This window comes from Rhodococcus sp. JCM 9793, from assembly GCF_055380405.1.
In genome coordinates this window covers 2,011,046-2,068,716 of record NZ_AP043721.1, presented here as the reverse complement: position 1 = coordinate 2,068,716, position 57,671 = coordinate 2,011,046, and the positions used below count along the sequence as shown (strand labels likewise).

50 protein-coding genes and 3 pseudogenes (2 of these 53 running past the window's edge) are annotated in these 57,671 nt (G+C 64.1%); 21 read left to right on the top strand and 32 right to left on the bottom strand.

The window, feature by feature from the left end; all coding sequences use genetic code 11:
• Together surE and ACZ46K_RS11670 are read right to left on the bottom strand one after the other, a co-directional pair.
• Positions 1-913, bottom strand: partial view of a 5'/3'-nucleotidase SurE gene (gene surE, locus ACZ46K_RS11675; RefSeq protein ID WP_054805215.1) — the 5' portion only. The gene continues 20 nt to the left of window position 1, outside the view; only the first 913 of its 933 coding nucleotides appear in the window; its start codon is at positions 911-913; the stop codon falls past the left edge of the window.
• Positions 914-1,461: 548 nt separating this feature from the next.
• Positions 1,462-3,039, bottom strand: coding sequence for an AMP-binding protein (locus ACZ46K_RS11670; protein ID WP_464748347.1), 1,578 nt, complete (start codon positions 3,037-3,039; stop codon positions 1,462-1,464).
• Positions 3,040-3,244: 205 nt separating this feature from the next.
• Between ACZ46K_RS11670 and ACZ46K_RS11665 the strand changes: the two genes are divergently transcribed.
• Positions 3,245-4,036: an FAD-binding oxidoreductase gene (locus ACZ46K_RS11665; protein WP_054805230.1), complete on the top strand. Its 792-nt coding sequence runs from the start codon at positions 3,245-3,247 to the stop codon at positions 4,034-4,036.
• A gap of 93 nt (positions 4,037-4,129) precedes the next feature.
• On the opposite strand, the pseudogene tnpA reads toward ACZ46K_RS11665, so the two are convergent.
• Positions 4,130-4,452, bottom strand: a pseudogene (gene tnpA / locus ACZ46K_RS11660) (IS200/IS605 family transposase); the annotation flags it as partial.
• Between the two features lie 31 nt (positions 4,453-4,483).
• Between tnpA and ACZ46K_RS11655 the strand changes: the two are divergent.
• Positions 4,484-5,341, top strand: a pseudogene (locus ACZ46K_RS11655) (RNA-guided endonuclease InsQ/TnpB family protein); the annotation flags it as partial.
• A gap of 119 nt (positions 5,342-5,460) precedes the next feature.
• Entirely contained in the window at positions 5,461-5,634 is a 174-nt protein-coding gene (locus ACZ46K_RS11650) for a zinc ribbon domain-containing protein (RefSeq protein WP_464748345.1), read from the top strand.
• A gap of 87 nt (positions 5,635-5,721) precedes the next feature.
• Here the strand turns inward: ACZ46K_RS11650 and ACZ46K_RS11645 are convergent, their stop codons facing one another.
• The 9 genes from ACZ46K_RS11645 to ACZ46K_RS11605 all read right to left on the bottom strand — a co-directional run bounded on the left by ACZ46K_RS11645 (position 5,722) and on the right by ACZ46K_RS11605 (position 14,800).
• Complete coding sequence (locus ACZ46K_RS11645; protein WP_054805216.1) at positions 5,722-6,132, bottom strand: nuclear transport factor 2 family protein; 411 nt, start codon at positions 6,130-6,132, stop codon at positions 5,722-5,724.
• Position 6,133: 1 nt separating this feature from the next.
• On the bottom strand, positions 6,134-7,846 hold the full coding sequence (locus ACZ46K_RS11640; RefSeq protein ID WP_464748343.1) for a 3-ketosteroid-delta-1-dehydrogenase: 1,713 nt from the start codon (positions 7,844-7,846) through the stop codon (positions 6,134-6,136).
• Between the two features lie 215 nt (positions 7,847-8,061).
• Positions 8,062-10,059, bottom strand: coding sequence for a flavin-containing monooxygenase (locus ACZ46K_RS11635; protein WP_464748341.1), 1,998 nt, complete (start codon positions 10,057-10,059; stop codon positions 8,062-8,064).
• A gap of 144 nt (positions 10,060-10,203) precedes the next feature.
• Positions 10,204-11,076: an SDR family NAD(P)-dependent oxidoreductase gene (locus tag ACZ46K_RS11630; protein ID WP_054805218.1), complete on the bottom strand. Its 873-nt coding sequence runs from the start codon at positions 11,074-11,076 to the stop codon at positions 10,204-10,206.
• Positions 11,077-11,096: 20 nt separating this feature from the next.
• Positions 11,097-12,035: an alpha/beta hydrolase gene (locus ACZ46K_RS11625; RefSeq protein WP_464748339.1), complete on the bottom strand. Its 939-nt coding sequence runs from the start codon at positions 12,033-12,035 to the stop codon at positions 11,097-11,099.
• A 74-nt stretch (positions 12,036-12,109) separates the two neighbouring features.
• Positions 12,110-12,589: a nuclear transport factor 2 family protein gene (locus ACZ46K_RS11620; protein ID WP_054805219.1), complete on the bottom strand. Its 480-nt coding sequence runs from the start codon at positions 12,587-12,589 to the stop codon at positions 12,110-12,112.
• A gap of 49 nt (positions 12,590-12,638) precedes the next feature.
• Positions 12,639-13,151: a nuclear transport factor 2 family protein gene (locus ACZ46K_RS11615; protein ID WP_054805220.1), complete on the bottom strand. Its 513-nt coding sequence runs from the start codon at positions 13,149-13,151 to the stop codon at positions 12,639-12,641.
• Positions 13,152-13,236: 85 nt separating this feature from the next.
• Positions 13,237-14,124 (bottom strand): SDR family NAD(P)-dependent oxidoreductase, encoded by an 888-nt coding sequence (locus ACZ46K_RS11610; RefSeq protein ID WP_054809629.1) that lies wholly within the window; start codon positions 14,122-14,124, stop codon positions 13,237-13,239.
• Between the two features lie 145 nt (positions 14,125-14,269).
• On the bottom strand, positions 14,270-14,800 hold the full coding sequence (locus ACZ46K_RS11605) for a nuclear transport factor 2 family protein (protein ID WP_054805221.1): 531 nt from the start codon (positions 14,798-14,800) through the stop codon (positions 14,270-14,272).
• A gap of 180 nt (positions 14,801-14,980) precedes the next feature.
• On the opposite strand from ACZ46K_RS11605, the gene ACZ46K_RS11600 reads away from it, so the two are divergent.
• The 3 genes from ACZ46K_RS11600 to ACZ46K_RS11590 all read left to right on the top strand — a co-directional run bounded on the left by ACZ46K_RS11600 (position 14,981) and on the right by ACZ46K_RS11590 (position 17,210).
• Complete coding sequence (locus ACZ46K_RS11600) at positions 14,981-15,418, top strand: nuclear transport factor 2 family protein (protein WP_464748337.1); 438 nt, start codon at positions 14,981-14,983, stop codon at positions 15,416-15,418.
• Positions 15,415-16,635, top strand: coding sequence for an MFS transporter (locus tag ACZ46K_RS11595; protein ID WP_464748335.1), 1,221 nt, complete (start codon positions 15,415-15,417; stop codon positions 16,633-16,635). Before ACZ46K_RS11600 ends, ACZ46K_RS11595 begins: the two co-directional genes overlap by 4 nt.
• 131 nt (positions 16,636-16,766) lie before the next feature.
• Positions 16,767-17,210, top strand: a complete 444-nt coding sequence (locus tag ACZ46K_RS11590; protein ID WP_054805222.1) for a nitroreductase family deazaflavin-dependent oxidoreductase — start codon at positions 16,767-16,769, stop codon at positions 17,208-17,210.
• A gap of 98 nt (positions 17,211-17,308) precedes the next feature.
• On the opposite strand, the gene ACZ46K_RS11585 is transcribed toward ACZ46K_RS11590, so the two are convergent.
• From ACZ46K_RS11585 to ACZ46K_RS11555, 7 genes are all read right to left on the bottom strand, one after another.
• Entirely contained in the window at positions 17,309-18,157 is an 849-nt protein-coding gene (locus ACZ46K_RS11585; protein ID WP_054805223.1) for an SDR family oxidoreductase, read from the bottom strand.
• 47 nt (positions 18,158-18,204) lie between these two features.
• A complete protein-coding gene (locus ACZ46K_RS11580) occupies positions 18,205-18,462 on the bottom strand; it encodes a hypothetical protein (RefSeq protein WP_464748333.1) in 258 nt (85 codons plus the stop codon).
• Positions 18,459-20,459: an NAD(P)-binding domain-containing protein gene (locus ACZ46K_RS11575; protein ID WP_054805225.1), complete on the bottom strand. Its 2,001-nt coding sequence runs from the start codon at positions 20,457-20,459 to the stop codon at positions 18,459-18,461. Before ACZ46K_RS11575 ends, ACZ46K_RS11580 begins: the two co-directional genes overlap by 4 nt.
• Before the next feature lies 1 nt (position 20,460).
• Positions 20,461-22,149 (bottom strand): flavin-containing monooxygenase, encoded by a 1,689-nt coding sequence (locus tag ACZ46K_RS11570; protein WP_464748331.1) that lies wholly within the window; start codon positions 22,147-22,149, stop codon positions 20,461-20,463.
• A complete protein-coding gene (locus tag ACZ46K_RS11565) occupies positions 22,146-23,057 on the bottom strand; it encodes a VOC family protein (RefSeq protein WP_054805226.1) in 912 nt (303 codons plus the stop codon). The genes ACZ46K_RS11570 and ACZ46K_RS11565 overlap by 4 nt, the downstream gene beginning before the upstream one ends.
• A 29-nt stretch (positions 23,058-23,086) precedes the next feature.
• Complete coding sequence (locus tag ACZ46K_RS11560) at positions 23,087-24,271, bottom strand: acyl-CoA dehydrogenase family protein (protein WP_464748329.1); 1,185 nt, start codon at positions 24,269-24,271, stop codon at positions 23,087-23,089.
• Between the two features lie 94 nt (positions 24,272-24,365).
• On the bottom strand, positions 24,366-25,520 hold the full coding sequence (locus ACZ46K_RS11555; RefSeq protein ID WP_054805227.1) for a Rieske 2Fe-2S domain-containing protein: 1,155 nt from the start codon (positions 25,518-25,520) through the stop codon (positions 24,366-24,368).
• A gap of 262 nt (positions 25,521-25,782) precedes the next feature.
• Between ACZ46K_RS11555 and ACZ46K_RS11550 the strand changes: the two genes are divergently transcribed.
• Positions 25,783-26,514, top strand: a complete 732-nt coding sequence (locus ACZ46K_RS11550) for an IclR family transcriptional regulator (protein ID WP_464749290.1) — start codon at positions 25,783-25,785, stop codon at positions 26,512-26,514.
• Positions 26,515-26,626: 112 nt separating this feature from the next.
• On the opposite strand, the gene ACZ46K_RS11545 is transcribed toward ACZ46K_RS11550, so the two are convergent.
• Positions 26,627-27,028 carry a VOC family protein gene (locus tag ACZ46K_RS11545; RefSeq protein ID WP_054805228.1) on the bottom strand — a complete coding sequence of 134 codons (402 nt, stop codon included), beginning with the start codon at positions 27,026-27,028 and terminating at the stop codon, positions 26,627-26,629.
• Positions 27,025-27,783: an SDR family NAD(P)-dependent oxidoreductase gene (locus tag ACZ46K_RS11540; protein WP_054805229.1), complete on the bottom strand. Its 759-nt coding sequence runs from the start codon at positions 27,781-27,783 to the stop codon at positions 27,025-27,027. Before ACZ46K_RS11540 ends, ACZ46K_RS11545 begins: the two co-directional genes overlap by 4 nt.
• Positions 27,784-27,904: 121 nt before the next feature.
• On the opposite strand from ACZ46K_RS11540, the gene ACZ46K_RS11535 reads away from it, so the two are divergent.
• Genes ACZ46K_RS11535 through ACZ46K_RS11515 form a run of 5 tightly spaced genes read left to right on the top strand, consistent with a single transcriptional unit; the run spans position 27,905 to position 32,965 of the window.
• Positions 27,905-28,717, top strand: coding sequence for an enoyl-CoA hydratase-related protein (locus ACZ46K_RS11535; protein ID WP_464748327.1), 813 nt, complete (start codon positions 27,905-27,907; stop codon positions 28,715-28,717).
• The gene (locus ACZ46K_RS11530) at positions 28,714-29,871 is read left to right on the top strand and encodes an acyl-CoA dehydrogenase family protein (protein ID WP_054810301.1); all 1,158 of its coding nucleotides are present in this window, start codon (positions 28,714-28,716) and stop codon (positions 29,869-29,871) included. The genes ACZ46K_RS11535 and ACZ46K_RS11530 overlap by 4 nt, the downstream gene beginning before the upstream one ends.
• On the top strand, positions 29,868-30,968 hold the full coding sequence (locus tag ACZ46K_RS11525; RefSeq protein ID WP_464748326.1) for an acyl-CoA dehydrogenase family protein: 1,101 nt from the start codon (positions 29,868-29,870) through the stop codon (positions 30,966-30,968). The genes ACZ46K_RS11530 and ACZ46K_RS11525 overlap by 4 nt, the downstream gene beginning before the upstream one ends.
• 2 nt (positions 30,969-30,970) lie before the next feature.
• A complete protein-coding gene (locus ACZ46K_RS11520; protein ID WP_464749289.1) occupies positions 30,971-32,245 on the top strand; it encodes a CaiB/BaiF CoA transferase family protein in 1,275 nt (424 codons plus the stop codon).
• A gap of 24 nt (positions 32,246-32,269) precedes the next feature.
• Positions 32,270-32,965 carry a GntR family transcriptional regulator gene (locus ACZ46K_RS11515; RefSeq protein ID WP_054806995.1) on the top strand — a complete coding sequence of 232 codons (696 nt, stop codon included), beginning with the start codon at positions 32,270-32,272 and terminating at the stop codon, positions 32,963-32,965.
• Positions 32,966-33,007: 42 nt separating this feature from the next.
• Here ACZ46K_RS11515 and ACZ46K_RS11510 read toward each other — a convergent pair whose 3' ends face one another.
• From ACZ46K_RS11510 to ACZ46K_RS11475, 8 genes are all read right to left on the bottom strand, one after another.
• Positions 33,008-34,303: an FAD-dependent oxidoreductase gene (locus tag ACZ46K_RS11510; protein ID WP_054806996.1), complete on the bottom strand. Its 1,296-nt coding sequence runs from the start codon at positions 34,301-34,303 to the stop codon at positions 33,008-33,010.
• On the bottom strand, positions 34,290-34,610 hold the full coding sequence (locus ACZ46K_RS11505; protein ID WP_054806997.1) for a 2Fe-2S iron-sulfur cluster-binding protein: 321 nt from the start codon (positions 34,608-34,610) through the stop codon (positions 34,290-34,292). Before ACZ46K_RS11505 ends, ACZ46K_RS11510 begins: the two co-directional genes overlap by 14 nt.
• A gap of 9 nt (positions 34,611-34,619) precedes the next feature.
• Positions 34,620-35,870: a cytochrome P450 gene (locus tag ACZ46K_RS11500; protein WP_054806998.1), complete on the bottom strand. Its 1,251-nt coding sequence runs from the start codon at positions 35,868-35,870 to the stop codon at positions 34,620-34,622.
• 42 nt (positions 35,871-35,912) lie between these two features.
• A complete protein-coding gene (locus tag ACZ46K_RS11495) occupies positions 35,913-36,821 on the bottom strand; it encodes an SDR family NAD(P)-dependent oxidoreductase (RefSeq protein WP_464748323.1) in 909 nt (302 codons plus the stop codon).
• Between the two features lie 34 nt (positions 36,822-36,855).
• Entirely contained in the window at positions 36,856-37,803 is a 948-nt protein-coding gene (locus ACZ46K_RS11490; RefSeq protein ID WP_054806999.1) for an SMP-30/gluconolactonase/LRE family protein, read from the bottom strand.
• Between the two features lie 198 nt (positions 37,804-38,001).
• The gene (locus tag ACZ46K_RS11485) at positions 38,002-38,748 is read right to left on the bottom strand and encodes an ABC transporter ATP-binding protein (protein WP_054807000.1); all 747 of its coding nucleotides are present in this window, start codon (positions 38,746-38,748) and stop codon (positions 38,002-38,004) included.
• Positions 38,745-41,543, bottom strand: coding sequence for an ABC transporter permease subunit (locus ACZ46K_RS11480; RefSeq protein WP_464748321.1), 2,799 nt, complete (start codon positions 41,541-41,543; stop codon positions 38,745-38,747). Before ACZ46K_RS11480 ends, ACZ46K_RS11485 begins: the two co-directional genes overlap by 4 nt.
• 32 nt (positions 41,544-41,575) lie before the next feature.
• The gene (locus tag ACZ46K_RS11475) at positions 41,576-42,823 is read right to left on the bottom strand and encodes an ABC transporter substrate-binding protein (protein WP_054809958.1); all 1,248 of its coding nucleotides are present in this window, start codon (positions 42,821-42,823) and stop codon (positions 41,576-41,578) included.
• A gap of 350 nt (positions 42,824-43,173) precedes the next feature.
• On the opposite strand from ACZ46K_RS11475, the pseudogene ACZ46K_RS11470 reads away from it, so the two are divergent.
• The 4 genes and pseudogenes from ACZ46K_RS11470 to ACZ46K_RS11455 all read left to right on the top strand — a co-directional run bounded on the left by ACZ46K_RS11470 (position 43,174) and on the right by ACZ46K_RS11455 (position 48,407).
• Positions 43,174-43,978 (top strand): annotated as a pseudogene (locus tag ACZ46K_RS11470) (SDR family NAD(P)-dependent oxidoreductase).
• Positions 43,979-44,162: 184 nt separating this feature from the next.
• Complete coding sequence (locus tag ACZ46K_RS11465; RefSeq protein ID WP_054805870.1) at positions 44,163-46,004, top strand: ATP-binding protein; 1,842 nt, start codon at positions 44,163-44,165, stop codon at positions 46,002-46,004.
• A 67-nt stretch (positions 46,005-46,071) separates the two neighbouring features.
• Positions 46,072-46,464 carry a VOC family protein gene (locus tag ACZ46K_RS11460; protein WP_054809957.1) on the top strand — a complete coding sequence of 131 codons (393 nt, stop codon included), beginning with the start codon at positions 46,072-46,074 and terminating at the stop codon, positions 46,462-46,464.
• 479 nt (positions 46,465-46,943) lie between these two features.
• Positions 46,944-48,407 (top strand): aldehyde dehydrogenase, encoded by a 1,464-nt coding sequence (locus tag ACZ46K_RS11455; RefSeq protein WP_054805869.1) that lies wholly within the window; start codon positions 46,944-46,946, stop codon positions 48,405-48,407.
• 313 nt (positions 48,408-48,720) lie between these two features.
• Here the strand turns inward: ACZ46K_RS11455 and ACZ46K_RS11450 are convergent, their stop codons facing one another.
• Entirely contained in the window at positions 48,721-49,764 is a 1,044-nt protein-coding gene (locus ACZ46K_RS11450) for a hypothetical protein (RefSeq protein WP_464748318.1), read from the bottom strand.
• Between the two features lie 245 nt (positions 49,765-50,009).
• On the opposite strand from ACZ46K_RS11450, the gene ACZ46K_RS11445 reads away from it, so the two are divergent.
• Positions 50,010-51,119, top strand: coding sequence for an NDMA-dependent alcohol dehydrogenase (locus ACZ46K_RS11445; protein WP_054809956.1), 1,110 nt, complete (start codon positions 50,010-50,012; stop codon positions 51,117-51,119).
• Between the two features lie 83 nt (positions 51,120-51,202).
• On the opposite strand, the gene ACZ46K_RS11440 is transcribed toward ACZ46K_RS11445, so the two are convergent.
• Together ACZ46K_RS11440 and ACZ46K_RS11435 are read right to left on the bottom strand one after the other, a co-directional pair.
• A complete protein-coding gene (locus tag ACZ46K_RS11440; RefSeq protein WP_054805868.1) occupies positions 51,203-52,018 on the bottom strand; it encodes an SDR family NAD(P)-dependent oxidoreductase in 816 nt (271 codons plus the stop codon).
• A 59-nt stretch (positions 52,019-52,077) separates the two neighbouring features.
• Positions 52,078-52,893, bottom strand: a complete 816-nt coding sequence (locus tag ACZ46K_RS11435) for an SDR family NAD(P)-dependent oxidoreductase (protein WP_054805867.1) — start codon at positions 52,891-52,893, stop codon at positions 52,078-52,080.
• 212 nt (positions 52,894-53,105) lie between these two features.
• Between ACZ46K_RS11435 and ACZ46K_RS11430 the strand changes: the two genes are divergently transcribed.
• The 4 genes in view from ACZ46K_RS11430 to ACZ46K_RS11415 are tightly spaced (each overlapping or abutting the next) and all read left to right on the top strand, a layout consistent with a single transcriptional unit that may run on beyond the window.
• Complete coding sequence (locus ACZ46K_RS11430) at positions 53,106-54,653, top strand: ABC transporter substrate-binding protein (protein ID WP_464748316.1); 1,548 nt, start codon at positions 53,106-53,108, stop codon at positions 54,651-54,653.
• Positions 54,650-55,597: an ABC transporter permease subunit gene (locus ACZ46K_RS11425; RefSeq protein ID WP_054809953.1), complete on the top strand. Its 948-nt coding sequence runs from the start codon at positions 54,650-54,652 to the stop codon at positions 55,595-55,597. Before ACZ46K_RS11430 ends, ACZ46K_RS11425 begins: the two co-directional genes overlap by 4 nt.
• Positions 55,594-56,547, top strand: a complete 954-nt coding sequence (locus tag ACZ46K_RS11420; protein ID WP_464748314.1) for an ABC transporter permease — start codon at positions 55,594-55,596, stop codon at positions 56,545-56,547. Before ACZ46K_RS11425 ends, ACZ46K_RS11420 begins: the two co-directional genes overlap by 4 nt.
• Positions 56,544-57,671: the 5' portion of an ABC transporter ATP-binding protein gene (locus ACZ46K_RS11415; protein WP_464748312.1), read on the top strand. It continues 3 nt past the right edge of the window; only the first 1,128 of its 1,131 coding nucleotides appear in the window; the start codon lies at positions 56,544-56,546; its stop codon lies beyond the right edge, outside the window. The genes ACZ46K_RS11420 and ACZ46K_RS11415 overlap by 4 nt, the downstream gene beginning before the upstream one ends.

Sequence of the window (57,671 nt, the reverse complement as noted above, 5' to 3'; positions counted from 1 at the left end):
GGTCTTCGACGACCGACGTGTCCGACTCCGGAACCGAACGGTCGGCGTTCAAGAGAGTGAACGTGACGTACCCGGCGTCCAACTCGGCGGAGTCGGTGCCGGATTCGGGCTGCTCCTCCGCGCGTCCGGGCACGATCTCGAAGGTGGTGTCGTCGATCTGCCGGTACGCGAAGGCCGCGGCCGACGCCGACGACATCGGTGCGTACTTCAGCCCCTTCGCTTCGGCTTCTCCGTCCTTCAGCAACGGATAGTTGATATTGAGGATCGTTCCTTCGTCCATCGACGGGATGCCTCTGTCGAGGATCTCCACCAGCAGTTCTGCTGTCTGCGCGTAGGCCGGCACGACCTCGGACTCACGATAACTGGTGTCGGTGCTGATCGCGATCGCCGGGACGCCATAGGCACCGCTCGCCACGATCGCCGCTCCGACCGTGCCCGAGTAGTTCGTGTCGAATCCGACGTTGGATCCGACATTGGTGCCGGAGACCACGAGATCCGGCTTCTCCCCCTTGAACACTTCGTTGAGGCCGAACATCACCGAACCTACCGGTGTGGAATCGACCGAGTAGATCTTCGGATCGCCGTTGGGATGGACAACCTCGAGTTTGCCCGTGAAATCGAACGCGGCGGATTGTCCGCTCTGATTGTGGGCGGGGGCCACCATCGTCACGTCATGCCCCGCAGCGGTCAGAGCGTGGTACGTGGCGGTGATTCCCGCCGCGTCCCAGCCGTCGTCGTCGGTCAGCAGAATCCGCAGCGGCTCTCCTGGATCCGACGTCACAGGGGACGCGGTCGCGGAAACGGCGGATTCCGAAGTCGTGCCCACGCTCTCGTCGGGACTGCTGCCACATCCTGCGACGAGGGTGGTCGTGACAGCGACCGCGGCGATGACTGTGGGGCGGGTGAGGTGCATTGAGGAACGGTTCCCTTCTCGGGGGTCGATAGGACCTGCGAGAGTAGGGCAGCACTTCCCGACCTTTGTGACCCGTATCACTCACCGGGACTTGATCTTGCAACTCACTGAAACATCAACTGGGCAACCACTTATCGGTGGTTCTCGGCGACCGGCCGTGCGGGCGTGGCCACCGAGAACCGTCCGGGGATCTCCGGCGCTACTACCTACCTACCGATGTCGGCGGTCCACCCATCACGCCGCCGACGAGATCTCCATTCGAACAAGCCTCGCGCAGGCCCTACTCAGCCGATCCCGACGAGATCAACTCCAGAATGGCACCCACGAGCACGTCGGTGAGCAGCGATGCGATAGAGCCCATTTCGATCCCCCTTCGATGGTTGAAGCTGTGCACCGGTGGTCGATGTACAGCGGTGAGTCGGCGATTCGAAATCCCCGACCACCGGAACTATGGTCACTCGAGTCGACGGACTCCGCTTGCCACGTGACCGATGTCACTCCACGCACCGAGGGAAAGCTGTTTCCTTGCACAACCTTTCGTGTGTGAACTATCGATACGACGCCCGCAGGGTCTTCTTGTCCAGCTTGCCCAGCTGCGTCAACGGCAGCGCATCGAGGAAATCCACTGACTTCGGTGCGTGCACAGAACCTTTCGCCGCGCGCACCTTCTCGATGAGCTCGTCGGCCGGCACGTCCTGACCACCGCGCAGCACGACACACGCTTTCACGGCCTCACCCCACTTCTGGTCGGGAACTCCGACAACCGCGACCGACGCGACCGCGGGATGCGCCGAGATGACATCCTCGATCTCGCGGGGGAACACATTGAATCCGCCCGTGACGATCATGTCCTTCTTGCGGTCGACGATGGTGAGGAATCCATGCTTGTCGGCGCGAGCGACATCACCGGTGTGCAGCCATCCCCCGCGCAGCGCCTCCGCGGTCTCCTCGGGCTTGTTCCAATAGCCCTTCATCACCAGCGGTCCCCGCACGCAGATCTCGCCGAGTTCGCCCTGCGGCACTTCTTGCAGGTCGTCGTCGAGCAGGCGCACGTCGAGCCACGGCACCGGGCGGCCGCACGAGGCGAGGCGTTCGGGATCGTCGGCGAGGTGCTCTTCCTTGCGCAGCACCGCGATGCTCATGCCGCATTCCGACTGACCGTAGAACTGGAAGAAGACCTGGCCGAGACGCTCGATGCCTTCGCGCAGCCGTGCCGGAGACATGGCGGAGGCGCCGTAGAAGAGGGTCTGCAGGCTCGACAGGTCGCGCGTGTCGAAGTCAGGGTGGTCGAGCAGCATGTAGATCATCGTCGGGACGAGCATCGTGGCGTCGATGCGGTGCTTCTCGATCGCCTCGAGGACGAGTCCCGGTTCGAAGTAGGGCAACACGTAGAGGCAGCCGCCGCGCAGCAGCGTGGGAATGAAGAATGCGGCACCCGCGTGGGAGAGAGGCGTGCAGATCAGGAATCGGGGCTGGTCCGGCCACTGCCACTCGGACATCTGAATCTGTGGAAGCGCGACACCGGATCGGAACGAGCCCATCACGCCCTTGGGCTTTCCGGTGGTGCCACCGGTGTAGACCATCGACGAGGTGTCCTCGGCGTCGACATGGGCCGCGACGAGTCGCTGCTCGGTGAAGGTGTCGGCGAGGGCGAGGATGTCGGTGGCGATCTTCGAGGGGCCGAGCGAGAACAGATTCTTCAGCGTCGGCACCTGCGCTTTCAGTTCCGCAGCGCGCTCCTCGAAGTGCACGGGATCGAATACGAGGGTCTCGATCTCGGCATCGGCGGTGATGTACAGGTGGTCGTCGAGCGACCCCATCGGGTTGAGTGCGCTGTTGCGGCACCCGGCGATCATGGTCGCGCCCATGTTGATGAGGACCTCGGGACGGTTCTTCGACAGCACAGCGACCGACGACCCCTGCCCGACCCCGACCGACGCAAGTGCCTGCTGGTAGCGGCTGATGGCCGCGCGCATCTCGGCGCCCGTGAGGACGACGTCGCCCAGGTGCAGCGCGGGGCGGTCGGCGCTGCGGTCGAGTGCGGTGATGAGCAGATCCGGGTTGTAGACGGGGCGATGCAGCTCTGCGTACTCCCCGGGCTTCACGGAGTTCTCGGTCATCGGCATCCTTCCGATCGTGGTGGCGGCGACGGTGCGATGGCCGGGACAGGCCGTTATGGCGACCATCACATGCTGACCGTCACGATAACTGCTCGGGGCCCAAAACTGAAACATGTTCCATTCTGTGACATGTCCGAATTCTCGCCTAGAGTTCATGGCAGCACCGAGCCCTCAGCACCATCGCGCGCCCACCACCCAAGAGGATTCCTACATGCAGTCGGCCACGTCGCCAGCGTCCGAGACCGAGATCGCCGTGTCGGCGACCGTCGTCGAGCACCACCGCCTCCGCCATGACCTCGCTGTCATCCGCCTCGAATGCACCGAAGACATCGTTCCGTTCCGTGCGGGTCAGTACGTAGACGTGACGGTTCCCCAACGCCCGAATCTGCCGCGACGCCTCTCCCCCGCGTTGCCACCGTCGATGGACGGCAAGCTCGAATTCCACGTGCGCACGGTCCCCGGCGGCTGGGTCAGCGGCGCCATCGTCTCCGACACCCAACCGGGCGACGTATGGACCATCACCTCACCCCGCGGCGGCGATCTCCACCTCGACGACACCGGCCGCATCGCCATCATGGTCGCCGCCGGCACCGGCCTCGCGCCGATGCGCGCACTCATCCTCGACGCCGCACGCCGCGAGAATCCCCCTCGCGCATTCCTGTTCATCGGGGCCAGGACACCGCGCGATCTGTACGCGGCAGACATGCTTACGTTGCTGGACGAGGCGTTGCCGTGGCTCACCGTGGTCCCCGTCGTCGAATCGGTGGAAGACCCCTCGGTACCCGACCCGTGGCACCAGCGGATCCTCTCGCGCATCGGCGATATCGGCGCCGACCCCGACGAGCTCCTCGAAGGCAGCCTCGACGAGATCGTCACGTCCTATGGGGCATTCGGCGATCACCAGGTTCTGGTGTGCGGGCCGGGCGCGATGGTGCAGACGACCGTGCAGCGTCTCACCGAGTCGGGTACCCCGATGGAGAACATCCGCTTCGATCCGTACTGACGGACCGATCGGCTACCAGAATGTGCGCCAGTGCTCCGCCGTTCACGGCGGGGTGAAGGCGCACGCGGGAGGGCCTCCAGGCCCGAGCGTGCCCTAGGCGGGACGATCCTGCTGCTCGATGTACTGCCGCAGCACCGAGATCGGGGCACCGCCGACCGAACCAGCGAAGTACGACCCGGACCACAATCGCTGTGCCCGCCAGTAGTGCCGCGCCAGTTCAGGGAACTTCTGCCGCAATCGGCGCGACGACACGCCCTCGAGGGAGTTCACCAGCTTTTCGACACGGCAACCGTCGGTGGGAGGTTCACCAGCAGGTGCACGTGGTTCGACTCACCGTGGAACTCGACGAGTTCGCACTCGACGTCGACGCACACGTTCCGCATGATCGCCTCCCTCCGTTCGATGGTGGCATCACCGAAATCTGTCGTAGCCCGATGACACGATGGCGTGGTGCAGTTGCGATACCGGTACCGCGTCTATCCGACGCCCGGCCAGCAGAACACGCTGGCCCGGGCGTTCGGATGTGCCCGGGTGGTATTCAACGACGCGGTCGCGGCACGGGATGCAGCACGCAAGGACGTACAGCCGTACCCGACGGATGCGGAACTGTCGAAGGCGTTGACTGCGGCGAAGACCACACCGGAGCGTGCCTGGCTGTCGGACGTGTCGGCGGTGGTGTTGCAGCAGGCACTCGCGGACACGAACACCGCCTACCGCAACTTCTTCGCCTCGATCACGGGGGCACACAGGGGCCGCAAGGTCGGTGCGCCCCGGTTCCGGTCCCGCCGGGACCATCGGCAGTCGATCCGGTTCACCCGCAACGCGCGTTTCGCGATCACCGAAGGCCGGAAGCTGCGGCTGCCGAAGATCGGCGAGGTAAAGGTCGCGTGGTCGCGGGAGCTGCCCGCCGATCCGTCGTCGGTGACGATCATCATGGACGCGGCGGGCCGGTACTTCGCGAGTTTCGTCGTCGACACTACCGACGAGCCGCTGCCGGAACTCGACACCGAGATCGGTATCGATCTGGGGTTGTCCACATTCGCGGTCTGCTCGGACGGGGCGATCATCGCATCCCCGAAGTTCTTCCGCAGCGCCGAACGACGGTTGAGGACGGCGCAGCAAAACCTGTCCCGCAAGCAGAAAGGCAGCAAGAATCGGGCGAAGGCCCGCCGGAAGGTCGCCCGAGCACACGCGAGGGTCGCCGACACCCGCAGAGACTGCGCGCACCAGCACTCCACGACACTGATTCGCGAGAACCAAGCGATCTTCGTCGAGGACCTGTGTGTCACCGGGTTGGCGCGAACACGGTTGACGAAGTCGGTGCACGATGCCGGGTGGGGCATGTTCACCCGCATGTTGGAGGAGATGCCGCCCGGTACGGGCGGACGTTCCACAAGATCGACCGGTGGTTCCCGTCGTCGCAGATGTGCTCGACCTGTGGACGTATCGACGGGAAGAAACCGTTGTCGGTGCGGGAATGGTCGTGTCCGTGCGGGGCCGTGCACGATCGGGATGTCAATACCGCGAAGAATATTCTCGCCGCCGGACGGGCGGAGAGGTTAAATGCCTGCGGAGGGGCTGTGAGTCTTCCCGCCTAGCGGGAAGCGAGCCCCAGTGAAACAGGAACCCACCGAGAGCGCCACCGGCGCTGGTAGGAATCCTCGGCCTTCAGGCCGGGGAGGATGTCAAAGACCGATGATGGCGCGGTCGCCGACTTCGGCGCGGATCCGAACGGTCCGCGCCGCCAGGCGCCATCCGTCGGAGGTGCGGCGCCAGCGGTCGTCGTAGTCGCCCATGCATTCGTAGGTGACGCCGGCGAGGTCGCCGATCCCGACGTGGAACGCCCGGAAGCTGCTGCGTACCGCGGCGTCGTGACCGTCGTGCTCGATCCGGACGTTGCCGATCAGATGCTGGGTGGCACCGCATCGCTCGAGGCAATACCGAACGCGCGCAACGGTGTCCGCAACACCGACAGCACTGTACGAATGGGTGTCGTCGGTGAGCGACGCGGCCAGCGCGACCCAGTCCTTGTCGTCGAGGCAGGCCGCCATCGCGAACAGACTGTCCGCGATGGCGACCCGCTCCGTATTCGACATGTCAGGAAGCCGAGATCTTCTTGTCTGCGGCGTCGTGAGCGGCGATGTAGCCGTACACGAGTCCCTGGCCGATCGTTGCACCCGCACCCGGGTAACGGTTTCCGAACGCGTTGGCGGCGGTGTTGCCGATCGCGTACAGACCGTCGATGACGGCGCCGTCCTCACTCAGTACCCGGCCACGCTCATCCGCGCGCAGGCCACCGCAAGTGCCGAGATCGCTGAGCGTCATCTTCACCGCGAAGTACGGGCCATGGTCGAGCGGGCGCAGGTTCGGGTTCGGCTCCACGGTCGGGTCACCGTAGTACCGGTCATATGCGCTTGCACCGCGGGCGAACTCCGAATCCGTACCGGCCGCGGCGTCATCGTTGAACCGGCGGAACTGGTCGGTGAACGAATCGACGGGCACGCCCATCGATTCCGCGAGTTCGGTTGCCGACGCACCGCTGTGCGCGATACCGGCCTTGTACCAGGATCCCGGAATCGGCTGCCGCGGGAACAGTCCCGCCGCGAACATGTAGCTGTTGCGGTACTTCTGGTCGAACACGATCCACATCGACTCGACCGGGTCACCGGACTTCTCGCGTTCGAGGATCAGCTGACCGAACGACATGTAATCGGACGACTCGTTGGTGAAGCGGCGCCCGGTCTGGTCGACGATGAACGAACCCGGCAGCGACCGCTCGGCGAGCATCACCAGAGGTGCCTTGCCTGCCTTGGTCGGCGCGACGGCGGGGAACCACCAGGCCTGATCCATCAGGTCGACGCCCGCACCGATCTCCTGCCCGATCTTGATGGCATCACCGGTGTTGCCTTCGGCTCCGAGGCTTTCACCGTCGGCGAGCGACTCGGACTGGAACTTGTGGCGCCACTCCATGTCGTGATCGAAACCACCGGCGGCGAGCACGACACCGCGGCGGGCGGTCACGGTCACCTCGCGGCCGTTCTGCTCGAGAACCGCACCGGTCACCCGGTCGCCGTCCTTGACGAGCCGGACGAGCGACGTCTCCGTCCACACCGGGATGTTCGCGTTCAGCACGCCTGCGAACAGGCCTGCTGCGATCGCCTGACCACCGGCAGCGTACTCACGCTTGACGGCGAGTCCGGCCACACCCTGCGCGAGGCGACGGAAGATCCGCGAGAAACCCTTGACGGGAGTCCGCACCATGAGGTTCATCCACTTGTAGTCGGCGCCTGTGGTGGGCATCGGGAGTCCGGCGTCCATCAGACCTGGGCGCAGCCGGCCACGTTCTTCACCCAGCTGGGAGAGGTTGAACGGACGGCACTCACAGGTGCGGCCGACCGCGGCACCACCGGGGCGCTCCGGGTGGTAGTCCGAGTAGCCCTTCGCCCAGAAGAACTTCATCGGCGTGGTGCGCTGCAGCATCGCGACGGTCTCGGCACCGTTGTCCACGAACGCGTCACCACGCTCGACGGGCGCGGTTCCGTCGACCACCGACCGCACGTAAGTACGGCCGCGCTCGACGGTGTCGCCGGTGCGGGCTTCCGTCAGCACGGGGTTCGCGGGCATCCAGAATGCACCACCCGACCGTGCCGTGGAGCCGCCCACGTACTTCGTCTTCTCGACGATGAGCGACGAGAGGCCGCGCTCGTTCGCCGCGAGGGCCGCGGCCATGCCCGTGCCCGCCCCGATCACGAGCAGGTCCACGGTCGTGTCACGGGCGGGGGTAAGGGGCGGTACGGCGCGTTTCGCCATCGAGAGTTCTCCTTGTACCTGAGTGTCACATGCTGGTAGGAGACGCTAGGCGAGCCACTTCACCGTAGGAACGGGTGATCCCGGCCACCGGGATATCACACGTGGCCGTGGTCTCCGGTGTTCACGGCGACACCCACGTCACCGTGGCGTGCCTACGCGTCGGGCGCCGACCCGCGGTGGCATGTGGGCGCCCGAGAAGCTCGGCGAACCGCCGGCTAGACAGAATGCCGTGTGAACTGGAAATGGTCGGGTGATGGCTCGCGCAGCATGGTCCAATAGTCGACCAGGCGCCACGGGCACGGCCCGACCGGGCGGCCCGCGCTGTTTCGGTAGTAGCCGCTCACCTCGGCACCGGGGTGCGCCCAGACCGTCCGGTCCAGCGCCTCGTCGACCTCACGGTTGTACTCGGCCTGGACCTCCGGATCGACATCCATGGACGCGTAGTCGTGCTCGACGAGGTACTGCAGGCACTCCACGACGTAGTGCACATGTTCTTCGCTTGTGATGTTGTGCCCTGCACCGTGGTTGGGAGCCGCATTCGGGCCCGCCGTGACGAAGAGGTTGGGAAAGCCGGACACCTGAATCCCGAGGTACGCCCGTGGGTCGTCGCCGTTCTTCCACAGATCGGCGAGCTTCGTACCGTTCCGTCCGATGATGTCGATGGACGTGGTGAACTCGAGATGGAAACCGGTGGCCAGGATGATGACGTCGGCCTCGATGTACACGCCCTCCGTTGTCGTGACACCCCCTGCATCGATCCGCGCGGGGGCTGCCCGATGCAGCGTGGCGTTCTCCCGGTTCAGAGTGGCAAAGAATCCCGGGTCCTTGACGATGCGCTTGGCGTAGGGCCGGAAGTCGGGCGTCAACTTCTTCCGAAGGTCTGGGCGGTCAGGGAAGGATCGTTCGAGATACTGCAACGCCGTCTGCATGACCAGGTCGCTCGCGGGTGAGGCCGAAAGATGGGTAGCGGCCCACTCCGGATCGATTCGCGGAACCGGGTACAGGTTGTCGGACGCGAGCCAGTACGCGTTGAGCCGGAACCAGTTCTGGAAGAACGGCAGATGCCGCATCGCCCACCGCTCACCTTCGGGAACGTCGTTGACCACAGCTTTCTCCGGCACGATCCAATGAGGACTGCGGACGAGCGCATCAAGACTGGCGACCTCGTCGATGATGTTCGGAGCCACCTGCACCGCAGTACATCCCGTGCCGACCACGACGACCCGCTTGTCCACCAAGTCGAGATCCGAAGCCCACTCCGCCGTGTGCACGATCTGTCCTTCGAAAGTGTCCATACCTTCGATATCGGGAATGTTGGGAGAGTTGAGCATTCCCAGGGCCGTGACCACGGCACTCGCGGTGTACGGAACGACACTGCCGTCCTGGCGCCGGGTCTCCACGACCCACTTCTGCTCTTCCTCGATCCATTCGGCGGAGATCACCGAGGTCGAGAACTCGATGTTCCGGTACAGGTCGTACTTCTCGGCTACACCCTGCATGTAGGTGAGATATTCGGGTCCCGTCGGGTAGTAACGCGTCCAGTCGGGATTGAGTTCGAAGGAATACGAGTAGTAGTGACTCGGGGTATCTACCGCCGCACCGGGATACGTATTGCGCGACCACGTCCCTCCCAGCTCATCCCGCTCCTCGAACACCGTGTAGCGAAAACCCGCCTCTCCCAGCTTGATCGCCGCGTTGAGCCCGACCATGCCCGCACCGATCACGATCACGTCGAAATCCGGCGCGGGTGTTCTCGTCACCGGAATTCGCCGTTGTGCCTTTTGGAACCCTGCCTGCTCGAGCAGAAGCGGCACGAATTCGTCGTCCACTGTGCCGACGGTGCACAACGAGGCCATCCGGCGGAACAACTCGGGTTCGGGCAGGTCCAATTGCACAGACAATTCGGACGTGAGCACCTCCGCTGCCCGCTCACGGATGGCGGCGGCGACATCGGCGGGGAACTGGCCGGGTGGAGTTGCTACGGCGCCGCTCTGCGCACCGTAGTGTGTCTGCGTCGCAGTCCCGCCCCCAGCCTGTGCACTTTTGGCCTGTGCAACCTGTTCCTCGAACTCGTCGAGCAACGTCAGGTCGCCGGAGACATGCACCATGGACATCAACAGTGCACCCGGATCCGCAACGGCGATAGCCGACCGAAGAGCCTCGGGGGTGATCGAGTCTCGGGCGGGTCCACTCGGGGTGAATGTGGAGGTCATGGATTTCCTTCCGGTCGGGATCGAGATCGTGCTGTAGCGCCCCCGGCCTGCGGCCCAGGCATTGCACACTCTTCTGAGCCAATCGCATTGACGTCCAAGGGAACAGCCCACCGCCCGTTCAGCGGTCAGCCGATATCGAACGGTTCACACCGGAGTGGACACGCCCATTCTGTTCAGCATCACACGAGGGTCCGCCGGCGGTGCCAGCTCGAGCAGTTGCCGGCCGCGGGTAGCCGCCATCTGTGTGCACACTTCGTCGTTGGAGAACACCCAGAAGTCGCCGCGTGCGACGGCTTCGGTCATGTGTTCGGCAGCAACGACGGGGTCGAGACCCGATTCGACGTTGGCACGTTGCATTGCGGCAAAGACCGCATTGGCAGTCTCGTTCTGGGTGGGTGCATCCCGTTCGGCAGCCAGGAAGATCTGACTGCGAATGGAATGCGGAAGGACGGCCGACACCTGAATCGGTGCGTTCACCAGGGACAATTCTTGATGCAGACACTCCGTCAACGCCAGCACAGCATGCTTGCTGACGATGTAGGGAGCTTGGACCGCCACACTGTTGAGACCACCGACCGACGACAGATTCGCAATGCACGCAGGTGTACCGGTCTCGATCATCCGCGGTACGAACGACCGAAGACAGTGGAAGACCCCGTCGACGTTGATGTCCATGACCTTGCGCCACCGGTCGATGCTCACCTCCCACAACAGACCTGCATTCTCGACACCCGCGTTGTTCACCAGGAGTTCGACGCTGCTGTACCGGTCGAAGACATACCGGGCCATCTCATCCACCGCATCGGCGTCGGTGACGTCGATCCGATACGCTTCGGCGGCTCCCCCTTCCCGGATGACCGCGTCGGCGACCTCGACCGCTTTCTGCTCGTCGATATCGGCCACTACGACCGCCATACCGAGTACGGCCAGGTGGCGTACGAAGCCCTCTCCGATCCCTGCTGCTCCGCCGGTCACCAATGCGGTTCCGGTGGAAAACCTCTGCTGCGCTGTGGACATGTCTTTCTCTCCTCTTCGACTCATCGGCGATCCGCGGCAGGGTCGGATGCCGGAATACGGTTCAAGTACGCGACGAGGTGTTCGAACAGCTGCCGTGCCGGTGGCAGGGCAGTGGTCATCGTCGCGAAGCCGTGCATCATGCCGTCGTAGCGGCGCAGTTCCACCTCGACACCGGAAGCCTGCAGTTTCCGCGCGTATTCCTCGGTGCCGTCTCGCGTGGGGTCGATCTCGGCGGTGACGACGAACGCCGGGGGCAGTCCGCTCAGATCGGCCGCAGCAGCCGGGTTGACGTACGGTGAGTCGCGCTGGGCAGAATCGGGCACGTGCAGATCCCAGAACCGGTGACAGTCGGCAGGTGACAGGAGAACGGTCTCGAATTCGGGATTGGTGACCTGCATCGTCGCGGTGCCGTACATGCTGATCTGCGCGGCCGGCACAAGCAGGCCCCTGTCCCGACACTGTTGGGCGAGTGCGAAAGTCAGGGTGCCGCCCGCGCTTTCCCCTGCCAGGACCGCGCGACGGACGTCCGCCGACGCAAGGGCATCGGGGACCGTCATCATCCACTCCCATACCGCGCGGCAGTCGTCGAGCGCCGCGGGATATCGATGTTCCGGCGCCAATCGGTAGTCGACGGAGACGACGATGACGCCGGCAGCGTTGCTGAGCCTGCGGAGGTACTCCTCGTTCTGGTCGAGACCTCCGACGGCGAACCCCCCGCTGTGCATCCACTGCACCACCGGTAGACCTTCGTCGTCGGAGGGTCGGTAGATCCGTATCGGTACCCCGCCGGCAGCGGACGGCACGAGGAGGTCTTCACTGTGGTGGATCGGCGTGGTCGCCGGGATCGCGCCGGCTGCCAGCACTGCGCGCAACTCCGGCACAGGTATCTCGTACATCGGTCTGCCCATGCGCCGAGCCGACGCGTCGACGATCTGCTGGGCCTCCGGCGAAAGTGGCATCTTCGGTCGTCCATTTCATGGCGGGACCGGGACGCGTGAAACGCCCCGGTCGGATGGATCGATGCTGAACTCGGTCAGGCCACGGTTGCAGTATGACCCGGGTGGTCGGCGAAGCGGACGGACTCCTGTGTGTCCAGCACGACTTCAACACTGCTGAACGCGAGACGTCCGTCCACGGCACGGACAGTGCCGCGAACGATACCGCTCGAGACGTTGTGGGGCTTTCCGTCGACGATCTTGGTGACGAAGAGGTACGACGTGAACGATGCCTCCTCGTTCCGGTTCTCGGTGAGGAAAACGTTCGTCCCGTTGTGTCGCAACGGATACGGACTGTTTCGGCGGTGGTCGTCCTTCCACGCCATCACTGCGTCGGCACCGCGTAGGTCGACTCGAATGAAGTCCTCGTAGTCCGTGGCTCCGGTGTCGCTGGCACATCGGAACGCGATGTCGTCGGTCATCAGTGCGCGCAGCGAATCGGTATCCCATTCGTCGTAGTGGTACCACCACGCCCCGACAAGTGCTGCGACATCTCCCGCCGCGAGTGAAATCTGCATGATGTGCTCTCCTGTCGTGGTGAATGCTGCCCCGAACTCAATCGGGGAATCACTTGGTGTAATCGAAGAATCCAGGCGTCTGGTCCACTCGCAAGCGAGTCAGGTTGCGGTACGCGATCAACCACCGACCGTCGACCTTGCGATATTTCTCGTGGTAGTGGCCGTACCCGTGCAAATGTTCCTCGCCGGACCCGTGGGACCACCAGAGCATGTCCTCCATGGCCCACACGCCGGTCGCGGTGGTGTCCGACGTCAAAGTGATCTCGGGAGTGTGTCCGTGATGAACGCTGGTCACCGAGACCGCTCCGTCGAGGACTCGCACGATCGCCTTCGTCAGCGCCTCCTGCCCGACGACAGACCCTGGGCGCTGTGACGCATCGTCACCGGCTCTGGCGCCGAATGTGTCGCTCACGACGTCCTCGGTATGCACGCTGCCGTACAGGTCCCATTGCTTGGTGTCCATGATCCGCAGCCGGGCGGCGAACACCTTCTCGATCTCGTGGATCGCGAGGGCACGCTCTGCGGCGGCGAGTGTGATCTCCTGCGTTGTCGTGTCGGTCATCCTGGTGCGGCGCGGACATTCCCGATGAGGAAAGTCGGGCGCCGGCCTCCTTTCACTCAGTGGATGGTGGACGCGTACTCGGCCGCTACAGTCCGGACGGCGCGATGTTGGGATTAGCCCACGACGGGGGCTCGAGAGGCGGCAGCGTCTCGCGCCCGTCGAGGCTCTTGACTTCCAGCTTCTCGTGCCACGGAAAGTGCAGACTGAACGCCACATGCCCAGTGCGCTCCTCGGCCGGCAGTGTGCACATGGCCAGTACCGTCTCGACGAGGTACTCGACCGGTTCCGTGTCGTAACCCTCGGGCAGCAACGCGGCTGCTCCCGGCGTCATGATGGCGGTGGAAGGCCCGACCACGTTGACAGCAATGTTGTCGTCGACCACCTCTGCCGCCAAACCCTGGGTGAAGCGGTGCAGCGCCGCCTTGGCCGACGCGTAGATCACGTCACCCGAAGTCTTGTTGTAGTCACGGAAGGGCCGGATCGGGCTCAAGCCCGTCGAGGAGCCGATATTGACGATCCAGCCGCCTCCCCGCTTACGCATATGCGGAATCGCCGCTTGCGACAACAGGAACGGAACACGAAGATAGTGCGCCATCGTGCGATCGAACGTCGCAGGGCTCATCTTCTCGATCGACGCGTAGTCTGCGAAACCGGCGTTGTTGACGAGAATGTCGATGCCTCCGGCCTCCTCGACCACACGGTCGACGAGTGTGTCCAGCGCCTCGGCGTCCTCCAGATCTGCGGGAATGGTCAGCGCCTTCCCGCCCGCTGCCTCGATCAGCTCGACGGTTTCCTCGAGCGAACCGGGGACCGTCGTGGCTTTCCCCTCGCGAATGGACACCGAGGGTGCGGTGCCGCGCGCAGTGACCACGACGGTAGCGCCCTCCGATGCCAGGCGCTGCGCGATGGCACGACCGATGCCCCGGCTGCTGCCGGTCACCAGCGCAGTTCTCCCTGCCAACACTCCACTCATGCGTTTCCTCGACTCTCCGAAAGGCTACTGTTGACAGCCTGATCCAGTAACGTGCCGCCCGCAGCGTCTGAGCCCGCTCAGTGGAACAGCAATCCGGTGCGGAATCCCGGCGAAGCAGACACGCGTCCTCTCGGCATCTCTCATATCAGTCGGGAACGGATTGCGGGACCGTCTCGGGGTAGACCTGAGCGAACCAGCCGCGTTGAGTCGAATCGAAGGTGCCCAGCTCCATGGCGCGTCGCCCCCAGTTCTTGATCAGGTCGAGGAAGCTGGTGACGTCGTAGACGTCCTCCTGCCTCGAGAACTTGCCCTCGCCGGCGTAGGTCAGGATGCTCACGTGGGGTGCTCCCCACTCCGACCCGTCGCCCGGGTCGCTCATGACGTTGTCGAGTTTGGCGACGATGGTGCCGTTCGTTTCGTCGATGATGTGGAAGTGCTCAGGAAACGCGACGGTATGTGAGCCCGGAAACTGGTCCAGACTGGGTTCGGCCCATCCCCAGATGCCTTCCTTCCCTTCGAGTACGCCCGCCATCTGCTCGTGATAGACGACGTCGTCGGTGAACAGTTCGAGGAAGTCGCGCCAGCTTCCTTCACCCGATCCGGCGCGATTCACCGTAGCGTGCCAATTCTGGTATGCCTTCTCGAGTTCATCTCTGCTCCAGGTATTTTCGTTCATGCGGTATGCTAGGCACCCGTTGCGCACCGCATACGCACGCCCTCCCGTTCAACGGGAGGCTCTGCGTTCGTGGCGGTGCAGGCCCCGTTGCAAGGAAGCTTGCAATTCGTTGTGCACGCCGGCCGAACCTCATTCACGATCCACATACCGATGATGCCCACACCTATTCTGAGGAGTGCTATGTACACGAACAGTGACGACGAGCGCGAGGTCTACCGCAGCATCGTCGGCATCGCGCGAGCCATGGACGAACGGAACTGGGTCCTCATCGAAGAATTGATGATCCCTGATGCGACCGGCGATTTCGGTACCGGCCCGCTGTCTTCGGCGGTAGAGATCGTCGCGCTGCTCCGCGCGCATCTCGACGACTGCGGTCCGACACAGCACATGATCGGGAACGTACTGATCGACGTTTCCGGTGACACTGCCACGAGCCGAGCTTATGTGGCCGATATGCACCTCGGAACCGGTGCACTCGAGGGTCGATACTTCAGGACATTGGGCGACTATCACGATTCGTGGATCCGAACTCCTGCAGGTTGGCGACTCAGCCACCGCACCAAACTGCACAACGGCCTTCTCGGCGATATCGTCGTACTGGGCATGCCCGGACTGTGACCTCCACGGACACCACAGCCGGCCCCGAATACGGCCACCCCGCCGGCAGCCGAGGTTACCGGGAGGCCACAGCAGCGCTCTTCGCCGCCGGGATGGCGACGTTCATGACCTTGTACTACACGCAAGGTTTGCTACCCGTACTGTCCGCGGAGTATTCGGTGTCTCCGGCAGTTTCCGCACTGACCGTGTCTGCTACCACCGCGTTGCTGGCACTGGCGATCGTGCCGGCGAGTGCCTTGTCGGAGCGTTTCGGTCGCGTTCGCGTCATGATCGTCTCCGCCGTCGCGGCCACCATCGTGGGACTGCTACTGCCGTGGAGTCCGTCGTTCGAGGTACTACTTGCCGGCAGAGCCCTGCAGGGGGTGCTGTGCGCCGGAGTACCTGCTGTGGCGATGGCGTATCTGGCCGAGGAGATCGATGGGCGCTCGGTGGGCAGAGCAATGGGCGTGTACGTAGCGGGGACCTCGTTCGGTGGACTCACCGGCCGACTCATGCCCACACTCTCCCTGGACATCACCACCTGGACCTGGGCTTTTCAGGCCGTTACAGTCGTGGCCGCCGTCTTTGCCGCGGTGTTCGCCTGGAAGATTCCGCCCTCCGTCAACTTCACGCCGCATCGCATCGCGTTTCGCCTGCAGCTTCGCCAGTTGCGAATGCATCTCCGCGACCGCACACTTCTCGCCCTGTTCGCCGTCGGGTTCCTGTTGATGGGTTCCTTCATCACGATCTACAACTTTCTCGGCTACCGGTTGCTGTCCGCGCCCTTCTCCCTGCCACCTTCCCTTGTCGCGCTGGTCTTCTTGCTGTACCTGGGAGGCACAGCGTCTTCCGTTCTCGCCGGACGATGCGGCGACCGTTTCGGTCGCGGCCGAGTTCTGCTGGTATCGATCTTCATCATGGGCGCGGGACTCCCGGTCACCGTCTCCGACTCACTGGTTTCCGTACTCATCGGCGTCGCACTCTGCACCGTCGGGTTCTTCGCAGCGCACTCGATCGCAAGCGGCTGGGTAAGTGCACGGCCCGTACGAAACCGATCCGGCGCATCGGCCCTCTACCTTCTTGCGTACTACCTCGGTAGCTCGGTCCTGGGCGGACTCGGTGGACTGTTCTTCGCCATGCACGGCTGGAATGGTCTCGTCCTGTACGTATCGGCATTTCTCACTGTCGCTGTGGTTCTCGCAGGAGCGCTACTGTGCGCCGGATCTCGTCGAGCCTGACCGGACGAATCGAACTCGTTCTTCCGCAATTCCGATGAACGAAGCACCCGGTGAACGGGATGCATTGGCCCGACTGCTATTCCTGCCGCCTACCGTCCAGGAACGAATACCGTCGTACCGGGAGGAAATCCGTGTCCATCACAGGTGTGTACGAGCCGAGTCCGAGCGACTGGATCAACGGCCACGTAGCAGCATACGAGGCGAGCAACGGCGCTGAGGCGAACGAATTCCAAGGAAAACCCGTCGTCATCCTGACGTCGGTCGGGAGGAAGTCCGGCAAGCTGAGGAAGACTCCGTTGATGCGTGTCGAGCATGACGGCGTGTACGCCGTCGTCGCATCCCAGGGAGGCCTACCGACCCACCCGGCGTGGTACTTCAATCTCGCTGCGAACCCCCGCGTCGAGCTCCGCGACAGGGACCGTGTCGGAACCTACGTGGCGCGCGAGGCGACAGGAGAAGAACGCCGCCTGTGGTGGGCGCGCGCTGCCGCAGCCTTCCCTCCTTACGACGAGTACCAGCAGAAGGCAGGACGCACGATTCCGATCTTCGTCCTCGAACCATCCGACAGCGCATAGCGGTCACGGACAGCACGCATCCTCCGGGTTCCTTCATGCCGAACGGCATTCGAAGGAACCCGGAGGATGCGCCTACCGTCTCGATCGACATATCTTGGTCAACGACCGAACTTCATGAACCGATAGAGATAGGGCACGATCCGGCGGACCGGGACGGAGCGCGGCCAGTCACCGGCGCGGAAGTACGCATCGGAACCGCCGTCGACGAAAATCACACTTCCGCAGAGGAAGTCCGCGTTGTCCGACAGCATGAACACCACCCACGCACCGAGTTTTTCTGCGTCACCGAAACCTCCGACGGGAACCGGGAACGAGCGGACGGCCTTCGCCTCGGAGGGAGTGGCCAGTTGCTTCTCGAGCAGCGGGGTCATGATCGCCCCCGGTGCGAGAGCGTTGAGCCGGATGTCGGAACCCGCCCATTCCGGCCGAACAGCAGTGCGACGTACCCACCTGCTGACCGCGATCTTCGAGCCCGCGTAGATGATCGACGGAGCAACCTTCCCGAACAGACGAACCGACTTCACAGCCCGGTCCGCGTCGCCAGCGAGGAATGCGTTGATCGTGCGACGAGGCACAGCCGGCGTTGTCGTGGTCGAGTTGCTGGAGAATACGACGACCTTCGCATCACCCGCTGCTGCGAGCGCATCTCGCCACCCTTCCAGGAGATCGACGACGCCGAAATAGTTGACTTCGGCAATCAGCCGCGGACGATCCGGGCCAGGGGTGGGACCGAGGCCGGCCGCGAGCACAGCACCGTCCAGCCGACCGCCCGCCGACTCGAGAACCGCTCGTACCGCCTGTGTTCTACCCTGAACTGTCGACAGATCGGCGACGACGTCGGCGTCCTCGATATCGACGCCGATGACGGTGTGCCCGGCTTCCCGGAGTTGCTCCGTCACAGCGCGACCCATACCCGACGCGGACCCCGTTATCACATAAACGCCCACAGTACCCTTTCACAACGCTGAATTCCACCGTCCGGCAGCACTATTCGTCAGTGCAGCCGCGGCAGATCCGGGCCGGCAGGCAACTCGATACAGGTCTCGCCCAGTTCGTGAGACGCCACCGCACGGTCGATGGTGCTGCGCAGTGCGGCGCATTCTCGACGATGGTCACCGAGCGACAACTCCTCCGGCATCAACGGACACCACGACGTGTCCGATTCCCATTGGATCGACGTGTGTGCGGGGCTGAACTTCTCGACGAGGACGCCGATCCCACATTCCTCGCACGTCAGAGGCTGCATCGTCATTTCGAGGCATCTCCGTTTCTCTCGTCACTCGGTGTGGCCGGGTCGATGAAGTCGAAGTCCTTCGGATTCGGCTCCCGCAGCAGTGTCCAGTAGTCGACCAGACGCCAGGGGCACGGCACGACAGCACGTCCTTCGCTGTTCCGGTAGTAACCGTTGATCTCGGCGCCGGGATGTACCCATACCGTCTTGTCCAGGGCTTCGTCGACCTTGCGATTGTATTCGTCGAGCACGTCCTGCCGCACATCCAGTGCGTCGTGCCCGTTCTCCACGAGGTACTGCAGGCATTCGATGATGTAGTGGACGTGCTCTTCGCTCAGAATATTGTGTCCTGCACCGTGGTTCGGCGCCGAGTTCGGTCCGGCAGTGACGAAGAGATTCGGAAAGCCGGACACCTGGATACCCAGATAGGCACGGGGGTCGTTGCCGTCGTTCCACTGGCCGGCGAGCGTGCGTCCGTCCCGTCCTGCAATATCGATCGACGTGGTGAACTCGAGCGCAAAACCTGTTGCCAGGATGATGACGTCGGCGGGTATGAACTCGCCCTCGGTGGTGACAACACCGTCGGGTGTCACCCGCTGAAAGGAGGCCCGGTGCAGGGCCACGTGCTCACGGGTGAGGGCGCGGAAGAATCCGGGGTCCTTGACGATTCGTTTGCTGTACGGCCTGAAATCCGGTGTCAGCTTCTCCACGAGATCCGGTCGGTCGGCGAAGCTCGACCGGAGATGGTTCAGCGCTGTCTCGAGCACCATCTCGTTGGCAGGCGACGCCGAGAAGTGCGTCCGTGCCCATTCAGGATCGATCCGCGGCATAGCGTACAGATTGTCGGACGCGAACCAGTACGACCGCAACCGGAACCACTCGTGATACCGCGGGATATGAGCGAGCGCCCACTTCTCGCCCTCGGGAACATCGTTCACGACGCTCTTCTCCGGAACGATCCAGTGCGGCGACCGGACCACGACGTCGAGCGACTTCACCCGATCGACGATGCTGGCCACCACCTGGACGGAGGTGCAACCGGTACCGAGCACGACGACCCGTTTGCCGGTCAGATCGAGGTCTTCGTTCCACTCCGCGGTGTGGACGACGGTACCGGCGAACGAGTCCATTCCCTCGACATCCGGAATATTCGGTGAGTTGAGCATGCCGAGGGCGGTCACCACCGCGCTCGCACGGTGCACCTCTCGAGTCCCGTCGGTGGATTCGACGGTCACCTCCCACACGTGTTCGTCGTCGATCCAGTGTGCGGACAGCACCCGGGTGCTCAACGAAATGTTCTCCGCGATCCCGTAGGTGTCGACGACTCCCTTCAAGTACTTCTGATACTCCGTACCCGACGGGTAGTACTTCGACCAACCTGGATTCAGCTCGAAGGAGTACGAGTAGTAATGACTCGGTGTATCGACCGCGGCACCCGGATAGGTGTTGCGGGACCATGTTCCGCCGATCTCGTGGCGCGTCTCGAATACCTTGTAGCGGAACCCTGCGTCCTGCAGCTTGATCGCGGCGTTGATCCCGACGATCCCCGCACCGATGATGATGACGGAGAAGTCGGCGGGCGGTGTCGCGGTGACGGGCACCCGGCGTTCGCTGATCACGAATCCTGCCTGTTCGCGCAGGATCGGCACGAATTCCCCGTCGACGCGCTCGGACGTCGCCACGTGCGCCATGCGGCCGAACAACTCCGGATCGGGAACCCCGAGTCGATCGTCCATTTCTGGAGTGAGCAGTTCGTGCGCACGTGCCCGGATATCGGCGACCACGTCGTCCGGGTACTGCCCCGGAGGGGTGGTCGGCCGGGTACCGGTTCGGTAGTGGTTGCCGGGTTCGCCGATCGTCAGGCGCGACCCGAACTCGTCGAGCAATCCGGTGTCGCCTGTGACGTGCACCAGAGACATGAGCAGCGGCGCAGGATCGCAGATGTCGATCGCTGCGTGCAGTTGTGATTCACGGTCGTCGGCGACTCGGGATCCGACCACCGAAGGTGAGGCGGTCATCTCAGGCACCCTCGACCCCCACTATGTCGAACCCCTTGTAGCCGGCTGCGGCGACCTCTGCACAGATGTTGCCGTAGTTCGCGAAGCCCCCGATGTACGGCATGAAGACCCGTGGTTTGCCGGGGATGTTTGCGCCCATGTACCAGGAGTTGGCGGACGGGAACAAGGTGCCCGCTGCCTTCTCGTTGCATTCGGCACCCCACTCGTCGACGGCCTGTTCGCCGGCCTCGATCGAGCGGGCGTTGTGTTCGTCGAGGTGATCGAGACAGTCGGAGATCCAGTCCACCTGCTGTTCCGCCATCAGCACCATGTTCGCCAGCACGCTCGGGCTGCCCGCACCGACCATGAAGAACATGTTCGGAAAACCGTGGGACGCTAGTCCCAGGTATGTGCGTGGTCCCGCGGCCCACTCCTCGCGCAGGGTTCGGCCATTGCGCCCACGGATGTCGATCCGCGACAAGGCGCCGGTCATCGCGTCGAAGCCGGTGGCGAAGATGAGCATGTCGAGCGGGTAGTGACTGTCGCTGGTACGGACACCGTCTGCGGTGATCTCCGCGATCGGTGTCCTGCGAAGGTTCACCAGCGCCACGTTGTCCCGGTTGAACGCCTCGAAATAGCCGTCGTCCGTGACGATCCGCTTCGTCCCGATGGGGTGGTCGGTGGGAATCAGCTGGTCCGCGATCTTTGGATCGTTCACCATGTCGCGGATCTTCGATTCGACGTACTCGCGTGCGCTGTCGTTCGCCTCGATGCTTGCGGTCTGGTCCGGAAAAGCCTTGGCGAACAGGTAGCCACCGCGCTGCCACCATTCGTCGTACACCCGGCGGCGCTCCGCCTCGTCGACCTCCATCGCCCCCTTCGGGTACGGGGTGAACGGGGTGCCGCCACCGCTCAGTCGCGCGAGACGTCGCCGCTCCGGGTACGTCGCCTTCACCTCGGCGATCTGCTCGTCGCTCAGCGGGCGATTCCCCGCGGGGATCGAATAGTTGGGGCTGCGCTGGAAGACGACGACCTGCTCGGCTTCCTGTGCAATCACCGGAATCGACTGGATACCCGACGATCCCGTTCCGATGACGCCGACGCGCTTGCCTGCGAAGTCGACGGGATCGTGCGGCCATTCGCCTGTGTGATACGACTCGCCGGTGAACGAATCACGGCCCGGGATGTCGGGGCGATTCGTCGCCGACAACACGCCGGTGGCCATGATGCAGAACCTCGCGGTCACCGATCTCCCGGTGTCCGTCGTGACCGTCCAGAGTCCGGAATCCTCGTCGTACACGGTGGAGACGACGCGGGTGAGGAATTCGAAGGCGCTGCGCAGGTCGTGCCGATCTGCCACATGCTCGAGGTACGCCAGGATTTCCTCTTGGGTCGCGAACCGCTCCGACCACGTCCACTCCTGCTGAAGGTCTTCGTCGAACGAGTACGAGTAGTCGATGCTCTCGACGTCACAGCGCGCACCCGGGTAGCGGTTGTGGAACCACGTACCACCGACTCCTGCCGCAGATTCGAAGCCGTGCACACTCATTCCGCGTGCGCGAAGCTTGTACACCGCGTACAGACCGGAGATGCCGGCACCGATCACGACCGCATCGACATCACGTGTGTGCGTGTCCACGGTGTTCACATCCTTGTCGGGGCGGGCCCCCGGTCCCGAATCGGTCGGCCCTGAATCTGTCGGCGGAGTCATGCTGTTGCGTCCTTCATCTGCTTGGCCCACAACCATTCGTGGCCCCAATAGCTGTCCGCGGTGATCTCTTCCGCCGTGTAGTACGTCTCGTCGACGAGCTTTCCCTCGGTGCCGTATTCGATGTCCCAGCCGCCCGGGACTCCGACGTAGAACGAGACCATCTTGTCGTTGGTGTGCCGGCCCAGTGTCGAGGACACCGGAAAGTCCCGCGCCTGAACCTGGTCGAGTGCCCTGCCCACTGCGTCGAGGGAGTCGACCTCCACCATGACGTGGATCAACCCGGGACCACGATCCTCGGGGCTCGGCATGATCGCAAGGCTGTGATGACGCTGGTTGACGCCGAGGAATCGGATTCGCAAGGGATCCACATCGGGGGGCGTCGGCAGCCTGAATGCACCGCGCGGGAGAAACTCCAGTACTTCGGTGTAGAAGCGGAACGACTCGTCGAATGCGCTGGTCGGCATGACCACATGTCCGAGTCCTTGTGCCCCGGTCACGAACTTCTGTCCGTAGCGCGTGACGACGGGGCTGTGGTCGAGTGCGGGGCCGAAGAAGAACTCGAGCGGCGTGCCGCCGGGGTCCGTCATCGTGAGCCCGCCCTCGACTCTGCGCCGCTCGCACATCTCGAACGGCATGGGTGCGTAGTCGCATCCCGCAGAATCGAGGCGATCGGCAAGTGCTCGCAACGCAGTACCGTCGCGGACCTCCCAGCCGACCGCGGTGACACGGTCGGTGTCGCCGGGCTCGACGGTGATACGGGCCAGGCGCTCGTCCATGCGGAAGTGCAGTGCGTCGTCCTCCGGCCCGGAGCCGGGGGCGAACCCGAGCACCTCGAATCCGAGCTCACGCCAGCGCGTCATGTCCGTCGCCTGGACTCGAACGTATCCGAGGCTCTTGATCTCAGTCACAGTGTTCCTTTCGAAGCAGCCGGAAAGCGTCAGATCATCACGTGCAGAGGACCGTTCGGGACATCTACCCCGAGCGAGGCCATGGCGGACGCGTGATACGGCGTGCTGCTCACGTGGATCGCGTGGTGCAGGCCGGCGTGTGCGTCGCGCCAGAACCGCTGCAGCGGGTTGTCGACGCGAAGGGCGTTGCCGCCGGATCGGTCGAAGATGTCGTCCGCGGCACGCACTGCCCGCCATGCGGAGCGCACCTGATTGCGTCGCGATGTGGCGCGGGTTTCGAAGTCGACCTCCTTGCCTGCGTCGACGAGGTCCCAGATGCGGTCGACGTTGGCGAGCAGCTGCTGGCGGGCCGCATCGATTTCCGATGCCGCTTCACCAAGTGCGTGCAGCACATACGGGTCGTCCTTGATGGCGGTGCCTGCAGCGCCGACCCTGCTGCGCTGGTACTCGATGCCGGCGGCAAGCACACCTTCGCAGATGCCGATGGTCGCGGAAGTGATGCCGAGCGGGAACATCGTCGACCACGGCATCCGGTAGAGGGTCTCCGTGACGCCGTAAACTTTCGCCGCGGTGCCGTCGATTACATCCTGGCCTTTCATCACCCGGTAGTCCGGGATGAAGGCATCCTTGACGACGATGTCCTTGCTCCCCGTACCACGCAGACCGACGACGTCCCACGAGTCCTCGATGATCTCGTAGTCGGCACGCGGGAGGATCACGTGGAGCCCGACGGGCGGCATGAGCGGCCTGCCGTCCTCGCCTCCGACCATCGCTCCGAGGAAGATCCAGTCGCAATGATCGGTTCCGGACGAGAACTGCCACCTTCCCGACATCCGGTATCCGCCGTCGACGGGAACGGCGACACCGCCCGGCATGTACGGCGATGCCTGCCAGGTATCGGTGTCCGAGCCGAGCACCTCGTCCTGCACCTTGGGGTCCGCGAACGCCAGCTGCCATGGATGCACGCCGACGATTCCGCCGACCCATCCCGCGGATCCGTAGATGCTCGCGGTCTTCATGATGGTTTCGGCGAACTCGCGGGGGTGCGCCTCGTAGCCGTCGTACTTCTTACGCTGCAGCAATCGGATGATGCCGGTATTGCGGAGGTTCTTGGCCATGTCGTCGGTCAGTCGGCCGAGCGAGTCGGATTCCTCGGATCCCGCTCGGAGGTCGTCGGCGATCGCAACAATTCGGTCGAGCACTTCGTAACTCATGGAATTCTCCTGGGAAAGGTCGAATGGGGGTCGCGCCGCGCGTCGGGTCGCGGTCCGTATTGCTCGGCGAACGACTCGTGAGCAGTGGTCAGTGCTACGCGAAGGCGCTGCGTCCGGCAGCGAGGTTCTCGTCCACTTCCGCCTGCCAGCTCGTCAGTGCCCGCTCGGTGTCGAGCTCGTACTCGAACCGGTTGATCATCTCCGGCCGGATGTCTTCGACGTCCACGTAGAACTGCTCGTACCAGCGACGAAGCTGGTATACGGGGCCGTCTTCTTCGCAGAGCAGCGGGTTGTCGATCCGGGATTTGTTCTTCCAGATCTCCACGTCCTGTTCGAACCCGATCGCGACGCCGTCGGCGACGGCCCGAGCAATCTGGTCGGCCTGCTCTCCGGGGGCTCCCTCCGGCTTCTCCACGATCACGCCGTATTGGAGCCGGAACGACGTCGGCGTGATCGGGTAGTGGCAGTTGATCAGGTAGATGTTCGGCGCTGCGTCGGGGTCGCTGCCACCGCTCCACAGCTTGTCGATCATGTATGACGGTCCGTAATACGACGCGTCCGAACGACTTTCCACGCTGTAGTTCGTGGACGTACTCACGCCGACGGCGTCGGCTCGTGGCCGCGACCTCATCACCTGCGTCGCGGTGTGGCCCTCGAAGACATTGCGGAAGTAGGTCGGCATTCCGTAATGCACGTAGAAGAAGTGCGCCATGTCGACGACGTTGTCCACGATCTCACGACAATTCGATCCGGTGACGTCGACAGAGTTCCACACCCAGTCGGTCCAGCCGGAATCGCCGTAGGTGGGGATCTCGGGAATCGCGAGTTCCGCGGGCGGCTTGCCGCCCTGAGGGTCGTGCCAGACGAAGAGCTGGCCGCTCACTTCCGCCACCTGCCACGCCCGGGTCCTGGCAATCGGCGGCACCCGGCGTGCATAGGGAATCGCGGCACATTTTCCGTCACCGCGCCAACGCCAGTCATGGAACGGGCACGCTATGGCGTTGCCCTTGACTGTCCCCTGCGCCAGATTTCCGCCCATGTGCCGGCAGTATGCGTCGAGAACGTTGATTCGCCCGTCCTCCCCTGCGAACACGACGAGAGCGGTACCGAATGCATCGACCTGGTGCGGCTTTCCGTCGGCGAAATCGCGTATCAGTCCGAGGCAATGCCAACCGCGGGCGTAGCGTTCCGGCGGTGTGCCGGTGTCGATGACGCGAACCTGATCGTCGGTGTCGGTAGAACTCACGATGCCTCCTGATCGACTGATCGCGACAACTCACCCGCCGCGTGATGATCAGCTTGGCAAGCCGAAAAGGCCCTGTGACGTCGGTCTCCCGCACAACGGGAGGCCAGTTTCGACGAAGGCCCCGACAGCTGGCACGGTCATCACACGATTGATGCGCTGCACGCACCACAGGTACTGTGAGGCATATCACACCCACCGTGGGTGTCAGGAGGATGAGTTGAGTACATCACGCACCGATGGGCTGCCAGTTTCCGTCGTGGACCGGATGTCGCTGGTTCTGGAGGCCTTGAGCACGGGCCCGATGACCCTGGCCAAGGTCACGGCGCGAACAGGGCTTCCGAGGTCGTCGGCGCACCGCCTGCTCGAACAGCTCGCCAATGCCGGGTGGCTCGCCCGATCGCCCGAACAGACCTACGAGCTGGGTGTGAAAGCGTACGAAATGGGGCAGGCCGCACTCAACCAGAATCGGCTCCTGCATCACGCGCGCCCTGTGATGCAGGGATTCGCGCAGCGGACCGGGTACACCATCCAGCTCGGGGTCGTCGACCGCGACGACACCGTCTATCTCGCCAAGGTGAACGGGCGCACATCGGGTTCGACACCGACTGCCGTCGGCCAACGAGTACCAGCCCACCTGACGGCGGTCGGCAAGGTCATCATGGCCTATGCGGCACCTGCACAGCCCCCGTCACCACGCGACACCGCCGGCGCATCCGAAGACCTGGCCGTCACCCGTTCCGGGGCTGTCAGATTCGACAAGGAGATGGCACAGATTCGCGACCACGGCGCTGCCTTCGACCGCGGTGAAGCGTTCCCCGGCATTGCTTGCGTCGGGGTCTCGATCGGACCTCCCGACCACATGTACGGCAACCTGGCAGGGCTCTCGGTCTGCGCGCCGATCGGTGCGTTGGAGCTCCAGAAGATGGTTGCTCCGCTGCGCGTGGTCGCAGGCGAGATCTGGCAACGGTGTGTGGCAACGGACCTCGCGCGCCACTGACCGGGTAATCAGCGTCGGCCCTTCCGATGACGGCGGTGGTGGTGGTGGGCATGCCCACCACCACCGCCGTCGCAGTACCTGGAGTCGGAGCCTTCCGGCTCAGTTACGCGACTCAGTTGCGCTGCACGAATTCCACCAGGTAACCATCGGGGTCGCGCACCGTTCCGATCGTCATGTCGTAGCCGTCGAGCGTCGTCGCCGGGGTCACCTCCACGCCTCCGTGCGCACAGGCCCTGGCCATCTGCTCCCGGATGTCGGTGGTGTTGACGACGACCTTGACGAGCATGTTGCCGTGATCTGTCGCGGCGTCAGCGTCGCCGTTGGTCGGCAGTACGAGTTCGAGTCCGGCGACACCGGCCCGGACGATCACTGCCCGGAACGTGGAGGTGGTGAGGTTCTTGTCGTGTACGAAACCGCATCCTCGAACATAGAATTCGACCGCGCGATCGAGTTCGGTCACGCGCAGTGCGCTGAGCGACATCGTGGTCTGCGGATGCGATCCTGGTGCCGTCATCGCGTCTGGGACCCGCCGTTGAAGTCCATCGTCTGCCCCGTGACGCCACCGGCCTCGTTCGACGCCAGGTAGGCACAGAATGCGCCGACCTCGAGCGGGTCGCCCAGGCGGCCGATCGGGATGGTCTGCAGAATCTGCTCGATCATCTCGGGGCTCATCTTGTCCTCGAGGTTCTTCTGGTGTCCGAGCGCCACGATGTTCGCGGTGACGCCGTACCGGCCGGTTTCGGCTGCCAGGTGACGGATGAAGCCCTCGATGCCGCTCTTGCCCGTTGCGTACATCGTCTGGTTGATGTTCTGGCCGGTCCGGGCGGAGCCCGACGAAATCTGGACGACTCGTCCCCAGCCCGCATCGCACATCCCGTCGAGGGCGACCTTGATGCAGTTCATCGCGCCGAAGATGTTGAGATCGATGGGGGCCCGCCACTCCTCGGGAGAGAGTTCCCGGAATGGTTTGATGACACGGCCTTCTGCGACGCCGGCATTGTTGACCACGATGTCGACGTGCCCGCCGAGTTCCTTTTCCGCGGCTCGCACGTGTTCGAGTGTGGAATCGAAGTCGGTGACATCGAAGGCCGAGGCCACGGCCACGTTCCCCTCCTCGACGATCGCGGCCGCGACCTTTTCGGCACGTTCTGCGAACAGGTCGTTGACGATCACCGCTGCGCCCTGCCGTGCAAGAACTTTCGCGATTCCTTCACCGACACTCTGGCCGCCTCCGCTGACAAGTGCGATATGTCCCGTCAAGCTGAACACAGGTGCTCCTTCCCGCCGGCAGTGCGGCGACTTGTGGTGTGGGCCAGTGCACAACAACCGACCGAATTTTGTCAACCAATATTGGATCCAAAATAGTCTCCAGATCTGCTAACGTCGCCGCATGACTTCGACTTCTCCCGCCGCCGCAAGCGAAAGCGCCACGGAGCCACCGATCCTCACCACTTTCGCGGACGGCGTCGCGCGCATCACCCTGAACAACCCTCGCCGTAAGAATGCGATCACCCTGGCGATGGCCGCCGACATCGCCGCCTTCTGCGACCGAGTCGAAGCAGACCCGGCGATCGGCGCCGTCGTGGTCGATGCCAATGGCAGCTATTTCTGCAGCGGTGCCGACACCCGCGACCTTGCATCCTCGTCCGCCGATCCGGCATCTCCCGAGGCGGTGCAACGCACATCGGCCGTCTACGGCGCATTCGTGCGTGTCGGATCACTGCCCGTACCGACCATCGCCATCGTGACCGGCGGAGCCGTCGGCGCCGGACTCAACCTCGCAATGGCCGCCGACATCATGGTGGTCACACCGGACACAGTCCTCGACAGCGGCTTCTCCGCCCGCGGCATCCACCCCGGCGGCGGACACATCTCCCTGCTCGGCCGCGCCCTGGGCTGGTCCGGGGCCGTCGCGCTCGCCGCCTGCGGACAGTCGCTGACCGGGACAGAGGCGGTGGCGCGGGGGCTCGCCTACACCGCAGTTGCGGCCGAGGATATTCCGCACACCGTCGACGGTCTGGTCCGCACCGCTGCCGCAGACCCTGAACTGACCCGTCGCATCATGACCAGCGCGCGTCTCGAACTCGGTCCGCCCGCGGTCGGCTGGTCGTCGGCCATCGAGATCGAGCGAGGGGTACAGATGTGGTCGATGTCCCGGAAGGGCAAGGGCTCGTGGTCGTCCCGGGGGCCGGAACGCTCATGACCGCAACCCGCACCGACCGGCTGGACCACCTCGGATCGACACTCGACGACCTGCGTACCGAAGTACGCGGATTTCTCGACCACGAACTCACCACAGGCGGTTTCGTACCGGACACCGACAGCTGGATGACCGGATTCGACGCAGGGTTCAGCGCCCGCGTCGCCGAACGAGGTTGGCTCGGCATGACCGTGCCCACCGAATACGGAGGGCATGGCCGTAGTCCTCTCGAACGTTTCGTCGTCAGCGAAGAGATGCTCGCGCACGGAGCACCGGTCGCGGCGCACTGGATCGCCGACCGGCAGATGGCGCCCAGCATCCTCGCGAACGGCTCGGACGAACAGAAGCGGCGATACCTCCCCGGAATCACCTCGGGGACCATCTTCTTCGCGATCGGCATGAGCGAACCCGACGCCGGCTCGGATCTCGCGGCGGTGCGCACCCGTGCCGTCGACAACGGCGATTCGTGGACGATCAACGGCACCAAAGTCTGGACCACCGGCGCACACCTCGCGCACGCGATGGTGGTACTCGCCCGTACCGACGGGCAGCACGGCGACCGCCAGAGCGGTCTGTCCCAGTTCGTCGTCGACCTTCCCCACCCTGACATCGAGATCCGCCCATTACGCAGCATCGACGGGCAATCCCACTTCAACGAAGTCATCTTCCACGATGCGCAGATACCCGCGTCGGCGTTGCTCGGTGCCCGCGGCAACGGTTGGGCGCAGGTGATGGGCGAGCTGGCCTTCGAACGCTCCGGTCCCGAACGCTATCTCAGCACGATGCCGTTGCTGCGCAGCTGGGCTGCGCACCTCGTCGACGTCGGCGCCACACCGGAACAGCGGCGCACCCTGGGCACGCTCACGGCACGCGCATGGGCATTACGAAGGATGTCGCTGCGTGTCGCGGCCGAGCTCACCGCAGGCCGCAACCCCGATGTGCTCGCCGCGATGGTCAAGGACCTCGGCTCGATCTTCGAGGGCGACCTGGTCGAGGCCGTCCGAGCGTCGAGCCAGGTCGTGGCACGTCGTGACGCACCCGACCCGCTTGCCCGCATGCTGGCTCAGAGCGTCCTGCACACACCGGTATTCACTCTTCGGGGCGGTACCAACGAGATTCTGCGCGGGATCGTTGCCCGCGGACTGGGGATGCGATGAGCGAGCTCACCACCGAGTTGACCTCGGCCACCATATCGATGATCGACCGCGTCGGTATCGATCCGGAGACACCGACGGAGGGTATGGCCAATGCCCTCTGGACCCTGTTCGGCGATGCCGGTTTCACCACCGTCGGCGTACCCGAGACGGCAGGCGGAGGTGGAGCGACGCTCGCCGATGCTCTCGCAGTCGTCACCGCCGCCGCGCGACGCGGCGCCCTCACGCCCCTCATCGAACACGGCATCCTTGCTGCGTGGCTCGCGGCCACCGCAGGGCACACCCTCACATCGACGACCGCCTCCGCCGCCGTCGGTGATCCGGCGTCCTCGGTCCGTCGTCGGGGCGACATCGTCCTGTTCGACGGCAAGGTCACCGACGTCCCGTATGCGGCCGACGCGGATACCCTCGTCGTGCTCCTCCCACCGGAACCCGGCGCCGACGGCTCGACCGTCGCCGTGGTGCCGATGTCCGCGGCCGGTGTCACAGTGTCGGCGGGAACCGACCTGACCGGTGTCTCGATCGGAGATATCACGTTCGACGACGTACCCGTCGTTTTCCATGGCAGTTCACCGGCCACGCTCGACGAATTCCTCGACCGCGGCGCTCTCGCTTATGCCGCTGCCACTGCATCAGCGGCCGCAGCCGTTCAGGACCACAGCCTGCGTTACGTGTCCGAGCGCATCCAGTTCGGGCGTCCCCTCGCGAAGTTCCAGGCGGTCCAGCAACAGCTGGCGCAGCTCGCTGCCCGGACCACGATGATGGATATCGCGGTGGACGCGGCGGTCGCCGCGCACGAGGCACCCGACGACGCGCGGGTCGCCACAGCAGCAGCCAAGGTGGTGACGGCGATGTCCGCGCACCCGGTCGCCGCTGCCGGCCACCAGATCCACGGTGCCATCGGGACCTCATCCGAGCATCCCCTCGGCCGCTTCACCACGTCGCTGTGGAGCTGGCGCGACCGCCACGGTTCGGAGCAGTTCTGGGCAGAAGACCTCGCCGGCCTGATCCTCGATGAGGGCGCCGACGTCTGGGACGTGATCGTGGGAGGACGGCCCCCGCACCGCAACACACCGACCACGAACGGGAGCCCGACGTGAACGTGCCCACTTCGACAAGCGACACGACGGTCGCTGAGGATGTCGCGATCGACGGGCACGCCGCGTGGCGTGCCGCGGAGCCGAACTCCGGTATAGGTGCGCTAGCGGGACTGCGTGTGCTCGACCTGAGCCGAGTACTGGCGGGGCCGTACACCGCTCAGACTCTTGCCGACCACGGCGCCGAGGTGATCAAGGTCGAAGCGCCGTTGGGCGACGAAACTCGTGGTTGGGGTCCGCCCTTCGATGAGGACGGCGAGAGCAGCGCGTACTACGCGGGTCTCAACCACAGCAAGGACAACATCTGCCTGGACCTCCGGACCGATGCCGGTCGAGAGGTGCTTGCACATCTGCTGCGCGGCGCCGACGTCGTGATCGAGAACTTCAAGGCAGGCACCATGGCCCGCTGGGGATTCGACTACGAGACCGTGCTCGCCGAGGAGAACCCGCGGCTGGTGTATTGCCGGGTGACCGGGTTCGGCGTCGACGGACCGATGGGCGGTCTACCGGGGTACGACGCGGTGCTGCAGTCCTTCGGTGGATTGATGAGCGTGAACGGCTATCCGGACGGCAATCCGCTGCGCGTCGGAGTGCCGATCGTCGATATCGTCGCATCACACATGGCGGTCAGCGGCATCCTGCTCGCGCTGAGGGAACGCGACGGCAGTGGACGCGGGCAACTCGTCGACATCACGCTCCTCGACTCGGTGATCTCGCTCCTGCATCCGCACGCTTCCAACTGGGTCTCCAGCGGTAAGGTGCCGCAGCGTACCGGCGACTTCCACCCGAGCGTCGTGCCCTATCAGGTCTTCGCTGCTCGAGACGGTGACTTCTTCGTCAGCGCGGCCAACGACCGGCAGTTCCGCTCGCTGGTCACCGCACTGGGCGTGCCTGAACTCGCCGACGATCCGCGGTTCGTCACCAACGGGGTGCGCTCGCAGAACCGGGAGGAACTCTCCGGCCTGCTCGGCGAACGTATCGCTGCACGAAACTGCGACGACCTCGCAGCCGAACTCGACCGGGCGGGGGTTGCCGCCAGCCCGGTCAACACGGTCGACCAGGCGCTCACGGCTCCCCAGACCGTTCACCGCGGACTCTTCCTGGACACCGTCGACTATCGTGGTCTGGGTGTGCCGATCAAGCTCGGCCGAACTGCGACGCGTACACCTCGCAGGGCTGTGTCGCTCGGAGCCGATACCGGATCGGTGCTCGGCGCGATGGGCTACAGCAAGGAGGACATCGTCGTTCTGAAGACCGGTGGTGCGCTAGGCAACGCATGACCGATCGCATGAGGAGGGACGAAGGTGAACCGACGAGCTACACCGGCAGGCCGGCAGCGCGACTCGTCCGTCCGTGACGCCGATTGGGTGGGCACGGAGATCGAGCGGATGATCGTCACCGGTGATCTGCTTCCCGGCCAGCCGGTCCGGCAGGAATTGATGGCCGAACGGCTCGGTGTCAGTCGTCTCCCGATCCGGGAAGCGCTGAGCCGGCTGGCGTCACAGGGACTTGTCGAACACCGTCGAAACGTCGGATACGCGATCGTCAGACTCGAGCAGTCGGAGTTCGACCAGATCTATCTGATGCGGAACGTCCTCGAACGCGAGGTCCTCGCTTCCCTGCCCGCATTCGACGACGACGCTCTCACCGAGATCCGCGCGCTGGGCGACCGTGTTTCCGAAGCGGCGGAACGCGCCGACCTTCTGGAGATGCGTCTGGCGAACCAGGAGTTCCATTTCGCAATGTTCGACCGCTCGCCCCTGGGTCTGGTGGTGACGGAGATCCGTCGTCTGTGGCGGCTGGCAATGCCCTACCACGCCGCGTACCTCTTCGATGCCGAAGTGCGACGACGGGTCGTGGCCGAACACGAGGCCATGATCGATGCGCTTGCCCACCACGACAACGAGCGCCTGATCGCGCTGATGGACGAGCATCGACGCGGTGGCGAGGCAGGCGCGAGCATGCTGCTGCGCAATACGAACAGCACCGGAGCGCCATGAGCCGGCACAGCACCGTCGGTGCTGTGCCGGCTCATCGAGTTCTCACGCGGAACGGACCGCGGACAACAGCTTCTTCAGCGGAGCCGACGTGTCCGCCAGCATTTCTCGCGACGGCCGGAAGCCGCGCGCTAACGCGGATCGTAACGCCACGAAGTCGGCCGGTGCATTGACACATTCGGCAGCGACGAGTACATCGTCCTCGAAGTAGAGGGCGACGCGACGCGACGGCTTGCTCGGATCCGTCCGAACCATCGTGTCGGTGTGCGCCTTCACCAATCCGACGATCTGCAACTTCCATGGGCCCTGGTCCGACCAGAACCACGGACAGGGCCGATCGGGCACCACGCTGCCGACCAGGGTGGCCGCTGCGATGTTGGCCTGTTCGGTTGCGTTGTCGACGGATTCGAGGCGAACCCGACCGCCGCCACGGGATTCCTGCACGGTGCAGTCCCCGATGGCAAGAATTCGACCATCTGAGGTCACACACTGTTCGTCGACGACGACACCGCGTTCGCACTCGAGACCGAGTTGCTCGGCGAGTTCCGTCCGGGGCTCCGCACCGACACCTACGAGCACTGACGCTGCGGGGATCTGGCGACCGTCGGCGAGTCGGACCGCGCGGATCCGGTCGCCGTCGACGACGATCTCCGTGGGCGTCGCCCCGAGAAGTACATCGACACCCATCTCATGGTGCGCCGCGAGCAGGAACTCGGCGGTTCCCGGCCCGACGGAACGGCCCATCAGCTGCGGGCCCGCCTCCACCACCGTGACGGCCGTGCCCAGACCTCGGAGAGTGGCGGCCACCTCGAGCCCGATGAAGCCACCGCCGATCACCACCACCGGTCCGGCCCCGACACGCTCCGCCATGCGCTGGGCATGGTCGAGTTCGCGCAGCACCAGGACGTCGCGATGGCCGGAACCGGGGATGTCCAAGCGACGTGCGCGTGCACCGGTGGCGAGCACCAGACGATCGAAAGCCCTTGTGCTGTGCTCTCCGTGGGAGTCACATACGTGTAGGACGAGACCTCCGCTCTCGCGGTCGATGTGGTGGACCGCCGTACCGCGGAGCAGTTCGATACCGTTCCCCACGTAGTGGTCCGCGGCGCGCAATACCAGCGAGTCCGACCCCGCAGCGCCTTTCAGCCACGCTTTCGACAACGGCGGACGCTGGTATGGCAGATGCGTCTCGTCGCTGATCAACGTCAGACTGCCGGTATACCCGCCGAGCCTGAGCCGATCCGCCAGGTGCACCGCCGCGTGTGAGGCACCGACGACCGCCACACTGCGTGGTGGACCTCCACTGCCCGATGCGGGTTCGGCGAACTCACGTCTGTTCATCGGGGACCGTCACGTGAAGGTCGATGCCCTCGCAGAGAATCAGCTGGCACGACAACCGCGACGAATCCTCTCGATCACTGGCCGTGCAGTCCAGCATGTCGTCCTCGTCCTCCGACGGAGGATCGAAATGCTGCTGATCGTCGTCGGCGAGGTAGACGTGGCATGTCGCGCACGACAGCGAGCCGCCGCATTGCCCAACGATTCCTGCGACACCGTTGCGGACGGCCGTCGACATGACGGAGTCTCCGGCCGTACCGTCGATCACTCGTTCTGTTCCGTCGGGCTGCGAATAGAAGACCTTGGGCATGTCGATTCCCTACCAGGTGACGGGAAGATCGACGATGGGAAGGGTGAGGTTGTCGTTGTCCACGACGGCCTCGCCGGCCAGTGTGAGGCCCGGAAGTCGCTTGAACAACTCGGTGATCGCGACCTGCATCTCCATCCGCGCGAGCGGGGCGCCGAGGCAGTGATGCAAGCCGTAGCTCAGAGTCAGTTGCGGATTGTTCTTCCTGCGCACGTCGAACTTGCCGGCGTCCTCGAGCGCGATGCCGTCGTGGTTGACTGCGGCCGGGTCCACCAGCACAGCCTCGCCCTCGGCGATGATCTGACCATCGATCTCCACGTCCGCTGTGGCCACGAACGGAACCAGACCACCACCACCCGCGACGGTGTCGTAGATGGCCATGCGACCGTTTCGGAGGATCTCCTCGACGGCGGTGGGCGCCACCGTGTCGACGTCCTCGAGAAGGACCTCCAACTGGTCGGGGTGACGCAGCAGCGACAGCACACCTGAACAGATGAAGTTCGCAGTGTTGTCGAAGCCCGCGACGATCAGAATCATCGCGATAGGCAGGATCTCACCGTCGGTGAGAGAATCGTCCTTGTCCGGTGCGTTGGCGAGATCGCTGAGAAGATCCTCGCGGGGATTCTTGCGACGGTCCTCGATGAGAGCGGTCAGATACATGAAGAGCTCGGTCATGTTCTGCACGACCTCGTCCTCGGGCATGTTCGCCACCGCGAGCGTGGCCGCACTCCACTTCTGGAACTTCGGCCGATCCTCCGGGGGAACTCCGAGTAGGTTCGACAGCATCTGGATCGGCAACGCTACGGCGTAGTCACTCACCAGGTTCGCTGACGCACCCTTCGCGATCATCTCGTCGATCAGCTGGTTGGCGAACTCGACAGCCGATTCCCGCATGGCACGCACACGCTTCGGGGAAATCGACTTCTGCACGAGCTTGCGGAGCTTGGTGTGGTGCGGCGGATCCTCGAACTGGATCGTCGACTTCAGGAAGTCCGGGAACTCCACGAAGTAGGGCACGGCTCGCTCACCGGTACGGAAGGGTCCCCGGACGAAGCGGGGATCGCTGAGCATTTCTCGCGCCGCGGCATTGCGGTGGATGACCCAGACATCGCCGCCGATCGGCATCGTCATCTTGGTCATCGGCCGATCGGCCGAGATCGCGATATACCGCTGGACGGCCTCGTTCGACGGGACGGCGGCGAAGGGATAGGAGGTATCGACCGTCTGATCGGCGGTATTCGTGGATGTTTCCGTTGAGCTCACTGTAATTCTCCTGGGGCTGAACCGGTGTCGTCAGGATGCTGCTCAGGACGAGGCGGGAACCTCGGCCGGTGCGACGACCTGCGGCATGGCATCGGGACTGATCGCCATGATCTCGTCGAAGCGTTCGGCGACGGTGTCGACCGTCAGCGAGGGATCATGGATGCCGACCGTATTGACGAGTGCAAGCCGGTTGACGATTCCACCGGCCACGTTGAAGACCTCACCGGTGACTGTGCAGTCCGGGTGGACGAGGTAGGCAGCGACCGGTGCGACGTGCTCCGGGCGCAGCTGGGTACGCATGTACTCCATAACCTCCGGGGAAAGACTGTCGGCAGAGGCTTCGGCCATACGGGTCCCCGCGCCGGGGGCGATGGCATTGACCATCACACCCGCGGCCAGACCCTCGACAGCGAGGTTGCGGGTCAGACCGAACAATGCTCCCTTCGATCCGCCGTAGTGCGACATGTCCGGATTACCCAGCATCGCTTGCGAAATGGTGTTCACCACACGACCGGCCGGCGACTTCAACAGGTGCGGCCACGCCGCGCGGCACACTCGCAGCGCACCGAAGTAGTGGACGTCGAGGTGCCGCTGATACTCCTCGTAGGGAACTTCGTCGAACCGTGCGGTGCGGACGATACCGGCATTGTTGATCACCGCATCCAACTGTCCGAACTCCGAGAGTGCTGCGTCGACCAGTGCGTTGGCGCCCTCTTCGGTGGCGACGTCGGCCGAGCACGCGACAGCGCGCCCACCCGCCGCGGTGATCGCCTCGACAACCTCGCTTGCGGGGTCGTCACCTTCGGTTCCGGAACCGTCGATGGTGGCGCCGAGATCACCGACCACCACGGCGGCACCAAGGGAGGCCAGCAGTTCGGCGTGCGCTCGGCCGATACCGCGGCCCGCCCCGGTGATCACGACCACGCGGTCGCTGAAATCCAGTGTTGTCATGAGATGTCCTCGAATGTGGAGTGGATGATGCGTATCAGGGGCGGGTGTCGCCGCCGCGCGTCGAGACATCGGCAACCCAGATGGTGCCCTGCGCCTCTCGGGCGGACTTCTCGAAGTCGAAGACCTCGACGCCGACCGTCATGTAGAGCGTCGAGCGATCGGGTCCGCCGAGCAAGCATGCCGACGCGACACCGTTCTCCAAGGGCAGCGGAATCGCATCCGTCATGCCGTCCTCGGTGAACCGGGCCACGTAGCCGCTTCCGGGCATCGCCGCCCACACGCCGCCGTCCTCGTCGAGGCCGATGCCATCGGGCATGAAGGGGCACGTGGCGAACGGGCGAGGGTTGGAAAGCGATCCGTCGGCGGCACGGTCGATGACCGTGATCTTCTGCGCCATCACCTCAGCGGTGAAAACCTTGGTTCCGTCCGCGCTGATCGCGATGCCGTTGGCGCACAACAACGGACCCACCTGGTCCGCCGTGGAGGCGGTGCCGTCGGGTTCGACGACGATGATCGGAGACGGCACCGGATCCTGGCCTGCGAAGAGGTCGAAGCCGAGCTGAGTGACGTAGGCGCGTCCGTCTGCATCGACGACCATGTCGTTGATCGCGGCCTGCGCGAACTCGGAGACGTCCACGAGAACTTCGAGATCATCAGGGCCGTTTCCCCCGTGCACGAGGACGAGCTTTTCGTGCATGGACGTGACGATGAGTCGTCCGTCCGGAAGCCATCCGAATCCTCCGAGCGTGATCGGCACGTCGGTTCCGGCGCGGCGACCCGACGCGTCGACTACGACTGTCGCGTTCCCGTCCGCGTCCAAGGTCCTCAGCGTCGCGGTGTACATGTCGGTGAACCAGAACGTGTCGTTATGCCAGCGCGGGCACTCGGGCCATGAGAAACCGCTCGAGATCTTGCGGGGTTCGATGACGCGCGCGCCCGCTTCGGCGACGGCGGCAGCAGTGTCGGCAACTACGTTGGTCATGTCGAGCCTTCCAGTGAGGGAGACCGGGCGCTGATGTCCACGGTGTCGTGTGCGGGCGTGACGACGGCCGAAGGGCCGTGAACTATGTCACAACAACTGTCATGAGGGACCATATGTTTCGAAAAATGCCGTGGGAGGAGGCCTCCCGCTGAGCGGTCAGCTTCCTGCTCTGCGGCTTCGGACATGTAGACGCGCTGTCTACGGCACTCCTCCGACCTCGGTGCGGGCCATGGCCGTGTCCCCGAGATAGGCCCGTTCGATCAAGCCGGGGTCTCGTCCGAGGGAGTCGGCCGAGTCGGCCAACACAACCGAACCGTGCACCAGCACGGCAGCACGGTCAGCGACTTCGAGGGCGAGGCGAACGTGCTGCTCGACGAGAACGACAGACATCTCCCGTTCCTCGACCAACCGTCGTAGCACCGACAGGATCTCGTCGGCGATCACCGGAGCCAGACCCATGCTCATTTCGTCGATCAGCAGTACTTTCGGTCGTTGCAGAATTGCCCGTCCGATGGCGAGCATCTGCTGTTCACCGCCCGAAAGGCGGCCCGCGGCGACACGGAGTCGTTTCTCCAACGCCGGGAAGTATCCGAGTACCTCGTCGACAGCATCGGATCGGCGACGCCGCTCATGTACTGCAAGACGGAGATTGCCGATCGTGCTCAATTCCCGGAAGAGTGCACGGTCGTCCGGGACGAGCACCATGCCGGACCGCACGGCGTCACGTGGACGGCCTGCGGCGACGGCCGCCCCGTCCACGATCACCTCGCCGCCGAACCGGGGCAACAGACCCGCGAGGGACAGCAACAGTGTCGTCTTTCCCGCTCCATTGGGCCCCAGCAGGCAGGTGATCGTTCCCTTCTCCACCTCGAGGTCCACGCCCCGGACGCACGGCCGCTGAGAGAAGTAACCCGTCGAGAGGTTCCGAATCGTCAGTCCGTTCACGAGAGCGCCTCCTGTGCATCATGGGTGGGTGCGGCCGCGAGTTCGGGAATTGCGTCGTGCCCAGGATCTACCCGATCGGCCGGGAGTCCCAGATAGGCGCTGATCACGCGTTCGTCGGCCCGGACCTCCTCGGGAGTGCCACAGGCCACCACTCGTCCGAGATCGAGAACGACGACACGATCACAGATGGTGAGGACCAGTTCCATGTCGTGATCAACGAGGAGGATCGACGTACCCGCCTCGCGTGCGGCGCGGAGGCGGTCGCCGAGCCAGCGGCTCTCCGAGCTGTCGAGGCCCGCCGCCGGCTCGTCGAGAAGGGCCACCTTCGGCGACGAGACCAGCACGCGGGCGACCGACACCAACTGACGCCTGCCCTGCGAGAGGGTCGCCACTTCGGCATCCGCGACATCGCCGAGCCCCACGGTGTCGAGGACCATGTGCACCCGTTCCGCGACCGCGGTTGCGGAGGACTCCTCGCCTCGGGGCCCACCCACGGTCACGTTCTCGACGACCGACAGGTCGTCGTACAGCTCGACGTCCTGGAAACTGCGGCCGAGCCCACGCCGGCTGAGTCGGTACGGTCGTAGGCTGCTGACGTCCACTCCATCCAGGACGACTACCCCGGTTGCTGGCGCGAAACCGGTGATCGCGTCGATGACGGTGGTCTTTCCTGCGCCGTTCGGCCCGATGAGTCCGACGATCTCCCCGGCCCGAACATCGAATGTGACGTCCGACGCCGCTTCTACCGCACCGTATTTCACGCTGAGTCCCTGCACGGACAGAAGTGGAGCTCCCACTGTGGACGACTGCGCGTGCGCGACTGCCGGTTCGGCCACCCGAACGTCCGGTGTTGTGCTGGCCGGCGATTTTCTCACAGACGGCCACGGGATCCGGGGCAGCTTCCCTGCAATTCCGTCCGGATTGACCATGATTGTGACAATCAGCAGGATTCCGCTGATCACCGCGTAGTAGTCACCGATGTGCAGGAATCGGTCGACGAACAGGAACAGCAGACCGCCCGGCGCGATGATCCCGGCCACGATGGCGCCCGTGACGGAGGTGATACCGGCGATGTACATGATCGCGAACAGAGTGATTCCGAGGAACACGGTGAACGGTTCTGGCGTCGCCAGCGTCTGCTGGTATGCCATGAGCGACCCGGCAAGTCCGGCGAGGAATGCGCCGATGGCAAATGCCGCCAGCTTGGTACGGGGGACATTGATTCCAGATGCCGCAGCAGACCGCTCATTCGCTCGGACGGCGAGCATGTCGGTTCCCAGACGGCTGCGCCGCAGCCCAGCCACGCCCAGAGCCACAGCGACGAGCACCGCCAGACACATCAGGGCGAAGGCCAGACGTGGATAGCCCTCCCCCGCACCTATTCCTAGATCGATGCCGAACACTCGCGGTGTATCCACCGGGGCGCCCGCGACACCACCGTTGAGTTGAGGGTTTCGGAACCAGAAGGCTTCGAAGAACACTGCCAGCGCAAGCGTGACCACCGTGAGGGGCAGCCCCCGCACCCTGAGCGCGGGCAAACCGATCACGATTCCGATCACCATCGCGAACAGTGCGCCGATGAGCGGAGCGAACGGGAACGGGATACCGAGATGCGTGTTGAGCACGCTGACCGAGTAGGCGCCCACTCCAGCGAGGGTGAGCTGTGCCAACGACACCTGCCCGGTGTACCCGGTCACCACCACTTGTGACAGCGCGATCACCGCAAAGATGATGCTCGTGATGATCGCGGCACGGTAACTGCCGCCGGTGACCATCAGTGCGACGACGGCGACCGCGACAGCCAGGAGCGCGGGGGCGACGATCCGCTCGGGACGCGGGGCGTGGCCGAGTCGTTGCCGGACGATGCTGCCACGGTCGGGTAGCGGCCGTCCCTTGAAGACCAGGAAGACGAGGATCAGCAACAGCGGGATCGCCTCGGCCATACCTGCGCGCGGGAACCAGTCGAAGGTCGCCTGCAGGTTCGTGGTCTCGGCCTGCAACGCACCGATCGCGATGCCGGCGACCACGGTCAGCCAGATCGAACGGAAGTTCCCCACGAGAGTCGCAGCGAGTGCGGGAACGATGAACATGGAGTACGCAACGGGATTCAGAGCCACGATCGGCGCAATGAGAATGCCACCGAGGCCGGCCACCACCGACGACAGCGCCCAATTGCTGAACGCGATCCGGTCCGGTGACAGCCCCGTCAGATAGGCGCCTTTCTCCGACTCGGCCGCTGCCTCCGTCGCGGTTCCGAAGCGAGTGAACCGGAACACCAGCGTAGCCACCAGAGCGATCGCGACGATGGTGACAGCCAACCAGATCCGGTCCGTCGGCGCCTGCATGGAACCGATGGCGATGCTGTCGAGAGCGAAGATCGGTTCTACCGCGACGATCTCGGTGCCGACGCGCAAGGCGATCAACGCCTGTAGCACGATCATCAGGCCGATAGAGGCCACGGCCTTGGCGATCACCGGCGCGTGACGAAGCGGCCGGAAGATCAGGGCATAGAAGAGAATTCCGAGCAGCGCCGCGATCACGAGCGACACGGCCATGGCCGGGGCAACCCCGAGCGGTCCACCGAGATCGACCGTTCGGGGGAGCCCCGGTATCGGGACCATCAGCTCACCCGTACGCAACAGCGCGTAGGTGTAGGCGGTGTAGAGAGCCACGGCGCCGGTGGCGAAGTTGACGACGCCGGAACTCTTGAACGTCATCACGAGCGCCAGCCCGATGGCGGCGTACACGGCTCCGTTGCCGAGGCCCAGCACGAGATACGCAAGATGGTCGGTCATATTGCTTCCTTGTGAGATTCTGGCCGGGGCCCTCAGCCCGTAACCGTCAGGTTCTCGGGGATTCCCTGATCGTTGATCTCACCGATCAGCATCTGCGAGGAGCAGATCGACGGCATCATCGGGAATGCAGTTCCGTTGCAGGTGAAGGTGATTCCACCGCCGGCGGGCATTTCCACGTTCTGAGCTGTCCGCAGGGCCTCACGGATGGATGTGGCGTCCACTGCGCCGGTGATGCTGTCCGTTGCACCGGCGAGCGCCATCACCGTCTGATAGCCGGTCGAGCCGTATCCGGTCGGCGACAGGTCGGGGGCGTACTCCGCCAGAATCGAGCGGAACAACACCGTGTCCGGCCGGTCGGACAAGGCGTCGGTCGCGGTGATACCGATATTGCCTTGCACATTGTCGATCCCGATCGCCTTGACGACGTTCTCTTCCAGGCAGGTCGGGATCAACACCTTCGTCACTGTCGGTGCGGTCGTCTGAACCGCCTTCAGTACCGAAGTGCAGGTGGCGGCATCACCGATGAAGCTGACTCCGTCGGGGTTGCTCGTCAGACCCGACGTGACGACCGGTGTGGGGTCCGGAATCCCGAGTGCGACCGGAACCACCTCGAGTTCGACACCGAAGCCTTCGAAGATCGGTTTGCCCATCTGGTCGATCATCGCCGCGATTCCACCACCGTCGCTGGCGAACATCGTGAACGTGGACATGCCTTCCTGCTGCGCAGCCGTGGCGGCTGCCGTCAGAGTTCCCGGAAGACCTGCGGACAGCGATGCGACGTCGGGTGAGGTCAGTTCGATCGGGGCGACACCGTTGAGCGTGACGTACGGGATGCCGGCACCGATGACAATCGGAACGATGGCGGGTCCCATGGACGTTCCCGGCGACAGCACGGCTGCAACGTCCTGTTCGACGAACTGGTTCGCGCAGGCCGTCGCCGACGTCGGCTCCTCCTGCTGCTTGCAAACGACGAGATCGACGGGCCGTCCCGCAAGTCCGCCACCGTTGTTGTTGAGGTATTCGACCGCTGCTTCGGCTCCCTCGCGCATCTCCGGCAGTGATACCGCTGCACCGCCCTCGGTCGAGACGAACCCGATTTTCACCGGGTCGCCACTCGCCTGATCGCTCGGCAAGTCCGAGGTGGACCCGGCTGCAGCGGCCGGTGTGTCGTCTTGCGGTTCGTCGGTGGCGCATGCCGCAAGGCCGAACGTGCCTGCGATCAGCAGTGCACTCGCTCCGGCAATTGTCCGGAACTGTCGATTCCGACCGTTCGAGTTCATACGGGGACTCCTTCAACGATGGTGATGACCGACGAAAGGAGACGTCGGGCACAGTTTCCCAAGTTAAGTGATTCGCATCACTTCTGACGGGCGCTGAATTATGTATGCGCGTCCGGACGTGCTGGGCGGGTACCTCCCGTTGAACGGGAGGGTCATTGCGAGGAGTCGGCCGCACAGTAGCGGCGGAGTTCGTCGGCCGGATCGCCAGAAGGCGCAGGATCCGGTGCAATGGCCCATTCAGTGGGAGGTTCGGATTCATATCCCTCGACCGGGGCGCCATCCTGGGCGGCGTCGGGACTCTTCCCGGCCCGTTCGGTAGGGCGGGTCTTCGAGAATGGGAGTTCATTCGAATGGCACAGCTTCAGCGTTACGACGGCCGTCGTGTCCTGATCACCGGTGGTGGTTCCGGCATCGGTCAGGCGAGCGTATTACGCATACTCGACGAAGGTGGAAGCGTCGTCGCCGCCGATATCAGCGAAGCCGGACTGCAGGACACGCTTGCGAAGGCTCCCGATGCCGGAAATCGTCTGGGCACCGTCGTCATGGATGTCGGGAACGAGGAATCGGTGCGCCGTGGCGTCACCGACGCGGTACAGCGCCTGGGGGCCTCGACACCGTGGTCAATGCAGCGGGTGTGCTGCGGTCAGCGCATTTCGAGCAGACGACACTGGCCGAATTCGAACAGGTGCTGCGGATCAATCTCGTGGGCACATTCCTCGTGACGAGGGAGTCGATCGCCGCGTTGCGTATCGGGACGAGCCGGCGGTGGTCAATTTCAGTTCCACGTCGGCGATGTTCGCCCATCCGTACATGTCGGCCTACGCCGCCTCCAAGGGCGGCATCCAGTCGATGACCCACGCTCTGGCCCTGGAATTCAGCAGGGAGGGAATACGTTTCAACGCGGTACAGCCGGGCTCGATCTCCTCAGGTATGACCGACAGCACCGGCGAGGCCAAGCAGAGTACCGGCCCCGGCCTGCCTGCGGACGCGGATTTCACCCTTTTCACCAAGCTCTCCCCGTCATTACCTCTCCCCGAAGGCGCGATCTTCGCCGGGCCCGATTCGGTGGCCTCGGTAGTCGCGATGCTCGGCTCTCCCGACGCGTACTTCATCACCGGGACCGAGGTCCGCGTCGACGGCGGCTCACACATGTGACCACCCTGGCGAGCCGTCCTGGCTACCACGAATAGCTGGGCTCAGCAAGGGTCTATGGCAAAACGCAATGGGGGATACTGTGAATCGATTGATGAACCATGTCCGGTCGCGGTCAGTAAATCTGTCGAATTGGCGTCTGTCACGTAAACTTGCCGTCCTACTGGCGATTCCAATTCTCGCTGCTGTGGTATTCGGTGCTCTGCGAGTCACCACGCAACTCGACGAAGCCCAGCGCTTCGATGTCTTGTCCGAGCAAGTCGCAATCATCCCCGCACTGTTCGACTTCTCGAATGTCGTTGTCAGTGCATCCACCGCCATCAGCCTCGGGCTTCCCCCCATCAGCAACCAGGAACACATCGCCGAATCCACCCAGAACCTGGAACTGCACGCAGACTCGGCGAAGCTGAGCGCCCCGATCGCCGAGCGGATCACACAACTCATCGCCGACGGCCGAACGATCTACGACAATTCCCACAGCAGCGGCATGTCGACCGAAGAACTCGGACAACACACGATCGATTTCCTGATCCGATGCGAAGCGGCCTTCCGGACCGTCCTCGATCTCGCCGAGAACACAGAGATACTGACTGCCGGCACCAACATGCTCAACGCGTGGAATGCTCAGCGGACACTTCTCGACCAGGCAAACGCACTCGCCCTACTCGGCCGCAACCCCGAGGCCGCACACATCATCACTGAGAACGCTCTGAACGTCGAGGAGTCCACTCTGCTCCTCCTGCAAGACACTTCGCTCGACCAAGGTAAGCTCGACGAACTGCTCAGCAATCTGGTACTCCGGCAGACCCAGCTCGCCGACCTCGTTTCCGGTCGGGGCACCGAGGCACAATTGAACGACGCAATGCTCGCGGCATTCGTCCCGTATCAAGATATGAACGGCCTCGCGATCGTGCAGATCACCACCACGCTGGACCAACTCATCTCGAGCAGTCGAACAACCGCGATCCGAGACGCAGCGATCATCGCCGCGATCCTTGTGACTGCTCTTATCGTTGCTCTGGCCGTCGCCCGAGCGCTGTCTCGTCCGCTTCGGCGGTTGCGCGACAGCACCCTCGCGTCCGCACACGATGAGCTTCCTGCTGCCATCGCAGCCATCAAGGACGGCGCAGATATCGATACGGTTCGGCTCGCGCCGATCGATCTGCACACCACCGAGGAAATCGGAGAACTCGCCCGCGCAGTCGACTCGATGAACTCCGAAGCGATCCGCCTGGCCGGCGAGCAAGCGCATCTGCGCCGGCAGGTCGCCACGATGCTCGAGACCCTGGCCAGACGTCACAAAACTCTTGTCGAACAGCAGCTCTCACTGATCGAATCACTCGAATACCGAGAAAAGGACCCGCTCCGGCTGCAAAGTCTGTTCTCTCTCGACCACCTCGCCGCACGCATCCTCCGCACCGGCGATTCGCTTCTCGTGCTCGCCGGTTCGCGTTCCCGCGTCCGTACCGCTCCTACTCCACTCAACGACATCCTGCGCGGCGCCGTGTCGCAGGTCGAGAACTACCAACGCGTCCGCATCGGCAGGACGCCCAGTGGTTATCTCGTCGGTGTCGCCGTTTCCGACGTAGTCCATCTACTTGCCGAACTTGTCGACAACGCACTGCGCGCGTCGCCGCCGACGTCACCGGTGACCTTCGAGTTCTCGACGGCAGTCGGAGGAGGTCTCCTGCTCGAGATCGCCGATTCCGGCATCGGTGTACCCCCCGAGACGCTCGACGACATCAACAACCACCTCGCCGCGGGCAACGACGCCGAGTTCTTCGCTCCGCGTCAGATGGGTCTGTACGTCGTCGGGCGACTCGCCGCGCGCAACGGGATGAGCGTGCGACTTCGACCGACGTTCGATTCCGATACCAACGCCGGCATCACCGTGTCGGTGTATTTTCCTCCGCCACTCCTTGTCGACGTCGGATATGCCGTCCCCGAGCAAATGATGGAACGCCCCCGCCGACTGCCCCGCCACGATGACCGGACGCAACATCACGGTGAACCGGAAAGCGCTCGATGAGAGGGAACTCATCCGAAACGATGCTCGAACACACTTTCCGACCCAACCAACCACTCAGAGGATTCATATGAGCAATAGAATTCGATTCGCCTTCGTCAAAGTATTCGTCGACAACATCGAAAAGCAGGCCGCGTTCTACCGTGCGGCATTCGGGATGGTGGAGAAGAATCGGCTCACAGTGGGAGAGGGCTTCGATGCCGTCGAGGAGATCATCCTCACCAGCGGACGCGGCGATGATTCATCCCTGATCGTGTGGCGCTATATCGAGCGAGCAACCCCGCCGCCCGGCGAAGCCGTGCTCGGCTTCGATGTTCCCGATGTCGAGGCTGCGGTGCGCGCCGTCGAAGCAGCAGGAGGAACCGTCGACACACCGATCGATCGAATGCCGGACCTCGGGTTCGCCGTGGCATTCGTGAAAGACCCGGAAGGCCACCTCATCGAAATTGCACAGAGTCTGTAGAGGTGTCACCGGTATACGACCGAAACCGGCATTGCCCTGGTGATCACGCGTGCCCTGGTCAAGCGCCGTTGTCGGCGAGTGCCTGGTAGAGCGAGGCGACCGAGGGAAGCCGGCCTGCGTTCTTATACCTGTCTCGTTGGCCAGCTTCTCCGCGGTGTGGAATCCATAGGCCCGGCGGACCGAACCTTGGTGCCGAGTCCCTCGTGACGCCCGTTGGACAACCCACGGCTCCAGTAGAGAGAAACGGTGATACACAGCACGTTACGAACCCGCAATGCGCCGACCCCGCAGCTGTTCCATCGAGTGGAAGATCCAGGCGAGCAGACCTGATTGCCCGCCCTGTGGAACACGGGTTTCGTTCCCACCTGGAGGCGTGTCCTAATCAGGAACAAAGCGAATTCCTACGCGGAGCAGCTTCCGATCACTTGTGTGCCCGCCGCGCCGCCCGCCCACCGAACGGACCCCAACGGAGATAGGTTATGACCGTACCGGACTACACCCGAAAGAACCTGTTCATCGGCGGCCGATGGTGTGCACCGCAGTCGTTGGACGTCCAGCACCTGCACGAGGCTGCGACTGGTAAGCCACTCGGCACCACACCTCTCGCAGGTGCTGCCGACATCGACCGTGCGGTGCATGCGGCACGCACGGCGTTCGACTCGGGGCCGTGGCCGACGATGGCGGTATCCGAACGTGCCGACATACTTCGTGCGTATGCCGCCGAACTCGAATCGCGAGGCGACTTCACAGCCGAGCTGGTCAGTCGGGAGAACGGAATGCCCTCGCTGGTGTCCCGAGGCGCCAACGTCACGTCCCCGGTCACCATCATGAACCAGTACGCGAATCTGGTCGAGACGGGGATACTCGAGGAGACCCGCCCCAGTTCCCGTGGTTCCACGATCGTGCGGCGGGTGCCGATCGGCGTCGTGGCAGCGATCGTGCCCTGGAACTTTCCACAGTTGATCGCCGCCGCAAAAATCGCTCCCGCCCTCGCGGCCGGTTGTACCGTGGTCGTGAAGCCGTCACCGGAAACCGCGCTGGACGCGTTCGTGCTCGCCGATGCTGCCGAAGCTGCGGGGCTACCCGACGGCGTCTTGAACATTGTTCCCGCCGAACGTGACGTGAGCGCAGCGCTGGTCGCCCATCCGGGTATCGACAAGGTCTCGTTCACCGGTAGTACAGCGGCGGGCCGTCACATCGCCGAAGTCTGCGGTCGGCTCGTCCGGCCGGTCACGCTCGAACTCGGCGGCAAATCGGCATCCATCGTTCTCGAGGACGCCGACATCGACGTCTTCGCGGCAAACCTGATGGCGGTTTCCTTCATCAACAACGGGCAGACGTGCGTTCTGCACTCGCGTATTCTCGCGCCGCGCTCGCGTTACGACGAGGTGGTGGAGGTAGTGGCCGCAGCCGCCCGCGGACTTGTGGTCGGCGACCCTCTCGACCCGAACGTCACCTGCGGCCCGATGGTGTCGCAAACTCATCGCGAGCGCGTCCTCGGTCATATCCGGTCGGCACGTGAATCCGGGGCACGTCTGGTCACCGGTGGACACGCGCCCGATGTTCCGGGATGGTTCGTCGAGCCGACCGTCTTCGCCGACGTCGATCCGCGCAGTCGCCTCGCTCGCGAGGAGGTGTTCGGCCCCGTTCTCGCGGTCATTCCGTACGAAGACGAGGACGAGGCCGTGGCGATCGCGAACGACAGTGTCTATGGACTTGCGGGATCCGTCTGGACTCGGGACGAAGAGCGAGGCGTCGCCCTTGCGCGCCGAATCCGCACGGGCACCTTTGGAGTCAATTACTACCAGATGGACTTCGGTGCACCGTTCGGGGGAATGAAGGACAGCGGACTCGGGCGTGAGTTCGGGCCCGAAGGGCTCGATGCCTTCGTTGAATACCAATCCATCTACACCGGATCCCGAGACCGGAAGGTCGAAGAATGAAGGCGCGCGCGGCGGTACTGCGGGGCCCTGGTGAACCCTGGTCGGTCGAAAAGGTCGACCTGGACGATCCCCGAGCCGGCGAGGTACTCGTCAACTGACAGCAAGCGGACTGCGCCATTCGGACCAGCACTTCAGCGACGGGACCAATTCGATCGGATACCCGTTCATCGGCGGGCACGAGGGTTCCGGAGTAGCCAGGAGACCCAACCCTGCCGATGCACTCACGTCCTCGGATTTCTCTTTCCTGAAGTCCGTTCTCCTCGTCGTCCCACCCCGTGCACACGGGGTGGGACGTGACGTCAGCGGCTTCTGTTTACTGCACGTCGATCGGGGCATCGGCCGGGTAGCGGCGCGGTGCCATCTTGTAGAACTCGGTCAGTTGCGCCACGAATGCCGTGTCGTTCATCGGGTCGCTCGGTTCGTCGACGACTGCTCCCTTTGCGCGCATGTCGTCGATCAGCATTCCGAAGACCTTCTCGCGGGTGAGGTCGTCGGTGTGGTCCTGGTAGCGCTTGACATCGTCGAGGTCGTCGAACAACAACGAGGTGTAATGCACGAGCAGACGCATCTCGTCCACGCCGAAGCGGCGGATTTCCTCGTCACCGTTGCGGACCGACCATTCGTCATCACCAACCGGGTGCAGCTCGGTAGCGAGGTCCAACTCGGGATAATCGCGCTGGTCCCTGGCGCCGTTGGCTTCTCGGCGGTGATACATCCGAGAATTGTCGGTCAGGAACGCAGTGTTCCAGAACGGTGCTGCGATCCGTGCCGGGTCCTCGTCCGGACCGTCGGGCCAGTAAGTGAAACCGCCGTCCACATCGGACTTGTTGAAGTACGTGAGAACCTGCGCCGACTTGACCTCCCACTCGTCGAAGAGACCGCACTTCGACATGATCGCGAGAAGCCAGATCGGTGTGTTGAACAGACCCATGCCGCGGAACACTGCGGTGTCGAAGTGACCGGCATCGAAGCTGTGCGACGGCCCGCACACGTTGAACAGAAGGTTGTGCACCATGCCGTATTTCGCCCCGTGCAGCGACTTCGCGGTGTCGAGAAGCTTGCTTCCGAAGTAGATGTCCTGCAGTTCAGGATGGAAGACGACACCTTCGTTACCGAGGAACCCTCGGAACACGGGTGCGACGAAGTCCGACAGCTTCGCATCGGCCTTCCGGTCTCTACCACCCGAAATCGCCAGATACTCCTCGGTGGACGAAAAGTGATGCGCGAGGATCAGGCGCCACGGGCCGTTCTCACGAATCACCGAGAAGATCGTCTCGATCTCCTCTGGTGTGTAGAAGTTCTCGATCAGGGAAGGTGGCGCAACGGGGATCATCGGATGGCGTTCGATGGTCGTCATGGGGACTCCTCTCTACCGCCGGAGGTGATCCGGGCGGGGGGTCATGATCCGCATCACGGTAGGCATCGTCGGCAGTACCTGCCCAGGACGGATTCCATGGAGCGGGACATTCTCCTGATATATCCGGCCTCTCGCCTGCCGGCAGGATCGCCCGCTGTATGGAACACAGGGTTCGTCCGGTGCGCTCGCTCGTGCCCTAATCGACAGAGAAGCAGTGCTTTCGTAGGCAACGGGAAGGGTGACGGATGAAGACTCGCGCAGCGGTACTGTGGGGACCCGAGAAACCGTGGTCGGTCGAAGAGATCGACCTCGACGAGCCGCGGACGGGAGAGGTACTCGTCCGGATGACCGCGAGCGGACTGTGCCATTCGGACGAACACTTCAGAGACGGAACGAATTCCATCGGATACCCCTTCATCGGCGGACACGAGGGGTCGGGGGTCGTCGAGCAGATCGGCCCGGGCGTCACCGACCTTGTCCCCGGCGACCATGTCGTCTTCAGCTTCATACCTGCCTGCGGTAAGTGCCGCGCCTGCGCCAGGGGAATGTCGAGCGTATGCGACAGCGGTGCGCAGATCGGCCTGGGAACCCAACTCTCGGACGGCACCTCCCGGCACCGCGTACGAGGCCAGGACGCCCGGCTGATGTGTGTCGTGGGCACATTCGCCGAGCACACCGTGGTCAACGTTGCATCGTGCGTGAAGATCACCCCCGACATACCACTCGACAAAGCGGCCCTCGTCGGCTGCGGCGTCCCGACCGGCTGGGGCTCGTCGGTCTACGTCGGCAAGGTCACGTCAGGCGATTCCGTGGTGATCCTGGGGATGGGCGGCGTCGGATGCGGGGCGGTTCAGGGCGCGGCACTGTCCGGTGCACGACACGTCGTGGTTGTCGATCCGTCACCGTTCAAGCGTTCGGAGGCGAAGCGATTCGGCGTTACACACACCGCCGAGACGGTCGACGAAGCCCGGACTCTCGTTCAGGAATTGACCTGGGGTGCCATGGCAGACGTCGTCGTCATCACTATCGGCGTGATGACCGGGCGAGATCTCGCTCCGGCGATGTCCTTGCTCGGTAAGGGCGGGACCTGCGTTCAGGTCTCGGTCGGCGACCCGGCCGAGACGACAGTGGATTTGAGCCTGATCGACCTGACGTCCATGCGAAAGACGATCACGGGTTCGTGGTACGGAAATGCGAATCCCCGGTCGGACATTCCGCTTCTCCTGCGCATGTACATGGAGGGGAAGATTCTCCTCGACGACATGATCACCAAGACGTACACGTTGGACCGGATCAATGACGGCTTCGACGACCTTCGCCGCGCCGAGACCATCAGAGGAATGATCCTGTTCTGAAGCGAGGACGGCGGCCCTCGTCGGGTGTGCCCACGTGGCAGTAGGCGGGAACGAAGATTCGAACCGCCTACTGCCCACCGAAGTCAGTCGAGCTGCTTGCGTACCCTGTCGACCCGGTCCTGCCAGTAGTCCAGCCATTCCGGCGACGGGAAGATGTGCGTCTTGCCGGCTGCCATGGCCGCGACGACGAGGTCTGCTACGTACTCGGTCGAGACCCCCTGGTCGATGTCGCTGTTCACCTGCTCTCGCAGTTCCTCCAGTTTCGGGTCCGCCTGTGCTCGCGGTACATGCCCGGCCGGCGCATTGCGCTCGTCGTTGCGGATGGCTGTCGCAGTGTAGGCCGGGCACAACACCGCGACACCGACGTGCGGAAACTCCGTGGCGAACTCGTGCGCCATACTCTCCGAGAGCGCGACCACGGCCGCTTTCGACGCGATGTACGGGTGGAGGGGTGCGGTGGTCGTGAAACCGGCCATCGACGCGGTGTTCACGATGTATGCCTCCTCCTGAGCGGCCAGCAGGGGAAGGAATATGTTGCAGCCGTTGACAACGCCCCACAGATTGACGCCGAGCGTCCATTCCCAGGTGGCCAGGCTGGTGGTTGCGAATCTCTGCATTCCGCCGACTCCGGCGTTGTTGCAGAGAACGTGCACCGCCCCGAAACGCTCCATGGTGGCGTCGGCGAGCGCGCGGATCGAATCGGCGTCGGCGACATCGGTCCGGACCGGCAGTACCTCGCCCAGGGCGCCGAGTTCGGTGGCCGCCTCGGCGAGATCTGTTTCATCGAGGTCGGCGATGACGACCTTCATTCCTTCCTTCAGGAATCGAGTGGCGAGGCCACGGCCGATCCCGTTTGCACCGCCGGTGACGACGGCAACGCGTCCTGCGAGTTCCTTCATGATTTTTCCTTCGCTGAGGGGAACATCCCGGATCGATGTTCCGGTGTGCGATGTCGGGGTCAGAGCTGGCTTCGGACCTTGTCCACGCGCTGTTGCCAGGCCTCGAACCATTGGGGGTGGGGGAAGATGTGCGTCTTGCGGGCCGCCATACCGGCGACCACCATGCCGGCGATCTCTGCGGGAGATATCCCTTCCTGTTCCAGCGTGCTGTAGACGGATTCGCGTCGTTCGTTGAGCCTCGGGTCGGCTACAGCACGCGGAATGTGTCCGGGAGGAGCGTTGCGTTCGTCGTTGCGTATCGACGTGGACGTGTACGCCGGAGACAGCACCGCGACACCCACGTGCGGGTACTCGATCTCGAACTCGTTCGCCAAGCACTCGGACAGGGCCACCACACCGGCTTTCGTCGCCTTGTAGGTTGCCTGGTACGGACCCGACGTGAAGCCTGCCATCGATGCGGTGTTGACGATGTACGCTTCGTCCTGCGCCGCCAGGATCGGAAGGAATATCCGGCAACCGTGCACGACACCCCACAGATTGACTCCGATCGTCCATTCCCATGTCGCCTGGCCGACGGTGTCGAAGCGTTGAGTCCCGCCGACACCTGCGTTGTTGCACAACACGTGTACCCCACCGAACCGGGCAACCGCAGCATCCGCGAGCGATTGAACCGAGTCTTCCCGCGACACGTCCGTCGTCACGGCAAGGACCTCACCCGAGGCGGCCAGCGACTGCTCTGCTCTCGCAAGATCCTGCTCGTTGATATCGGCGATGACGACCTTCATGCCTTCCTGCAGGAATCGCTCCGCGAGACCCAGTCCGATACCGTTCGCCCCGCCGGTGACGACGGCAACGCGGCCGCGCAGATCCTTCATGCTGCTCCTCATGGTTTCGTACGCCACAATTCGGAAAACTCCGAAAAACGTTCTCTTCCATAGAGGTATTCGGACGAGCGCTGGGCCATCCGACCACCCACTCAGTGGAACAACTCGTTCTGGCGGTGCTGCGGTACGTGACCTAATGCACCTGTGGCCTTCGGTTCTTGCGTCCACCATGTCCGTTTGCCGGTTACACCGAGGAGTGTGCTGTGAAGATTCGACCCCGCCTTGTGACGGCCGCCGCGATCGGCGCCGCTGTCACCCTGTTCGTGTCCGCCTGCGGTGGCGAGGCTGCATCGCCTGCCGGGCCGGCGGGAGAGCCCGTACGCGGTGGAACTCTGGTGTACGCGTTCAACACCGAATCACAATCCGTCGATCCCGCGACCTGCGCAATCGGTATCGGTGTCGCTCCGTGCCAGGCCGTGTACGGCGCGCTTCTCAACTACGACTTCGACACCGGCGAAATCGAGCCGGGAATGGCGGAGTCGTTCACCACCGAGGACGGAAAGACCTGGACGCTGAAGCTACGTCCAGGCCTGACTTTCACCGATGGCACCCCGTTCGATGCAGCTGCCGTCGCATTCAACTGGGATCGCGCTCTCGATCCCGCGTTGCTGTCGCCGAGCGCCGCCGTCGCCAAGACGATCGACTGGGAGGTCGTCGACCCTACAACGCTCTCGGTCACTGCCCAGGATGTGAACTACCAGCTAGATTTCGGTCTCACCGAAGCACTCGCCTATATCGCCTCGCCCACCGCGATCAAGGAGAAGGGTCCTGACTTCGGCAGCAACCCGGTCGGCGCGGGACCGTTCACCCTCACCTCCTGGGCGCGCGGCACCGAGATGACCCTCGACCGCAATCCGGGCTACTGGGACCAGCCTCGGCCCTATGTCGACCGCCTCGTGCTCAAGACGATTCCCGCCGACGACCAGCGTTTCAACGCTCTGCAAGCCGGTGAAGTCGACGTCATGGCCGTCACCGTGCAGAAGTACGCCGACCGAGCCGAGAGCGCCGGCATGAACGTCGTTCATGCTCCGATTCTCGGCGGAACCGGGGTACGTCTCAGTCACCGTGGTGCCCTCGCCGATCCCGATGTGCGCACCGCGATTGCGAAACTGATCGACAACGAGCAGATCATGAACGCCGTCTATCCCGGCGAACCGGTGGCTACCGGCTTCACACCCGAAGACAGCCCGCTCTACGATCCGGCTTCGGCGTGGCCTGCGCCGGATACTGAAGGCGCGCAGCGGCTCATCGACGATTATCGCGCCCGTACCGGCAGCGGCGACCTCGAGCTGACCTACGTTCTCACCGCCGGGAGCCCGGTGTTGAGCCAGACCGCCGAGTTGATCCAGTCCCAATTGCAGCAAGTCGACGGCCTGCGCGTGCGCATCGTCCCCCTCGAGGGCGCGGCCTTTGCCGGCGCGATGACGTCCGGCGACTACGACCTGATCGTCAGTGGTCTGGGTGGCGCCCATCCCGACAATCTCAACAAGGTCTTCCGGACCGGAGGGTCGTCCAACAATTCCGGCTACTCGAACCCGACGGTCGACGACGCTCTCGACCTGACCCACACTTCGAACGATCCGGCGACGGTGGAGAGCGCCTACAAGACCGCCATCAACGAACTGGTCGACACCAACGCATACCGCTTCTGGCGCCATGCCCGGACCGACCTGATCAGCCCGTCGAACGTGCACGGAATCGAACCGGCATACCAGTACTGGTTCCGTCCTGAACTGGCCTGGGTGCAATGATGCGTCATGCCGTAGCACGACATCTCGCGAAACTCGTTGCGGTGCTCATCTTGGTGAGTGTCACGACATTTGTTCTGCTCGAGACGATTCCCGGCGACCGTCTCGCTTCCGTGCTCCCCGAGGGCGCAACACCGGAGATGCGTGCGGCTGCCGAAGAGCGGTTCGGTCTGAACGGATCACCTGTAGAGCGATTCTTCGGATGGCTCGGCGGCGCCCTGCAGGGCGATCTCGGACGTTCCATGCAGTCGCAGGTTCCGGTGACCGAGTCGATCCTCGAACGACTTCCCGTCACCATCGAGCTGGCCACGCTGTCCATCGTTCTCGCGCTACTCGTCGCGATCCCCGTCGGCATCTACTCGGGATATCGACCCGGCGGCATCGTCGATCGCATCGCGACGTTCCTGTGCTCGATCACCCTGTCGATTCCGAGCTTCCTTCTCGGTGTGCTGCTCGTCTTCGTCTTCGCGGTGACGCTGGGTGCGCTGCCGGTGACCGGGTGGACACCACTGTCCGAAGGATTCGTGCCGCACGTGCGCGGTCTCATTCTCCCGGTCGTGACACTCGCCGCCGTCGAAACCGTGGGATTCATCAGACTGCTCCGAAACGACATGGTGGCCACACTGCAGCAGGATTTCGTCCTGTCTGCCCGTGCTCGAGGACTGTCCACCCGGCGAATCCTGCTGATACACGCGCTGCGCCCGTCGGCGTTCTCACTGCTGACCGTGATGGGCGTATCGCTGGGTCGTCTGATCGGGGGAACGGTGATCGTCGAGACGCTGTTCTCGCTTCCCGGTCTCGGCACACTGGTGATCACCGCGATCACCGGACGGGATTTCCTGCTGGTGCAAGGAATCGTGCTGGTGGTGGCCGTGGCATACGTGTTGCTCAATGCCCTTGTCGACCTGACCTATCCGCTCCTGGACCCGAGGGTGAGGGCGTCGTGAGCCATAGTCTCGACAAACCCGGAGCCGTCGTCGCGGACGAGTCGGTTCCCGTGCTCGACACGCCCGGTGAGAGCACGCCGGTGGACGAATTCGATCCGCCTCCCGCCGCAACAGAACTGATCGGGCGACGTCGACGACGTCGACGCGATATCGGTGCGCTCCTGGGCGGGTGCTGGCTGGTCCTGATCGTGCTCGCGGCGGTGTTCGTCGACCTGCTTCCGCTACCTGCTCCGGACGCGATCGGCGACCTGTACTCGCTACCGCCCTTCCAGGACCCCGGGCACATCCTCGGCACCGATCAACTCGGCCGCGATCAACTCAGCCGTGCCTTACACGGCGCGCGGGTCTCATTGTCGGTGGCGATCGGCGCGACACTGCTCGCCATGGTTATCGGCACGGCAGCCGGCCTCATCGCAGGCTACTTCCGTCGCGCATTCGACGTGGTGTTCGATCTGTCCACGAACACGATCCTCGCCTTTCCACCGCTGATTCTGCTGATCGCCCTCGTAGCGCTGCGAGAGCCGAGCGCGGTGACACTCGCAATCGGTCTCGGGGTGGTGGGTGCGCCGACGTTTGCACGCATCACTCGTGCCAATACCATCGCCTACGCGGAGCGCGAGTTCGTCATGGCGGCGAAGTCCATGGGGTCGACCAGCGCCCGCATTCTCCGCCGCGAGATCCTGCCCAATGCTCTTCTGCCGGTGGTGTCGTTCGCCACCGTCGTCGCGGCCACGCTCGTCGTGGCCGAGGGATCGCTGAGCTTTCTCGGGCTCGGTGTTCCCCCGCCGGCCCCCAGTTGGGGCGGGATGATCGCGGCGGGACGCGAAAGCCTCTACGAGAATCCGGCTCTGGTGCTCGTCCCCGGCGTGTTCTTCTTCCTCACGGTCTTCTCCCTCAACCGTGTCGGCGACTGGGCGCGCGGACGAGTCGGACGGGAGTCGTCGCTGTGACCGTCAACGGAAAGGACATCGGTGCCGTGACCCAGGTACTGCAGCGACCACAGGAGACCGATGCACCGACGTTGTCGGTGACCGACCTGCGCGTCTGGTTCGATACGCCGCGCGGCATGGTGCGAGCGGTCGACGGAGTCACCCTCGACGTCGCGCCGGGTCGCACACTCGGCATCGTCGGAGAATCCGGCTCGGGCAAGTCGGTGTTGTCGCGGGCGGTGATGAATATCCTCGCCCCCAGTGCGGTAGTGCTGCCGGGCTCACGCATCGAGTTCGAAGGACGCGACACCGCCGCACTCGGGCGCGATGAGGCCCGCAAGCTCTGGGGTGCGCAACTGGCGATGGTCTTCCAGGATCCGATGACCTCGCTCACCCCCGTGCTGACGATCGGTGCGCAACTCACCGAAACGCTGCGCCGGCATCTGCCGCTGAACAGATCCGATGCGCTGGCCCGAGCCGAGGAACTGCTCGACCTGGTCGGAATACCCGAGCCGCGCAAGCGACTGAAGCAGTATCCGCACAATCTGTCGGGAGGAATGCGTCAGCGCGTGGTGATCGCTTTGGCGTTGGCGTGCTCCCCTCGCCTGTTGATCGCCGACGAGCCGACGACAGCGCTGGATGTGACGGTGCAACATCAGATCCTCACGCTGCTCGAGCGTCTGCAACGCGAGCAGGGCATGGCGATGGTCCTCATCACGCACGATCTCGGTGTCGTCGCGGGTCGATCCGACGAGATCGCCGTGATGTATGCCGGCCGCGTCGTGGAGCAGGCGCCGACCACGGTGCTCTTCCGCGAAATGCGGCATCCGTATACACGCGCACTGGTCGGATCGATCCCGCGGATCTCGGATCCGAGCCACACTCGGCTGCGTGCGATTCCGGGTCGCCCGCCGACGGTTGTCGACCCTCCGCCAGGATGTGCATTCGCGGCGCGCTGCCCGCATGCCCGGCCACGCTGCCTTGTGGAAACGCCGACGCTGAGCGCGGAGGGCACGGCCGGTGATCGACATCGCCACGCCTGCTTCTTCCCCGTCGGTACCCCCGCCGGCGCGGACGCGTGGACGACCAATCTGAACGAAGGAAAGACCGCCGCAGGTCTTCCCGTGGATTCGAGGAGCGTGCTG

Coding starts and splice junctions, on each gene's coding strand:
- ACZ46K_RS11635 (WP_464748341.1), bottom strand. CDS start 10,059: ATGACCTCCACATTCACCCCGAGTGGACCCGCCCGAGACTCGATCACC.
- ACZ46K_RS11425 (WP_054809953.1), top strand. CDS start 54,650: ATGATGCGTCATGCCGTAGCACGACATCTCGCGAAACTCGTTGCGGTG.
- ACZ46K_RS11560 (WP_464748329.1), bottom strand. CDS start 24,271: ATGAGTTACGAAGTGCTCGACCGAATTGTTGCGATCGCCGACGACCTC.
- ACZ46K_RS11620 (WP_054805219.1), bottom strand. CDS start 12,589: ATGCAGATTTCACTCGCGGCGGGAGATGTCGCAGCACTTGTCGGGGCG.
- ACZ46K_RS11445 (WP_054809956.1), top strand. CDS start 50,010: ATGAAGACTCGCGCAGCGGTACTGTGGGGACCCGAGAAACCGTGGTCG.
- ACZ46K_RS11490 (WP_054806999.1), bottom strand. CDS start 37,803: ATGACCAACGTAGTTGCCGACACTGCTGCCGCCGTCGCCGAAGCGGGC.
- ACZ46K_RS11530 (WP_054810301.1), top strand. CDS start 28,714: ATGACCGCAACCCGCACCGACCGGCTGGACCACCTCGGATCGACACTC.
- ACZ46K_RS11610 (WP_054809629.1), bottom strand. CDS start 14,124: ATGAGTGGAGTGTTGGCAGGGAGAACTGCGCTGGTGACCGGCAGCAGC.
- ACZ46K_RS11665 (WP_054805230.1), top strand. CDS start 3,245: ATGCAGTCGGCCACGTCGCCAGCGTCCGAGACCGAGATCGCCGTGTCG.
- ACZ46K_RS11615 (WP_054805220.1), bottom strand. CDS start 13,151: ATGACCGACACGACAACGCAGGAGATCACACTCGCCGCCGCAGAGCGT.
- ACZ46K_RS11625 (WP_464748339.1), bottom strand. CDS start 12,035: ATGCCACTTTCGCCGGAGGCCCAGCAGATCGTCGACGCGTCGGCTCGG.
- ACZ46K_RS11640 (WP_464748343.1), bottom strand. CDS start 7,846: ATGGCGAAACGCGCCGTACCGCCCCTTACCCCCGCCCGTGACACGACC.
- ACZ46K_RS11475 (WP_054809958.1), bottom strand. CDS start 42,823: ATGAACTCGAACGGTCGGAATCGACAGTTCCGGACAATTGCCGGAGCG.
- ACZ46K_RS11535 (WP_464748327.1), top strand. CDS start 27,905: ATGACTTCGACTTCTCCCGCCGCCGCAAGCGAAAGCGCCACGGAGCCA.
- ACZ46K_RS11525 (WP_464748326.1), top strand. CDS start 29,868: ATGAGCGAGCTCACCACCGAGTTGACCTCGGCCACCATATCGATGATC.
- ACZ46K_RS11630 (WP_054805218.1), bottom strand. CDS start 11,076: ATGTCCACAGCGCAGCAGAGGTTTTCCACCGGAACCGCATTGGTGACC.
- ACZ46K_RS11645 (WP_054805216.1), bottom strand. CDS start 6,132: ATGTCGAATACGGAGCGGGTCGCCATCGCGGACAGTCTGTTCGCGATG.
- ACZ46K_RS11670 (WP_464748347.1), bottom strand. CDS start 3,039: ATGCCGATGACCGAGAACTCCGTGAAGCCCGGGGAGTACGCAGAGCTG.
- ACZ46K_RS11460 (WP_054809957.1), top strand. CDS start 46,072: ATGAGCAATAGAATTCGATTCGCCTTCGTCAAAGTATTCGTCGACAAC.
- ACZ46K_RS11495 (WP_464748323.1), bottom strand. CDS start 36,821: ATGACAACACTGGATTTCAGCGACCGCGTGGTCGTGATCACCGGGGCG.
- ACZ46K_RS11435 (WP_054805867.1), bottom strand. CDS start 52,893: ATGAAGGATCTGCGCGGCCGCGTTGCCGTCGTCACCGGCGGGGCGAAC.
- ACZ46K_RS11600 (WP_464748337.1), top strand. CDS start 14,981: ATGTACACGAACAGTGACGACGAGCGCGAGGTCTACCGCAGCATCGTC.
- ACZ46K_RS11575 (WP_054805225.1), bottom strand. CDS start 20,459: ATGACCGCCTCACCTTCGGTGGTCGGATCCCGAGTCGCCGACGACCGT.
- ACZ46K_RS11510 (WP_054806996.1), bottom strand. CDS start 34,303: ATGAACAGACGTGAGTTCGCCGAACCCGCATCGGGCAGTGGAGGTCCA.
- ACZ46K_RS11605 (WP_054805221.1), bottom strand. CDS start 14,800: ATGAACGAAAATACCTGGAGCAGAGATGAACTCGAGAAGGCATACCAG.
- ACZ46K_RS11450 (WP_464748318.1), bottom strand. CDS start 49,764: ATGACGACCATCGAACGCCATCCGATGATCCCCGTTGCGCCACCTTCC.
- ACZ46K_RS11440 (WP_054805868.1), bottom strand. CDS start 52,018: ATGAAGGAACTCGCAGGACGCGTTGCCGTCGTCACCGGCGGTGCAAAC.
- ACZ46K_RS11505 (WP_054806997.1), bottom strand. CDS start 34,610: ATGCCCAAGGTCTTCTATTCGCAGCCCGACGGAACAGAACGAGTGATC.
- ACZ46K_RS11480 (WP_464748321.1), bottom strand. CDS start 41,543: ATGACCGACCATCTTGCGTATCTCGTGCTGGGCCTCGGCAACGGAGCC.
- ACZ46K_RS11455 (WP_054805869.1), top strand. CDS start 46,944: ATGACCGTACCGGACTACACCCGAAAGAACCTGTTCATCGGCGGCCGA.
- ACZ46K_RS11545 (WP_054805228.1), bottom strand. CDS start 27,028: ATGACGGCACCAGGATCGCATCCGCAGACCACGATGTCGCTCAGCGCA.
- ACZ46K_RS11570 (WP_464748331.1), bottom strand. CDS start 22,149: ATGACTCCGCCGACAGATTCAGGGCCGACCGATTCGGGACCGGGGGCC.
- ACZ46K_RS11550 (WP_464749290.1), top strand. CDS start 25,783: ATGTCGCTGGTTCTGGAGGCCTTGAGCACGGGCCCGATGACCCTGGCC.
- ACZ46K_RS11580 (WP_464748333.1), bottom strand. CDS start 18,462: ATGACGATGCAGCCTCTGACGTGCGAGGAATGTGGGATCGGCGTCCTC.
- ACZ46K_RS11650 (WP_464748345.1), top strand. CDS start 5,461: ATGTGCTCGACCTGTGGACGTATCGACGGGAAGAAACCGTTGTCGGTG.